Source organism: Methanoregula sp. (genome assembly GCF_028679125.1).
GTDB lineage: Archaea > Halobacteriota > Methanomicrobia > Methanomicrobiales > Methanospirillaceae > Methanoregula.
The window spans coordinates 1-57,671 of the sequence record NZ_JAJRCG010000014.1; the positions used below are offsets into that span (position 1 = coordinate 1).

Sequence of the window (57,671 nt, forward strand, 5' to 3'; positions counted from 1 at the left end):
CCGCAGGTCAAGATCTTCGCCGAGTAACCCTTCAGTCTGCCCGAATATGGCACCGACTACGTCAGGTTTCTCGACCACCCCCTCTGCAGTGAGGCTGATGTGAATAAGGTACTTGGTAGTATCCGGTGAATACAAGTAATCGCACCCCCATGTATCATGCAATGCATGTAACGCGTGATCATAGGTATAAAAGGTATATACCGCGCTGGATTACTTAAAGGTAGGGATGACTGCGACTCAACGAATCAGTTTTCGATCTCCCTGAAGCCGGCCCGGATCGAAGCAGTGACAGAATAATCTAACCTTCAAGCCGGCCGAGAATCTCATTCCGACTCATGCCCGTAACAAGAACCCGTTTGTGGGACGACGTTGCACCCGAAATGATACTCACAGATGCTGTGGGTGTACCAAGGACATCGGATATCAGTTCAATGACGGCCTTGTTCGCTCTGCCTTCAAGCGCCGGGGCAGAAACACGACAGCCGATCGTCTTTCGCCATGCATTATATCCCGCGGGAAATGTCGGTTTTTTTCCCCCTGCGGAAACTTCAATCGCAATAACCGTCCCGTTCCGGTCTTCGAAAAGTGCTTCAGAGATTCCCGACATCAGTATTTCCTGTCAAGAAGAAATGTAGCCCGGCAATAACGCACATGGATCACCAGTGGCTGCTGCCGTCCTTCACCAGTGTTTAAACCCTTGCCGGGCAATTGCCTGTCGCGCACCCGGGTTGTCCCATGGATCACATCCAGACGCATGTCAATCGATCACCCGGGGACCTATGGGTGCGCATTATCGGCACCAACACGTTGGTGCGTCAGGATAATGAGTGTTTGGGATGGTGCAAAAAGGCATTTAGCGGGGGAAAAACCCTTTCCCGGGAAACCACGCCGGCGATCCCGGGTGGAACTCCCCCTCATCATAGACCACATCGCCGCCAAGGATAACGGTGCGGGGGAAGACCGCGGGAAGCCCCGCAAAAGGAGAATAACCGCACCGGCTGTGAAGCATATCAGGATCGATCGGCACTGCGGTTTTCGGGTACAGGGAAAAATCTGCCCGGTTTCCGGGTGCAAAGCCCGCCAGAGGAATGCCCAGCAGTTCTGCCGGGGCCTGCGAGGTTTTCCGGATCACGTCGGCAAGCGGGATCTTCTTCTCCAGCACCGCGGCGAGCAGGAGCGGCACCATCGTCTCAACTCCCGGGATACCGGAAGGGGCCTTTTCGAACGGCACCTGTTTCTCACCGGAAGTGTGCGGGGCATGGTCTGACGCGATGATATCGATCCTGTCCCATACACCCCACAGGTTTTTTCGTTCCTGCTCGCTTCGCAGGGGGGGATTTACCTTCCCCAGTGTATCTTCAGGTGCGAACTGTTCACGGGAGAGAAAGAGGTGATGGGGCGTCACTTCAACGCTTCCCAGTCCCGCCGCAGCAGTGATGGACGCGTGCGTGCTCATATGGCAGAAGTGCAGCCTGCATCCCACCGTGTTGCACCGGCCCACGTCGCGAACTGCCTGCACTTCGCCAGAACAGGACCGTAACCGGTCATGGGATGACAGGTCATGATCCTCTCCACTCGCAATCTCTTCAGCATGAATGGTTGCCAGTGCGCAGCACGACTGGATCTCGCGGAGGGCTGTTGTGAGTTCTTCAGGTGTGATTGCCTCTCCGTAACTGGAGGGCGCATAGAATGTCTCGCCGAACGCCATCGCCCCGACACTCCACATCGCTTTCACGGGGGTATCAAAGGTCACCCCACTGTTGATGGCAAAACTACACAGAGAGTGGGATTTCGCCTCAAAGACACGCGCACAGAGCGCATCCGGCGTGGTGATCGGGGGAATCGTGTTCGGCTGGTCGACCACGACCGTGACTCCCCCGGCAAGGGCACTCCTGCTCCCGCTCGCCCAGTCCTCCTTGGCCGACTGGGAACCCCCCCGCATATGCACGTGCATGTCAACCGCTGCCGGAAGGACCATAAGGCCGGTACAGTCAATCGTTCGATCCGCGGGTCCGCCAGCGGCTCCGACATGCGTGACGATTCCATCCATTACGCCGATATCAGCCACGCGTCCCTCTGGCAGTGAGACGTTGCGCAGCACAATGGCACAGGATGAAGGCATACTACAAGCTTTTTCTCCGGAACATATAGGCATGCTGATGGCCGTCATGATATGCACCGACAGGTTTTCAATCCGGATAAACCAATTAGACATTCACTGGCAGTCGGGCAGGACCGATGTGGATTCACACGCAGGACCTGTGCCGGCACCCGGAGTAGTGGCAGATCATGGACAGGATTATAAAAATTACCGTGAGTCTCTTTGTGGTTATACTCGTAGCGTTTGTTGCGGTGATCGGGTATACCGGATATATTGAAAACGCATACCGGTCATCCCTCACCAGTACGTACTCCTATTCATGTACCATCACCACTGACTCCCCCCTTACCAATGTCACGTTCTTCCTTCCCGTGCCTGCAGACCGGACCGGTAATTCCCCGGTGATTGCCCAGATCAGTGCACGAGATATCACCGGGATCCCGGACACGTGGAACACCGAACTCTACGAGAGCGGAAAGTCAACGCTGGTGAAGATCACGATCCCGTCTCTGGTGCCACCCGAAGGAACTACGCCCAAAAACCCGTTTTCCATCACATTTTCCACGAATATAACGTCAAAAGAGATCATTGATACCCGGGACCCGGTGACAAACAGCGCAATGTTCCGCCCGGTGAAGGATGTCCGGGAAACCGAATGCGAAGACAGCAATGTCATTGCTTCGGGCGGGAAATGCTCTGCGTATCTCACGTCACTGTATGCACGATATGACGCGGACCCGAATGCCGCAGTTTCGATCCGGTCATCCGTAGCCGGGAAGAACCAGTGGAAGATATTCGAACCACGGGAGAACGAGTACCGGACAAGTATCTATGTGCTGATGTTTGGTCCGCAGGATGGATGGACTCTGGTGAAAGGGGACCTTGAAGATGGCATGGGAGCATACGATGCTCCCCAGGTACACTCCGGATAATTTCGTCTTTATCCATAATCCCTGACAAACCATGGACACACAGAAGAACTCACAACAGAGGACAGCAATACGGGCGGGTCTTGTCGTTGATATTATCTTAAAGTCCGATCAGCGCACCGGGCGAAAGACCCGGGGTATCGTCCAGGAGATCCTGACAAATTCAGCATTCCACCCGCACGGTATCAAGGTACGACTGAAAGACGGGCGCGTGGGCAGGGTTGCAGAGATCATCGGACCGGATACCGCGGGAATCCATGGTACTGACTGATCTCTCCATGCAGAGGATCTCACAAAATTATAAATGGTTGGATACCCTCCATCAAACTATTCTCAGGATCTCAGGGGATCTCCACAAACGGGCATGAATTGACCGGACTGGCAATGAAGTGCCCCCATGCGGATGTTTCTCCATAGGACAGGTGCCGTATGGATTTTACTCCCAAAGAGATGGATGCGCTGCAGGAAATGGCAAATATCGGGGCTGCACATGCTGCGACAACGCTTTCGCAGATGCTCGATACCCAGATCGGCATGAATGTGCCGGAGATCAATGTCGTGGATATTTCCCGGGTCGGGGAGTTCCTTTCCGATGAACTGACCACGATGGTCATCTTCGAACTCCAGGGGGATATTCCCCACGGGGGGTTCCTGGTCCTGCATTTCCCCCGGGACTCGGCAGTCAGGACGGCCAGTATCATGCAGGGATCTGCCGGTGCGGTGCACACCTTCGACGAAATGGACCAGAGCACGATCGTCGAAGTCAGCAATATCATGATCTCATCGTTTTTGAGCGCTACATCCGATCTTCTGGGTTTCATCATGCTGCCATCCCCACCGGCTTTAATCGTGGATATGGCCCATGCCGCTATCACGTCGCTGATTGCCCAGATGACCATAGAAGTCGACGATGTAATCCTCTTCCGGGTCAAACTCACCTCTGAAGAGCACAACATTGCGGGTAATATCCTGATCTTCCTGGAAGTGTCGACACTCAAACAGATCGAGGCCCGGCTTGAGGAGATGACAACATCCCCCAATACTGCATAAGACTGTTCCTGAAAAGGATTCTTGAAATTTGACAGGCAGGTACAAGAGGCCGTAATTAGCATATTCTGGAAGAACAGAAAATGATCGTGATAATATGAAAGTCCTTATTGCCATTTCCCCGGAAAAGTTCCGTGATGAGGAACTCGCCGAGCCGGTTGCAGCACTGACAAAGGCCGGAATCGCATTCGACATCGCATCAACGCGTCGCGGCACCTGCACCGGAATGCTGGGTGCGAAAGCCACAGCCACTACCTCGTTTGAAGAAGTGGATCCAAAACCCTATGATGCTTTGATCATTGTGGGGGGAAACGGGACCCCTGCACATCTCTGGGGCGACGAGCTGCTGCCGATCCTGGTGAAAAACTTCCGGGCCTCGGGAAAGGTCGTTGCCGCTATATGTCTTGGGCCGATCGTCCTTGCACGTGCTGGCATATTAAAAGGGATAAAAGCCACGTACTCGGAGAATCCCACGGCATTCCGCGAGATGAAAGCCGGGGGGGCAGTACTCGTCAACCAGCCGGTTGTGGTGGATTCACGGATTATCACGGCAAACGGCCCGTCTGCATCAAAGGCCTTTGCCGAGGCAGTCATAAAAACACTGACTGCGGTGGAGTGGTAATATTTTCCCTGCCCGGGCACGTAACCCGGGCACTCTTTTTTAATACCCGTTACGGCGGGTGCGTAGTACCCTGAGCCGTTGTGGCAGAACCATCGTTCAGATCGCACACGATTATCCAGAAGACCAGCGCCAGCAACCCGAACTTGATGGTATAGAAGAGGAAGGGGAGGCTTGGGAGGGAGCCGGTAAGAACCGTGTAGCTGGTCACTGCATCGTATCCTTCATTGAACGGCGCATAGATAATCCCGAAGAGTACGGGAGTCTCCAGGTACAGGATAACCTGAACTGCATAAAAAAGCAGGATCCGACGGGGTGTTTTTGCCAGCAGCAGCGAGAGGAACGGGACCAGCCAGATGATATAATTGGTTGAGAAGACCTTGTTCGCGAGGATAAAGGTAAAGATGGCGAGAAAGATACAGCCAATCAGGGCTTGTGGCCCGGAATCAAGGTGCCGGTAGTACCAGTACAGCAGCGCAAGTTCACCGGCAATCATGAGCAGGAGCGAGAGTGATCGGAACAGTTCAGCGTGAATGAGGAATGTTGAGACTGCGTCCAGGTAGTATATGGCGCTGTTCACTTCCGGCATCCTGCCCGCGTGGATCGTATAGGTTTTAAGAAATTCCCCGGTATTGATGAGGAGGAAGGGAACGAGGGTGATGAGCACCAGGACACCCGAGAGGAGGAGTGGCCGGGCAAAATCCCGCCATTGTTTACCGGTTTTTATTCCATGGAGCAGGTAATAGGGAAACGCAATCGCCGGGTACCATTTTGTCAATGCGCCAACCGTTGCCATAAGGAAACCGGCTAACTCGTTACGATACAGGTACATCCAGAGCGAGAGCAGGAGCAGGAAGGACGGGACGACATCGTAGGTAATCGGGATAAAGAATGCTGCGGAGATCGCGGTTGCGTAGAGCAGCCCGCACAGGAATGCCCGGTCTTTCCCCCAGAGTCTTCCGGCAATCGAGTACACCAGTACCAGTACTGCCATGTCAGCCAGGATCATGAGAACAGACCAGGTGAATATGAATACCAGATAACTCTTGATGATCAGTACCGGGACGAGCGCGATAAGGAGCGGGATGAAGAAGAACTGAGGATAGGGAACATAATAACTGGAATAGGGGATCTGTCCCCAGGTCAGCGATGTTGCATACCAGTAATACAGGTTCGTATCCCCGAGGATAACGTTCAGCGGGATGTTGGGCAGCAATCCCGAGAAGAAAGCGGTGAACCGGACAATAATGGCGATCAGGACCAGGGTTGAGAGTTCACACAACACGGCCGGTTCGGCGTATAAGGTGAGGCGCGACCAGAGACCCTTCGGGCGCTCCGCTGTTTTCCCCCGGATCGTTTTTACCGGAACGGGCAGAGCAGGTACGCTGCCTGTATCCGAACCGTGCTGGGTATAATACCCCCAGATACCAAGGATAAAAAACAGGGGGATGCCAACGGGAATGCACAGGCCGCCCGGGCTGTTGAGGAGCATGCCGTACTGGACCAGATCGGCGATGAGGAAGAGAGATCCGCATACGGGCAGCAGCAGGGAATTGTTCCGGAATATCCCCGGCTTCTCCATCAGGACCGCCGATACCGTGACAATAAAATATCCTATGAGGAGAAGGACGGCCAGCGCCCAGAGCAGATAGGCGACCGCATTGTTTCCGGTAATAAGTCCCGCGGAGACGAGAGAGAGATCCTGCGAAAGGGAAACCAGACTCTCCCCGCCGGCGGTCACCTGGTACCGAAAGAGACCCCACTGTATTCCGGTGCCAATCCCTCCACCGAGGAGATAGATATTGAGGGGGATCAGGAGCAGCAGCGAGGGAAGGAGGTACACAGGATGCCGCATTTCAACCATAGGAACGTAATCACCCGGTTAACCTGAATGTATCTTGAACATATCGGATTTGCGGGACTCTCTTTTAGGGGAGCCAGACATCCCGGAACCAGAGAACCGTGTGATGGAGAAAATACGAGGGTGAAAACAGATGGGAGGAATGGGATTCGAACCCATGAACCACTAAGGACCGGATCTTAAGTCCGGCGGAGTTGGCCAGCTTTCCTATCCTCCCGCTCGCGGCCGTTATACCATTTTCACGACAAGAACTTCAGGCCGGTACCGTTGACCGGTGCATCTGCCCTCGCGCTCTCCAATAATTGATTCTTGTATGCAAATAAAGATTCCATCGTTTCCGGCATCAGGATCCCCAATCAGAGAGAATTATCATTGTCACGGGGAAGAGACGTAAAAGATATGTTTTATAGGATTGCCGGGGCACTCATGTGTGAACGAGTGCACGTGACATCCCCATGAGTACAGTTATCCTATCCGGCTGGATCGAACAAAACGGGCATCGGATCAGTCCCGATGCCCTCGAAGAGATCATCGCGAACAGTCCCGAAGAGATCCTCCGATGCGGCGGGGAGTTCTTCCTTGCATGGAATGGGTGCACCGCCCGGGACCATTTCGGCATTATGGAAGGCACCGGACCCAAAGGGATGCTCACCTGCAATGGGGAGATGAGAGGGGAGATCAATCCCGAAGTACCGGATATGCCCCTTGAAGAAGCAATCGTCACCGCGGTGCAGCTCCGCAGCGATGAGGGGGTCGTGGCACTCTCAGGTGGCGTTGACTCAACGCTGGTTGCGTGCCTCGCGAAACGTGAGTGCATCGCAGTCGGGATTGAGAACTCCCATGACCTGAAGCAGGCGCGACACGCGGCAGAGATCCTCGGGCTCTCATGCACGTATGCAACGATAACCGAGGCTGACATCGAGGATGCCCTCCCCACGGTGGTTGCAACAATCCCCAGAAAAGATCCGGTCAGCACCGGTATCGCGCTCACCCAGTATTTCATTGCCCGATGCGCCGGGGAGCAGGGGTACCATCGTATCATCACCGGCCAGGGCGCCGACGAACTCTTCGGGGGATATACCCGGTATCTTGAAAGCACCACGCTCGAAGAAGATCTCGCACGCGACTTTGCCGGTCTCGAGGCACAGGCGCGTCGCGACCAGGCAATCGCTGCCCTTCATGGCACGTATCTCTCGATGCCGTATCTGGATATCCGGGTTGTGCGCGCTGCACGGAAAATCCCCGCTGCCAAAAAAGTTACCAGCGGCCGGCGGAAAGTTCCCTTAAGGGAGGTCGCAGAGCGCTACATTTCCAAAGATCTCGCATGGTACGAGAAGAAAGCCATGCAATACGGGAGCGGGATCTGGCCGACCCTCCGGAAGCTGGCCCGTAAAAATGGTTATAAAACGTCCGTGCAAGATTACATAGACCAGATAATCAGGGTGGAACATGGTCACTGAAAAAGACGTACAACATATCGCAGAGCTGGCCGACGTCGGCGTCAGTTCAGGGGAACTGGGCACCTTTACGCACCAGTTCAATGCAATCATCGAATACTTCGATATCCTCGATCGTGTTGAGGGAAAATGCCCGGTCACGCGCGATCTCTTTAATATCCTGCGCGAAGACGAAATCGAACCTTCACTCCCGCAGGAAGAGGTGCTGCGCAATGCACCGGCAAAGGAAGACGGGTTCATCAAGGCTCCGAGGGTGATGTAGTGAGCGGCGAGATTGCATTCAACCCGGATGATAAGTACAACGCCTTTCTGACAACCTGCAGGAAAGCCCCCCACGGAACCGGTAAACTGGCCGGAGTCGCAGTTGCGGTCAAGGACAATATATCGACACTGAATATCGAGACCACCTGTGCGTCAAAGATCCTCAAAGGCTACATTCCCCCCTATGATGCCCACGCGGTTGGACTCCTGAAATCCGAAGGAGCAGCGATCGTCGGCAAGACCAACATGGACGAGTTCGGGATGGGGACCACCACCGAGAACTCAGGGTTTGGCCCCACTCTCAATCCCTGCGACACCACGCGGGTTCCCGGAGGATCCAGCGGAGGCAGTGCCGCAGCAGTTGCAGCAGGCATGGTACGTATGGCGCTCGGTACCGACACCGGGGGTTCCATCCGGTGTCCCGCGGCATTCTGCGGGATTGTCGGCCTGAAGCCCAGTTACGGCCGGGTCTCCCGGTACGGGCTTATCGCGTACTCAAATTCCCTCGAACAGATCGGCCCCATGGGAAAGACCGTAACCGATGTCTCCACCCTCATGGGTGTCATCGCGGGATACGATCGCCACGACACCTCCTCACTGAATAAGCCGTACAACCATACCCCCAAAGCGGATATCAAAGGCCTGCGGATCGGCATACCGCAGGAGTACTTCGGCAAGGGTGTTGACTCACAAGTTGCGGCGGTCGTAAAGAAGGCAATCGGACGGCTCGAAGAACTCGGGGCAACCACCGTCCCGTGCAGCATCCCCTCCATGGAATACGCGCTCGCAGCGTACTATGTTACCTGTACCTGCGAGGCCAGTTCCAACCTTGCCCGGTTCGACGGGGTCCGCTATGGTCCTGCCGCAGACACGAAGAAGTCGTGGCACGATGCCTACCAGGAAGTCAGAAGTGCGGCGTTCGGGCCGGAGGTCCGGCGCCGGATCATGCTCGGCACCTTCGCACTCTCCAGCGGGTATTATGGCAAGTACTATGCAAAGGCACAGATCGCACGGGAGAATATCAAAGCAGATTTCAACCGCATCTTTGCCGATGTCGATGTGATCGCAGGGCCGACCATGCCCACCATCGCGTTTAAACTCAAAGAGAAGAGCGACCCGCTCTCCATGTACCTTGCCGATATCCTCACGGTGCCGGCAAACCTCGCGGGGATTCCTGCCATTTCAGTACCCTGTGGAAAATCGGAGGGTATGCCGGTCGGACTCCAGATCATGGGCCGGATGTTCGATGACGAGCGTGTGGTTGATGTTGCCTATGCCTACGAACAGGCGGTGAACTGATATGGTTGATGCTGAAGATCAGGTGATTGTCGGGCTTGAAGTCCACTGCCAGCTGGATACGAAGAGCAAGCTCTTCTGCGGCTGTTCCACCGATTACCGGAGCGACGGGCCCAACACCCACGTCTGCCCGATCTGTCTCGGGCTGCCCGGCGCGATGCCGGCTCTCAACAAGAGGGCAATCCAGTACGCGATGAAGGTGGCAAAGGCCCTGAACTGCGAGGTATTAAACGAATCCGAGTTCTCGCGGAAGAACTACTTCTATCCCGACCTTGACAAGGCCTACCAGATCACCCAGTACGACAAGCCGCTTGCAGAGGGCGGATACGTTGAGATCGAGAGCGACGAGGGGGGAGAGAGGAAGATCCGTCTCACCCGTATCCATGTCGAGGAAGACCCGGGCCGGCTCGTCCACATGGGCAATGTCGAGCGCGGAAAATACTCTCTCGTGGACTATAACCGTGCGGGTATCCCGCTCATCGAGATCGTCTCCGAGCCGGACATGCGCTCCCCGAAGGAGGCACGGAAGTTCTTAAACAAGCTCCGTGCAAAGCTCGAGTACCTCAGTGTCTTTGACTCCGAGAAGGAGGGATCGCTCCGTGTCGATGCCAACATCTCGATCAAAGGAAACGAGCGCGTGGAAGTCAAGAATATCACTTCCTACAAGGGTGTGGAAAAGGCGCTCCTGTTCGAGGTGACCCGGCAGAAGAACCTGATCCGGCGCGGACAGAAGATCGAGCGCGAAACCCGGCACTACCTCGAAGCCCGGGGTGTCACCCAGTCAGCCCGGAGCAAGGAGCAGGAGAACGACTACCGCTACTTCCCCGAACCGGACCTCCGCCCCCTCCGCGTGAAATCCTGGGTTGACGGTATCATCCTCCCGGAACTTCCGGACGCCCGCCGCGAGCGGTTCATTGCAGAATACGGCTGCTCGCTCAACCATGCCCGCACCCTCACCGGCGAACTGAAACTCGCCAACTTCTTCGAGAAGGTTGTAGCATCTGACAAGGCAGGACTCGCCCCCCTGGCCTCTACCTGGATCGCCGACACCCTGATCGGGGAACTGAACTACCGCGATATGAGCCTTGACAAGGTTGAACCGGCGGCCATGACCGGGCTTGTCCTCCTCTTAAAAGCAGGTACCATCACCGATAAGAGCGGGGTTGAGGTGCTGCGGGTAATGCTCGATCAGCGGCTGAAGAACGAAACCGTTGAGACTCCGGATGCCATCGTGAAGCGCCTCAATCTCGCCAAGACCACCGGGGATTCCGGGGCCATTGCGGCTGCGGTCGAAGCCGCGATCACCGAGAACCCCAAGGCCCTTGAAGACTACCGGGCCGGTAAGGGCGGTGCGCTCAATTTCCTCGTGGGACAGGTCATGAAGAAGACGCGGGGAAAAGCAGACCCCGCCGAACTGAACCGGATGCTCACCGAAGCGCTGAAGAAAAGGGAGGCGTAACACCCGTGCACCTGATCGTTGCGGAAAAGAACATCTCGGCCCGGCGTATTGCCGAGATCCTCTCGGAAGGAAAGAAGGTCGTCGAGCAGAAGGATGCCGGTGTCTCCACCTACCATTTCGGGGACACGACAACCATGGGTCTCCGGGGCCATGTCGTGGAGATCGATTTCGAACCGGGATACTCCAACTGGCGCAGCGAATCGTCAACCCCCCGGAGCCTCATCGATGCAAAGACCATCAAGATCCCGACGGAAAAGAAGATCGTCTCGCTGCTCCATAAACTGGCGCGGAAGGCAGACCGCGTCACCATTGCAACGGATTTTGATACGGAAGGGGAACTGATCGGTAAGGAAGCATTCGAACTTGTCCGGGCCGTCAACCCGAAGGTCAAGATCGACCGTGCACGGTTCTCCGCCATCACTGCGCAGGAACTCAAGGCAGCATTTTCCAACACCACCGAACTCGACTTTGCGCTTGCCGCTGCCGGGGAAGCACGGCAGTCCATCGACCTCATGTGGGGCGCATCCCTCACCCGGTTCATCTCGCTTGCCGCCCGACGCGGGGGCCAGAACATCCTCTCGGTAGGCCGGGTCCAGACCCCGACCCTCTCCATGATCGTGGACCGGGAGAAGGAGATCGAGGCGTTCGTGCCGGAGAAGTACTGGCAGCTCGCACTCGACTTCGAGAAGAAGGGTGAAGTGATCGAGGCCCGGCACACCAACGGCCGGTTCCACGAGAAAGCGGTGGCCGAACAGGCACGGGATCGCACCAAGTCGCCCCTTGTTGTCAAGGAAGTCAGGACCGGGACCAAACAGGACCGGGCCCCGTCACCGTTCGACACCACCACGTACATCGTTGCAGCAGCACGGCTCGGGCTCTCAGCGGCGAATGCGATGCGCATTGCCGAAGACCTGTACATGAACGGTTTCATCTCGTACCCGAGAACCGACAATACCGTATATCCCCCATCGCTCGATATCGACGGTATCTTAAAGACCCTCCGTGCGTCACCCTTCAAAAAAGACGTTGAATGGGTGATGGCCAACCGCCGCCCGGTCCCGACTCAGGGCAAGAAGTCCTCGACCGACCACCCCCCAATCCACCCCACGGGTGCTGCCACAAAGGAGCAACTCGGCGACGATGCATTCAAGGTCTATGAGCTTGTACTCCGGCGCTTCCTCGCCACCCTTGCGCCCGATGCAATGTGGAAGACCCTGAAGATCCTCTTCGATGCAAACGGGGAGGAGTACACCACCACCGGCGGGCAGCTCACCGAACCCGGCTGGCACACGGTCTACCCGTTCAGCGAGGCACGCGAGACACTCCTGCCGGAATTCGTCACGGGGGAAAACCTCCCGATCAGGAAGGTCATCCTTGATGAGAAGGAGACCCAGCCCCCCGCACGCTACACGCAGAGCAAACTCATCCAGCGGATGGAAGAGCTCGGCCTCGGCACCAAGAGTACGCGGCACGAAGTGATCGCCAAGCTCGTATCCCGGAAGTACGTTGAGGGAACACCCCTCCGCCCGACCCTGGTAGGCCGGGCCGTAACCGAGACGCTCGAACAGCATGCCGACGCGATCACCAAGCCCGTCATGACCCAGACCATCGAAGCGCACATGCAGCTGATCAAGCAGAGCCAGCGGACGCGGGAGGACGTGATCAAGGAATCCCGTACCATGTTGCACCATGCGTTCGACCAGCTCGAGGCGAACGAGGAACTGATCGGCAATGATATCCGGGACCGGACCGCAGAGGAGATGAACCTCGGAAAATGCCCGGTCTGCGGCGGGACGCTGGCCATCAAGCACCTCCGCGGCAACACGCAGTTCATCGGCTGCTCGCGCTATCCTGACTGCAGCTTCAACATCGGCCTGCCCATGGCCCAGTGGGGTTTTGCCGTACGCACCGATGAGAAATGCGAGAAGCACGGTCTCAATTTCGTCCGGCTTATCCGTAAGGGTGCCCGCCCGTGGGAGATCGGCTGCCCGCTCTGCCACCAGATCACCTCCAACCGGGAATCGCTCGAAGAGATCCCGTCGGCCGACAAGGCACTCGTGGATAAAATCCAGGCCAGCCACATTTACACCGTAGCAGAGCTGTCGCGTAGTACACCCGAAGACCTTGCAAAGAAACTCGGGCTGCCACAGGACCGGGCCGTAACCATCATCCACGACGCCGGCCTCGTGCTCGAAAAACTCCGGCGCCGCTCGGAGTGCCGCAAGTTCATGCGCGAACGCATCATCCCGAGGAGAGGGCGCAGTTCGGCAAAGATCCTGACCGCTCTCAAGGAGGCCGGCATCACCGAACTCTCCCGCCTTGCAAAGGCAGACAGCGCAGTGCTGAAGAAAGCGGGAGCCAGCGATGCAGAAGCAGAGCAACTGATTGCCGATGCCCGGATCGTATACCACAGCAAGGTGCTCAAAGAGATCGGCATACCGGCCGTGAGTCTGAAAAAATACATCAATGCCGGCATCATCGAACCCGAAGCATTCTGTGCCCAAAAGCCAGAAGCGCTCAGCGAGAAAACCGGAATGTCACTCTCAACGGTCCAGAAGCACGTTGAGAAGGTCTGTGCATATCTCAAAAAACCCGTCCCGAAGAAGATCTCAAAACTCCAGAACGAGCGCGGCAGGAAGGAACTCCTTTCTATCAGCGGTCTTGGTGCGTCGGCGGTCGAGAAGATGTTCAAGGCAGAGATCATCAACGGCGATACACTCCTTGCCGCCGATCCCGTAAAAACTGCTGCCGCAACCGGCATCCCGGAGCAGAAGATCCGGGACTACCAGAACGTTCTCAAAAGAAAGAAGGATACCGCAGTCATCCAGATCTGATTCGCGGGAGGGTATCTCTATTTTTTTGCGCATGTTCGATCGCGACCCGCAGGTCGTTGTCCTCGAACGGCTTGACCATGAACCCGTCAGGCTGCGTAGCCTTTGCCCGTTCAAGGTTGGGACCATCCGAATGAGTGGCATACACGACAGGGATATTGAATCATCAGGAGAGGTATCCGGTATATGTGGATGAAGCACTAATGGTACACTGATTCTGATGAAATGGAAAGACTGGGTGCACGTAACCAAACTCGATCCGGATAAACACCTGAAGAGTGAAGACATTGAGGCAATTGCTGGCAGCGGTACCGATGCCATCATGCTCTCAGGCACCCTGAACGTGACAAAGGAAAATCTTGCAGAACTCTTAAAGCAGGTCAAGACATACGATCTGCCGCTCGTCATGGAACCGGCCGGGCCGGAAGCCGTGCTCATGCAGGGGATCGATTATGTCTTTGTCCCCAGCGTGATGAACACCACCGATGTCACGTGGATTGTCGGGAAGCACAAGGCATGGGTACAGATGTGCCAGGGGAAGATCCCCTGGGGCGACACTATCGTACCCGAGGCATACATCGTGCTCAACCCGGCATCTTCCGTAGGGAAAGTGACAAAAGCGATCTGTGACCTCAAACCGGAGGAAGTCGCAGCCTACGCGGCCGTTGCCGACCATTACTTCCATTTCCCGATCGTCTATATCGAGTACAGCGGCACGTTCGGCAACCCTGCAATGGTGAAGGCCGCATCGGAAGCCATTGACAAATCCATCCTCTACTATGGCGGCGGGATCAACTCCGCTGAGAAAGCAGCACAGATGGCGAAATACGCGGATACCATCGTTGTCGGGAATGCAGTCTACGACCAGGGCGCATCCGTCCTGAAGGCGACCGTGGACGCGGTCCAGTAATTCTTTTTATGCCCGAGATCGACATCGTCCTCGTTGAACCGCTCTACGATGGCAACGTGGGGTTTGCCGCACGGGTGATGAAGAACTTCGGGTTCACCCGGCTTGTGCTCATCAACCCGTGCAAACTCGGCGAGGAGGCGAAGGGCCGGGCATCCCATGCGCAGGATGTGCTGAAAAATGCTGATGTCTGTACCATTGAGGACGTATTCAGCCGGAGCAACATTGTCATCGCTACGACTGGAGAGGTGAGCAAGTCTGCCTGCCATGCGATGCGGATGCCTTTTTATTCGCCCAAGGAACTCCGCGAGCGGATCAGGGACGTGGACGGCCGGATCTCGATCCTGTTCGGGCGGGAGAACTGGGGGCTCAACAACGATGAAGTAAAGCGGAGCGACATGATCTGCACCATCCCGACCCATGAGATGTACCCGATCCTCAATCTCTCGCACGCGGTGGGGGTGGTCTGTTACGAACTCGCGAACCTGCCGCTGCCGGAGATCCGGCTCGCTCCTCCGCAGGATATGGAGTACCTGTACCGGCACGTTGACCGGTACCTGGATGAGATCCATCACCCGGATTTCAAGCGGGAGAATACCATGACCCTGATCCGCAGGGTTCTCGGGAGGGCGAACCTGACAACCCGCGAGGCCAGCACCCTTCATGGCCTGCTGCGCAGGAGCGAATGGCATATCGATCCCACGCTGCTGGACCGGGACAAGACGGGGAAGGGGAATTTAATAGAATTTCGTGAGGATGAAGAGAAGCGGTAGGCAGGTATCCTCTCCACCTGCACTGGCAGATGACGACCGGGGAGGGACATTATCGAATGGTTTCCGGGCCAGACGATTGTCTTCACCAATGCCCTGGCAAGATCGCTGGTTCAAGGCTGGACCGTTATGCGAGACCGACCATCTCCTGGGTTTCGGAGGGGACGGGGGGGGCCGGGCCGGAATTGCCGAATATTATTCCGGGCAGATGCACCTTTATTTCCGGAAACTCCAATGAGAACATTGTACATAAAAAAATCCCGGAAAATACCCTCAAAGTGCCCGGAGTCCCCGGAAACTTCCGGTTCCGGAATAGCCTCGTCTCGTACTATGTCTAAACCCCGCCATTGCCTCTTAACGAGAATGACGCAAGCTCAACCCGACCGGCACTTCTGAATGAACATTATACAGAAAATGAGGACAATAAGTCCGAACGGATCCAAGTATAATGCGGATTGTTGTGTCGGACTCGTCTCTGATACCCTGAAGGAAATACCTGGTGAGGAACAATTAGTTGTAGCGGATGGCTTCTCATATACCGAGAACATGGCATCATCTTCCGCATCGGACTGATACGATGAAACAACAACTCTGTATTCATCCGGTTTAAAATCCGAAAGATCAACCGGATAAGACCAGATATTTTTTCCATAGGGTCCTTCTTTAATCGTCACCCTCCCCGCGGATCCGCTATAGATCGTACCCTTGATACTACGTGTCTGATTCAGCGGATAGATCTCGGCAAGGAGTTCATTGCCCGACGAGATATTTGTTGTTCCAGAAATTGTGAATGATTCTCCGATATAATGTGTGTCATTGGGCTGTGAATCGATCGTGATCCAATAGCCTTCCGGAGAGTAAACAGTTGGCTGAGATGAGGCAGGTGGAAAAACCAGGAACAGAATACCTGCAGTTATGAGAAGCAGCAGGATTTTTTTTGCCCCAATAAAATAATCATATTTTTTTTCAGATTTCATATATTCCTCGATTCCAGTTAATTAGTTAAAAAAATAAAAAATTTAAAATTATGGGTTGGCCGTATGCAGTGTGACTGAGTTATAGGGATAGGATGAGATCACATTAAGACCACTTGTACTCTTCGTCAATCCGTAGAGATTAATCCAGTAATCCCGATAGTCCGCCGTTACTGATTTTGTAATTGAAGAACCAGATGGGTTCTGTAATACAAAGCTCGAGAATGTTGTCGTACCTGGAAGCTTCGCATCTCCAAGAGTATTGTAACATTCAAGAACAACATCCGGGTAAATATTCGTGTTGGGTAGATAGCCACTTATGCCGAGTGCGGTAGCGCCCCCGGTTGTTGTGTCTGAGAACGTAATTGACCATGCCCCACTATTATAACTCATGAGTCCGGTGATAGTATCTCCTACATTGACATTTATCAACGTTGAATGGTATTCATCACTGCTTGATACAGCCCAACCGGCGCCTCTCCAGGATTGTACCGAATCTCTTCCCCAAGTTAAAACCGGTTGAATAATTTTTTCTGAATTGCGAAGGCTGTTGAATAAATAAATTACCTGAGATCCCTCTGTTGGTGGTTCCGATGGAACATTCCAGTTTGCAGAAAACCGGCCGATATTTTGTTGAGATGCCATTTGAGCAGATTCAATCCAATGGTCGGGCAATCCGGGCACCGGTGTTTTTTTCTGGCTGTTATCGATAACGGTTAACAGTAATCTGTTGCCATTTGTCACGTATGTTGTTCTTTCCCCGTCGAAGGTAATCATCGACCCTGAGGGTACTTCATGAACATGGGTTGATGGCTTCATTCCATTCGGGGTCGAAACCATGGATGACCTAGCATCGTCCATAACTATGATCTGCCTACCGAATGAATCAAAAACCCGAGTAATTCCTTCTTCCGAATGATCAATGATTGATCCTTCAGGGATTGTGTACACATTATCGCCTTTGACAGGACTTAACTCGGCATTAATGTTCACTATCTCTTGTGAATTATCAATGTTCAATTGTGGAGTACTGAATTTGCTCACATCCACTGCAACCCGATTATCATCCGCCGCACTCACCATCGGTACCATTACCATCGCTGCCACTAAAAGTGCCAGCAGCATGGTGATCAATTTCAAACGTTTCATTTGTTTCCATCTCCTTAGTTTTTCCATACGCTACGCTCGAAAGGCACGGGAAAATCTTCATAGGAGGAGAAGATAATAATCACATGCCTACGGGCGGGACCGGGTTCAACACAGTTTTGTCGCTTGGTGACCCCGTCCTTTCACTTTTCCGGGACAGCCTCCGGCTGTCCACAATAAGCGATCGATTAAAAAATATTTAGGCTCTCTGTCCCAATAATCGAACTGGCAGTTTGAGGATGCGGACAGAAATCATATATTTGCGTGAACTCAAAACCCGGAGTGAATGCCATAAAGGTATTCCGGGGTCTCACCATTATCCCAGTCACATCCCGTGGGACCTCGTTCAAATAATTCCAATGAATTCGTCTCATGTTTCACCAGCCTTTTCCACGATTGCTAACTCTCCCAAAATCCCCGGTAAGTGCCCATCCCATTGCCCGTTCCTGTCCCAGCAATTGCCAAACGGCATGCGATCGCCGGCTCAAAACTGGGCCGTCACGCGAGACCCGGCCAGCCCCCCGGGTTTCAGAGGGGGGGCTCGGAGCCGGAAATAATTGAACAGACCCTGGTTGAAAAAAAAATCAACCCTTACCCGGAAATTTTCAATCGACCCCTCAGCCCCTGCCTGAAAGCCGCGTGCCGATCAACCGGACTTTACCAAAAAAATTTCAACCGGACTTTGATTGAAAAATTTTGAGCAGACCTTGCCGGGAAAATTTCAAGCGAACTCTGCCGCACATTTTTTACAAGGAATTCAAAGTATAATTGTGCACCTGGTGCGTGCACAATCTAGTTTTCGATACTCGGCACGTTCATGTACCGGCAATTGCCAAACGGCATACGATGACCGGCCCACGGCGGGATAACGCGACCACACGGAAAACCGGGCCGGTAAAAAGCGGTAACGTGAAAATTCATCTGCTTTTTTTAATCCCGCGAGCGGCCTGATGATCTTCTTATCTCCCTTCAGCACCCATAATAAAGCCGATGATTCTCGTTGACTGGCAGCTCCGCGACCGCATCGCCCGGGGCCATATCAAAATCGATCCCTACGACCCGAAGCTCGTGCAGCCCAACTCGGTAGATATCCGGCTCGGCAACCATTTTGTCTGGTACAAGCCCGGTACTGAAATTATTGACCCGTACGAAAAGGCGACCGTGACCGCCGATGTTGATGAGACCCACGCGGATTCCTTTGTCCTGAACCCGGGGCAGTTCGTCCTTGCCGAGACACTGGAGTGCATAAGTCTCCCTGACAACATCGTCGCCACCATCGAGGGCAAGTCCAGCATTGCCCGGCTCGGCGTCACCCTCCACCAGACCGGCGGATGGATCGATGCCGGGTTCCGGGGAACAATCACGCTGGAGATGGCGAACGTGAACTCCCGCCCGGTGAAGGTATACGCGGGGATGCCCATCGGCCAGCTGGTCTTCTATACCACCGAGCGGGCGGAGTTCCCCTACGATAAGAAGGCAGATGCAAAATACCTGGACCAGCGGCAGGCAACGCTCTCGCGGTACCACGGGAACCGTAAACAGGGATAATTTGATTGAGACTAGGGAATCCAATCCGGGTGCCGCGAATCCAGTTCCCGTCTCTTTCCCCGGCTCCCGGATTACCCACTATAATATACCAAGAAAACCCATTTTATACGGATGATCATGCAAGATCGGAGATGAATCAATGCGACTTCTTCTCATTCATTCAGATTACATAGAATACGAAGCTAAAAAGAAGACAAAGATGGCAGAGGAATGTTCGGTCCTCTCGGATAAGGAGACCGAAGCCCTCACTGTTTTCTGCGCCGTGGAATCGATCGATGAAGAGGATCTTGAAGGTGTCATCCTCCAGGGGATTGAGGAGATCAAGAAGACCGCCGGGCAGGTCGACGTCAAAAAGGTCATGCTCTACCCGTACGCCCACCTCTCAAGCGACCTCTCATCGCCTAAGACCGCAATAACGGTGCTCAACGCGCTTAAGACCGGGCTAGAATCCGAAGGGTTTGCCGTCAAGCGCGCACCGTTCGGCTGGTATAAATCGTTCAAGCTCTCCTGCAAGGGCCACCCGCTCTCGGAACTCTCCAGGACCATTATTCCCGGTGAGACAACCGTTGTCAAACCCACGAAGAAAGAGGTTACCCACGACTGGTTCGTGATGACCCCTGACGGGAAGAGGCACGACTACAAGGAATATCTCGACGACACCCCGTTCGGCTGCCTTGTCAAGAAGGAACTGGGCGTTGCCGTCCCGGTCGGTGGCGACCCGGCACATGTCGACCTGATGCGCTCAAAGGAGCTCGTAGACTACGAGCCCGCAAGCGATGTCGGCTGCCTCCGCTGGATGCCCAAGGGCAAACTCGTCCGCGACCTGCTCGCCGACTACGTGCTCCGTATCGTCCTTGAATATGGCGGCACCCCGGTCGAGACCCCGGTCATGTACGACCTTGGCGACAGCGCAATCTGCGAGCACGCCGCAAAGTTCGGCGAGCGCCAGTACCGTTTCAAGTCCAACAACCGGGATATGATGCTCCGGTTCGCGGCATGTTTTGGCATGTTCTCCATCATGCGCGACATGCACATCTCGCCCAACCACCTGCCGATGAAGATGTACGAGCTCTCCACCTACTCCTTCCGCCACGAGCAGAAGGGTGAGGTCATCGGCTTAAAGCGCCTCCGGTGTTTCACGATGCCCGACATGCACTCGCTCTGCCTTGACATGCCGCAGGCATTAAAGTGCTTCGAGGAGCAGCTCGCCATCGGCTGGCAGACCGGCAAGGACTTCGAGACCAAACTCGTTGCCGCATTCCGGTGCACGAAGGCATTCTATGACGAGCACGAGGCATGGGTCAGGAAGATCGTCAAAGAGTCCGACTGCCCGATGCTCATCGAGATCCTCTCCGAGCGCGTCCACTACTGGGAGGCAAAGATCGACCTCGCCGCAATCGACGGCCAGCTCCGCCCGATCGAGAACCCCACGGTCCAGATCGATGTCGAGAGCTCGACCCGGTTCAACATCAAGTACCACAAGGAAGACGGCACCCCCGTCCACCCGCCCATCCTCCACTGCTCCCCCACGGGCAGTATCGAGCGCGTGATGTGCGCAATCCTCGAGAATATCTCCACGCAGGAAGTCCCGGCCCTCCCCTGCTGGCTCTCGCCATCGCAGGTCCGCGTCGTCCCGGTTGCCGAGCGCCACCAGCCCTTTGCCGAAGAGGTCTGCAATGCGATCAACGCCGCCCAGATCCGGTGCGATCTCGATGACCGCGAGGAGAGTGTGGGCAAGAAGGTCCGCGAGGCCGGCATGGACTGGGTGCCCTATGTCATCGTTGTGGGTGACGACGAGATGGCATCAAAGAAGCTGACCGTCACCATCAGGAAGAAGTCGCAGCCCAACAAGCCGCACAAGGAGCAGATGACCACTGACGCCCTGGTTGCGGCAGTGAAGAAGGACACGGAAGGAAAACCGTTCCGGCCTCTCTATACCCCCCGGAAGCTTTCGCTGAAAGCCCGGTATATCTGATCCCTTTTTTTCCTATCGTAGTTCCATCGACATCCTCATCTGCCGGAAGAGACTAAAGAAGGCTGATCACATGGATGTCCGGTGCTCAGACAAAAGAATCGTGGTCAGCGGCAAGTACATCACGCTGCTGGATCGGTTTGTTCAGGACTTTGTCCGGATACTCGGGCAGGAAACCCCGTACGTGATTGTCAGCGGGTTTGTTGCCATACTCTTCGGGCGTTCCCGGGGAACCGAGGACGTGGATGTCCTCATCCCCCGGCTTACACCAGAGGATTTTGCGCATCTGCACCGGGCCCTCGTGAAGGGAGGATTCGCATTCCTCAATGAAGAGGATGCAGACGGGCTGTCCGAGATGCTGGAGCGGAACCGGCCGATCCGTATTGCCAGGGCCGGCCAGATCATCCCCAATATCGAGATGAAGTTCATAAAAGACGATGTCGACCGCCTTGTCCTTAAGGATCATCTCGAACTCGAACTGCCGGGCGGGGATCTCTGTATCTCACCCATCGATATCCAGATCGCCTACAACCTCTTCCTCGGTGGGCGGAAAGATATCGAGGATGCCCTCTATCTCTGGGAGATCTTCCGCGATGATCTCGATACCGCTGCCATGACCAGGGCACTGGATCTGTTTGGCGTCAGGGGTGACGAATATGGAATTGGCGTTTGACCGGAAAATGCATGATGATGACCGCCTGGCATTTGTCCGCCGGTATGCTGCCTGGGTGAAAGGGGTGCCCAACGAGGAGTGGAGCCGCCAGCAGGGTGCACTGATCGACAGTTTCATCGGGAATGCCCGGAATATGCCGCTCTCCTGCCGCGAGTACCTTGAGCGGGTGGCCGACCGTAAGCAGAGTATCCGGTAAAGCTGCTTCCCGTCCCCGTCTTTTTTTTACCGATCCCCTTAATGACAAGGATCGAACGAGATTGGCTGTACGCCGGTTTCCCATTGCGTTCCTGTGCCGGAGAATGATCGCGGGCAATAGCCGGTGGGCTGGCAGCGGATACAAACCCAAATCCATATTATAGGGAAATTCTGAAGAAATGATATGGAACTCCGCGAGCCCCTGACCGAAAAGGAACAGAAACTCGTTCTCTTCATCCTCGCACTCTCCTCCTTCATGGCATCGCTCGATTCTACCATCGTGAATATCTCCCTCCCGGCAATCGCCGAATCATTCCATGTCCCCATGAATACGATCTCCTGGGTGACCATGAGTTACCTCCTCGTTTTAAGCGGGTTTCTCCTGGTGTTCGGGAAACTCGGCGACATGAAAGGATTCAGGAAGATCTTCATCGGGGGGTTTACCGTGTTCACGTTAGGGTCGCTCCTCTGCGGCTACGCCACGAGCATCGAGACCCTCATCGGGTTCCGGTTCATCCAGGGCATCGGGGCCGCAGCACTCGAAGCGATCGGACCGGCCATGGTGGTCATCTACCTCAAAAAAGAGACCCGGGGCAGAGATCTTGGCATCCTCGCAACCGTAATTTCCCTCGGGATTGCCGCAGGACCAATCATCGGCGGGCTTCTCACGGAATATGTAAGCTGGCAGTGGATCTTCTTCATCAACGTCCCGATCGGGATTGTCGCCATCATAACGGGCCTGAAATATCTCCCCGCAGACCGGATTACCAGAAAACCGGAACGGTTCGATTATCCCGGGGCCATTCTCTTCTTCTTTGCCCTTGCAACATTCCTCTGGCCCGTCAACGAGGGGCTGACGCTCGGCTGGGCCTCCCCTGCCATCCTCGGGAGTTTTGGCATCTCCGCGGTGCTCTGGATCCTCTTTATCGTACGGGAGACCCATTGCCGGGACCCGCTCTGTGACTTCGAGCTGTTCCGGAACAGGAATTTCCTTGCAGCCAGCATCGCAGCCGCGATCATGATGCTGGCACTGGCAGGAGTCCAGTTCCTGCTCCCCTTCTTTTTTGAGGGGGTGAAGGGCTACTCGTCCGCGTTTGCCGGTCTCCTCCTCGCCATCCCGTCCGTTGCCCTCATGATCTTTGGCCCCCTCTCCGGCTCCCTCTCCGACTGGTTCGGTTCCCGCATCCTTGCTGCGGTATCGGCGCTCTTTACCGTAGCGACATTATTCCTGATCAGCATGTATTCCCAGGACACCGGCCTTATCTTTATCGTGTTCACCCTGCTCTGTATGGGCATTGCCATGGGGATCTTCTTCCCGCCCAACATGAACCAGATCCTCGGGCAGAGTAAAAAGGACGAGGAGGGCACCGGATCCAGCATCATGACCACGATGAAAAATGTCGGGGAGACCATGGGAATCGCACTGATGGGGACGATAGCGGTGTTCACGGTCGTCAGCAGCAAGGGATTCGATCCGAAAACCCCGGCTGCGGATATCCCGATGGGCATCCTTGTTGAGGGATTCGATGTCGCGATCCTGGCGGCCGGATGCATTGTCATCCTCGCGGTTATCCTCTCGGCAATTGCACAGGATAACAAGGATCCGTCAGGGGCAAATCCGCCGATGGCACGCTAAAAAAGTATCAGATCCCTGGAGGGATCACGCCGGCGGCTCCAGCCGGTATTTCCCCCGCGGGATGGTGAGCTCGAACCGTGCCCCTTTCCCGGGTTCACCGTTCTCGGCAATGGTGATCCCGGTGATGATCAGGATCTCCCGGGAGAGGAAGAGGCCGATGCCGGCCCGCACCTTTGCCGTGCGGTTGAAGATCGTCTCCTTCTCGCTTTCAGGTATCCCTTCGCCGTCATCCTCGCAGGAAAGGATGCAGTGATCAGGGCTCTTTCGGATCGAAAACCGGATCCGGCTGACATGCCCGCCGTGCTGGAGGGAATTTTCCATGAGATTGTAGATCACCCGCTGGAGCATTGCGTCGGCATAGACAAAGAGCCGCCCGGCCTCATTGACAACTTCCACATTTTCGGATGCAAGATCCCGCGTACCTGTCTCGATCAGGGACGACACGTTCTGCCATCCGGGTTGTTTCACCCCGAGATTCTCATACTCCTTGGTGAACTCGATCTGCTGCCGGATCAGGTCGGCGCTCTTCTCGACCTGTTTGAGATAGTTGAGCGTTGCCGGATCCTGGATCATCCCCCGGGTCAGTTCAAGGTACCCGAAGACACCGGTGAGCCGGTTCTTGATGTCGTGCCTCGTGATACTGGAGAGCAGGTTCAGTTTCCTGATCACCTCCTCAAGGGCCCTGATCGCGTGGGCCTGTTCCGTGATATCATGGGCATAGATCCGCAGCACCGGGTCATCCGGTGCTGCCACGATGGTGACCCGGAACACACCGGTGCCAACGAGGACGTCCCGGGAGATCGCGCCAGCCCCCGTCCCCGTCAGGGCAGAGATGATCTGGTCCATATCCTCCGGGAGGAAGGCTGCCGGGTTCTCCGGCAGGCCGCAGCGTTCCAGCACAACAGAGGTTGCCGGGTTTACATACGTGATCTCCTTTGCGGCAGTACATTCGATCACCGGCTCGGGATTCCGGAGAGGGAACGCGGCGAGCCTGCGGGTCTGGCTGGTTGCCTGGTTGAGACCGGTCACATCATGGATCAGGATGATCAAGCGGGATTCCCCGGCAGAACCGGCTGCCCGTACCGACACTTCAGTCTCGAGGGGAGAACCATCCTTCTTCTTGTTCACCCACGCAAAGAACTGGGGAACACCCTCCCGTGCTGCATGCATGAACCCTGAAAACACATCCCGGGAGTCCCTGCCATCCGGCTGGACCGGGGGCGAGAGCGATTCGGGAGGGAGGTCAAGGAGTTCGTTCCGGGTATACCCGAACATCCGCTCCGCCTCAGGGTTACAGTCCAGAATCCTGCCATTCACGAGAAGGATCGCGTCGGCCGATGCATCAAAGATGCTCCGGTATCTCGCCTCGCTCTCTTTGAGCGCCTGCTCTGCTTTCCTGCGCTCGGTGATCGGCCGGGTCGTTGTTACCAGGCCGCGGATCGCCGGAACATCGAGCAGGTTGAGGGAGACCGATTCCACGTCAACATAGTGGCCGTCCGCATGGCGGATCCGGTATTCCGTCGCGATCCCTCTGTTGGTCCGGTCGATCACCTTTCCTATGGCGCCTTTCACGAGTTCCTGATCATCCGGGTGCACGAAGTCAAGCGGAACCTTCCCGATGACATCAGCCGGATCATACCCCACGATCCGCAGGGTGGAGGGGGAACTGTAGAGGATCCGGGTGTCGCGGTCAAGGATGCGGATCATATCGGACGAGTTCTGGATCAGGTTCCGGAACCGCTCCTCGCTTTCCCGCAGCGCATCCTCGACCTGTCTCTGGTGCGTGATGTCCTGCCCGGAGAAGAGGAGCCCGAGGATCTCTCCCGACGGTGCAGTAAGCAGGGTATTGTGGAATGCGACAAGCCGCTGTTCGCCCGACTTTGTCAGCAGCAGGTTCTCGTTGTATTCAAAGGGATCAACTTCCCCGTTCAGCATCTGTCTGATGATACCCTGGACTTTTTCTCGTGATTCCTCCGGCACGAATGATTCTGCCCATTCCCGCCCGAGGATCTCCTCTTCAGGGTACCCGAGGATCTCGGAACCTTTCCGGTTGATCAGGGTTACCCGGGTTTCACGATCCATTACGGCCAGCATCACACCAGCAACATCCAGGTACCGCTGTGCCTGGTCACGCTCGGCCCTGAGCGCTTCTTCAGCCCGCCGGCGTCCGGTGATATCCGTAGCGAACGCGTATACATACCGGAGATTACCGGCATCATCGGTTACCCGGTGGATTAATACCTCGACCGGCACAAAGGAACCATCCTTCCGGATATATTCCTTCTCGTATCTCCGGGGAATGCCGGTCCGCTGGAGTTCCCGAAACATTTCCTCCATGGTATCATGATATTTTTGGGGGGTAAGATCCCGCAGGGACATGTGCAGCAATTCCTCTTCGGGATACCCGGTGAGCTCGCAGAACGCCGGGTTGACGATGCCGAAGCGGAAGTCCGGATCGGCCATGGCAAACGGCTGGGAGGCGCGTTCAAGGATACCGGCAAGGAACTGGACCCGCTCGGCACTCCCGGCGAGCGCAGTCTCGGCATGCGTCCGCCGGGCCTGTTCATCCAGCATATCAAGGGCGAACGAGACATCCATGGCAATCTCATCCAGCAGCTTGATCTCTTCCTCGTTGAAGAACTCAGGTTCAGCAGCATAGATGGTGATCGCCCCGACAACTTCCCCGTGGAGGTGGATGGGAAACGAAGCATTGGACCGGTATCCTCTCTTCAGGGCTTCGTTCCGCCAGAGATCCATCCGGGGATCGGTGGTGATATCATTACAGATATCGTACGTTCCCGTCCGGATCGCACGGCCGGCCGGGCTCTCCCCCGCCACACCTTCGGATGCAGTGATCTCAACCTCGGCAAGATACCCCTCTTCCGAACCCGCATGGGCAACCGGACGGATCATGTGGGATTCATGGTCGAGAAGCCCGACCCAGACCATCCGGAATTTCCCGTATTCAACGGCAATCCGGCAGACATCGGAAAGGAGGGTTTCCAGATCGCGCACACGGACAATTGTCTGGTTGATCTGCGAGAGAACGGCATAGAGACGCTGGGCTGCGATCACCCGCTCTTCCGCCTTCTTCCGCTCGGTGATGTCACGGACACTCACGATACTGATCGTGCGGCGTTTCTGCGGGTACCTGCTGGTTGTGATCTCCGCCGCAAAGACCGTCCCGTCCTTCTTCCGGTAATAGACAAGGGGTTGGAACTGGATCGTGCACGTCTCGCCGCTCCCTGGGGTTTCCGGTTCCGCAAAGAGATTCGCATGGTTTAAGGTGCTGAACTCCTCGCGGGAGTACCCGAACATCCGGATCGCAGCAGGATTCGCATCAAGGATCGTCCCGGTATCGCCATCCAGCACCAGCATCGCATCACCGGCTGCATCAAAGATATTGTGGTAACGCCGTTCCACGGCCGTGATCCGGGCCTCCGCTTTCCGGCTCTCGGTGATATCAACAACAAATCCTTCCAGTTCGCGTACTTCCCGGTCCGGGCGGGCATAGGAACGGTACGACATCAGGCTGATGAATGTGCTCCCGTCCCGTTTCCTGAACGTGATCGTGGACGTAGACCAGCCTTCGGTCTCCATTATCCTGCGAACGATCTCGTTCCGGTCTGCGGGATCTGTATAGTGAACAGCGCCCATGCCGGCACCATGGTTCACGGTATCGATCATCGCTTCCGGCGAATCATACCCGAACATCCGGGCAAAGACCGGGTTGACATCGACCAGTGTCCCTTCCGGTGTGGAATGGAAAATGCCGACCGGGGCATTCGAGAAGATCCCGCGGAAATGCTCCTCGGATTCCAGGAGAGCACGTTCCGCCCGCCTGCGCATGACCGCCTGCTGGATCTTGTTCTTCAGTTCGGCGAACTGGCTTTTTGGTTCACCGCCTTTCTGGAGGTAGAAATCCGCACCGGAGTTGAGCGCTGCAATCGCCACTTCCTCGCGGCCCCGACCGGTGAACAGGATGAATGGCAGGGTAGGGTAGTTTTCCCGAAGGCGGATCAGGAACGCCAGGCCGTCCATCTCCGGCATCTGGTAGTCGGAAACAACAATATCATACGAGCGTGTCGAGAGTCGCGCAAGAGCGTCCTGTGCAGACAGGCAGGTGTCAACCGCATAGCCACCTGCTGCTTCGAGATATATTTTGGTAACCTCAAGCAGCGCCGACTCATCATCGACATAGAGGATCGAGATCATGGGTCACTCAGGCTCCAAAACTGGTTTCTCGTATGAAAGACGTCGGTGTACAGACACTTAAAGGTAAAGGTAGCCCTGCAGGAGGGTACGGCTCGTGGCAGGAGCAGTTATGGTTTTGGCAGAAAACGAAGGATCGCATCTTTGAGTTCATTCAGGGAGACTGGTTTGTGAAGAACGCCTAAACACGGATCGCGTATATGAGTCATCCGCTCTTCTACTTCCGGCGCGGCAGAGAAGATGATCACCGGGATATTTTTCATAGCCGCGTTGTTCCTGAACCGTTCCAGGAAGACCCACCCGTCAATAGGGGTCATCATGATATCGAGCAGGATCAGGGACGGGGGATTCTTGTTTACGTATTCAAGTGCCTCAAGCCCATTTGAGATCAGGACCGGTTCATACCCGAGTTTCCTGATAAGCATTTCCATTACATCAAGGTTGGGCTGGTCATCTTCGACGATAAGAATTGTCTGTTTCATGGTTTAATCTCCGCATTCTGAGGATGTTTCGGGATGTGGATGGTAAACGTGCTCCCGATATTCAGGGTTGAGTCTACGCTGATGAACCCTCCATGCATCTGCACGTACTTCTTTGCGATCGAGAGCGACATGCCGATCCGTTCGGATTGGCCGGCGTTTCCATTGCCCGGGGACTGGTTGAAGATCTCGTCCAGCTTGGCGCTGGAGATCCCCGTGCCATTGTCCTGGATGGCAAGGCGGTGCATGGTATCCTCCGGGGCAGAGGTATAGGAGATCCGGATCTTCCTTGGGGGTTTTGCGAGGTTCACGGCATTGGTGAGCATGGCATCGAGCACCACGGAGATCCTGTTCGCATCGGCTTCAAAGGTCAGTCCCGCGGGAACTGTGACTGCCAGGTCTGCCCGTGAAGCATAATCCCCGTCATCGATGACGGATTGCAACAGGGCCGGAAGATCAAATGAGATATATTTCAGCGGGACCTTTCCGGCATCGAGAACCGAGAGTTCAAGCATCTGGTCGATGATCTGCTGTTCGCGGTCAACGCTCAATGAGCACTGGGCAAGGATCTCCTTTATCTTTTCCGTCACGCCGTACGTCTCCGGATTTTGCAGGAGGAGGTTGATGTTTCCTATAAGGGGCTGGAGGGGAGCTCTGAGCTCGTGGGCAACGGTGTTCATGGTGCCCCGGCGCCGCTCGTTATCCAGCAGCATTGTCTCCTTGAGTCGTTCGTGCTCGGTGACATCGACAAGGTTTACCAGGATCGCGGGGCTGCCCATCCGGGTGATCCAGGTGAAGAAGAGTGTGCCAAGCCGGGTATCACCGGTCTTTGTCCGGAACCTCAGGACAAGCCGGTCGGGAAGGGACGGCTGGGAATCGAGAACCTCCATAAAGGCGGGGAACTGAGACTGGTCATCGGGATGGACGAGCAGACGGATCTCCATGCCATACAGTTCATCTGCGTCATAACCTGTGAAGGCACGGAAGATCGGGTTGGTATATACGATCCGGTTGTCCCGGATGATCACGATACCGGTCGGGGCATGTTCCGTGACCTGCTCGTAATGCTGGTGGTTCTCCACGGCAGCCTGTTCCGCGAGCCTGCGCTGGGTGATGTCTATGACCGAGCAGCTGACCAGGTTCTCATCGATCCGGCTCCACGAGAGGTTGACCCAGACCGGTCTTTCACTCTTTGAGATGAACGCGGTCTCGAAGTGGATGACATCCTCGCTTGAGCCGAGGAACTCGAAGAACCGGCGCTGCTCCTCCTTGGTATGGAAGAACCGGGCAAAGGTCATGGTGCCGAGTTCCTGCCGGCTGTAGCCGAGCATGCTGGCAAACGGATCATTGGCCATCCGGATCGCAAACGTGTTCTGGTCAAAGAGGACGATGCCCAGGAGCGATTTCTCGAAGATGCTGCGGAACCGGGTCTCGCTGCTGTTGATCTTCTCGGTGAAATATGCGACAACTGCCGCTATACAGATAAAGAGGATCGCCTGGCTGGTGGTATAGATCATCCCGGTGGTATCCGGGAAGATGTTGATATACGCCAGCACTTCGTAGATCACGGCACAGAAGCCGGCAAGGAAGAGACCGCGGCGCTGGTAGAAATACGCGGCATACAGGATCGGGAAGTAGAAGAGCTGGGCATAGATGGTCTCGACATGCCGGGTGAGGGAGATAGACGTGATGAAGATGCAGGAGAGGGTGAGCGAGATAATGACACAGATGCGGACAATATCGGTATGCGAGATAGAATGACCGGCTACTGTAATCTTCCGCTCCATGGATAGTGACGATGTTAACGTTTCGAGTTTATAAATGCACTATATTATTGTTGCGAACATGCAACTCATGGCAATGGAAAGCATTCCGGTAAAAATGATTGAGAATCTGGCCCGGAACAGGGTCAAACCGCGAGAGGCGAGAGCTTTTCGATTACGCGCTCGACCTGCTGTACTGCAGTACCGGTATAGGAGTCCGGTGCGAGGAGGGCTGCGATGTCCGCCTTCGAGCAGTACCGGACCACTTCGGGATCTTGTGCAAGGATCTCGGCGAGCGGCCGGCCTTCGGCTAGGGCCTGCATGCTGGCCATCCGGATGCGCTCATGGGAGTCCTGCCGGTTCATGCCCTTCTTTGTCAGCTCGATCATGACCGATTCTACCATGTTGATCCCGTGGAGGAACGCGAGGTTCCGCCGTATCCCGGCCTTGTTGATGACGAGTCCTTCGAGCACGCCGGCCATGAGCCGGAGACAGTGGTCGGTGAGGATCGAGGCTTCGGGAAAGATCACGCGCTCGCAGGAGGAGTTCGTTAAGTCACGCTCGTCCCAGAGGGTGTTGTTCTGGAGCGCCGGTTCAACGGAAGAGCGGATGATCCGGGCAAGCCCGCAGACCTGTTCGCTCTTGATCGGGTTCCTCTTGTGGGGCATGGTAGAGGAGCCGACCTGCTTTGCGCCGAACGCTTCCTCGACCTCGCCGATCTCGGTCCGCTGGAGGCTTCGGATCTCGACGCCGATCTTGTCGAGCGTTGTCGCGACGTTGGCGCAGAACATGAAGTACTCCGCGTACCGGTCGCGGGAGATGACCTGGTTTGAGACGTCCACCGAACTCATGCCAAGGTATTCCATCATGGTGGCCTGTACTTCCATGCCTTTGGGCCCGAGGGCTGCCTGCGTGCCGACCGCGCCGGTCATCTGGCCGACAACGACCCGGGGCCGCATCTGTTCGAGGCGCTCGATGTGCCGGCCAACCTCGCTTGCCCAGATGGCGAACCGGAGACCGTAGGTCGTCGGGACTCCCTGCTGCCCGTGGGTCCGGCCAATGCAGACCAGCGTCTTGTTCTCTTCTGCCCGCCGGAGGAGGACCGCGAGAAGGGTCCTGAGTTTGGTATCGATGAGATCGAGCGACTGGCCGAGCTGGAGGCCGGTTGCAGTGTCGAGCATATCGTTGCTGGTTGCGCCGTAGTGCACCCAGCGCCCGGACTCGCCCGTGACTTCCGAGATCGATTTGACGATCGCCATCATGTCGTGGCTGATCTCCAGTTCGATCGCCTTTGCCCGTTCGAGCGAGGCGTTCTTTGCCTTGCTCTCGATCTCGACTGCTGCTGCTGCCGGGATCATGCCGTGGTGGGCCTCGGCCTTTGCCAGCGCAACTTCGGCTTTCACGATACAGGAAAACCGGTTCTGCTCGCTCCAGACGGCACGCATCTCTTTTGTGCCGTAACGCTCCTCGATGGGGTGGACTGCCATGTGAACAGATCTGTTGTCCGGGAATATAGGGATTGGGGGGGAGGAACCGGGGGATTTCGATTCTTATTCAGTCCGCTTTATACGAGCAGGCTCGCCTGCCTTATCCGCCGGATACTTTGCGAGAATCTTCTCCAGTTCCTGTTTTAAGAGTGGGATATTATCCTGAACAACCGCGACGGTACATCCCATTGCAGCCCGGTACACAAATTGTAAATATGTACAATACTAACAATCCGGTCATGACTGCACCGGAGTGCGCAACAAAACGAATTCCCGTATGCCCCAGCACCTGGGAGACGGTTCACCAGCTCAGGAAACCCGGGCAAACCTATGATGACGTCATAAATGAACTCATCCGGAAAAATTCAGAGAACCTGCTGATTGAGGAGACAAAACGAATCAGGAAAAGGAACCAGTACGTATCGCTCGCGGAGTTAGAAGCGTGAGTTATTCCGTTCGCATCGATACCGATGCCAGTACTTTTTTTGCAGATCGCGATCTGAAAAGCCGGAGGATCATCAGGGCGCACCTCAAGGATCTTGAAACCGATCCATATCCCGGAAAGGCAGGAGATAAGGAACTGCTGAACCTTCCTGATGGTGTTAAGATATACCGGCTTCACATCGGTCGTACGTTCACGGCATATTATGAGATCGTGGGGAAAATTGTCTACGTTAACGAGATCCTGACCATCGAACAGGCTCATAAAAAATATAAAAGATTGTAATCGTCGGCTTCTTTTTTTTAACGGACACCATACTTGTTCTCTTGGATGAATCGTTCGAAGGATTCCTCACATCATCAGGATCACGGAGGGATTCAGTTTCAATCCTTGTTCTCTTGGATGAATCGCTCGAAGCCTTCGGAAATTAATATGGTCGTGGTGGGGTTAAATCATCAAAACACTATCTTATGGAATCCTGAACCCTGTATCCCATGTGTACCAATCTTTTTTTCACAGGGCACCTATCGGCCATCGGGGTTTACGGTGTAGCGGACTTCAGAAAGGATGTCATCAAGGGTTCCCGGTTTTTCGGCTTCTTCAGGGAACAACCGGATAGCTGTTCTGATCATCTCCGTTGCATGCGACACGGATTTCCGCAGATCGAAAGATCCAGCTCCGGGCAGTACACAACGTACGTCTCCCCTTCCTGAAAGACGATCCGATCAGCATTCATCTTAATCAGGGCATGTCACCGTTCCGGTCCGGCCGTTGCAGGTTACCATTTCCTTGGCTTTCAGGAATGATGATTTCACTCTCATCCGGATGTGCCAGACACAATCCTCCTTGCCGATGACGGCTTTTCCCGGATACCTGCAATAACCGGAAGTCATTGACAATCAGGCTCCCGGAAATAACCCGCCCCGTCACCGCCGCTTCTCTTTACGGGACCGGGACAAAGCCATCCCCTCCAGCCATCCAAGAGCGTCCGGGGTCTCCTCCCAGACACGGCAGTTATCGAGGGCATAGAGAATGGCTTCGCTCCTCTCCCCCCGGCGTATATACTCCGGGTGACGGCCAGGGATCTTCTTTGTTCCCAACAGGTACTGCGGGACAAACGGGTTCTCATCGACTGCTCTCATGAGGCAGGCATCCTCTGCCGGGCCCCGGCCCTCCTGCCGGAATTTCAGGAGCGCCCGGGAATACAGCCAGACCGCAGAGCCGTCCTCTTCATACTCCTTAAGGAGATTTGCCAGCGTTTCGTTATCACACTGTTCCAGCAGGCAGGTCGCCAGTTCGTACCGGGCCCCCTGGTTGTCGTTCGGGTTAAGCCGGAGGAGTTCCGAAAAGTGCCCGGTTGCAGCGGCCGTTTCGCCACAGGAATGGAGGATAAGGGCAAGCCCGTACCGGGCCCGCATGTAGGGGCGGGTCTCAGGGAGCATCCAGAAATTACCGGCTTCTTCCCTGAAGATCCGTTCACCCAGCGCACGTTCACCGGCATGCATGCCATCCTCCAGAAGCCGTGTCGCAAGCCCCGCTTCATCTGCCACATCCTCGGCAAGAAGAACGTAGGCATCAGCGCAGTCTTTTGAGAGGGTAAGGGCCGTGAGTGCCAGCCGAATTCGTTCTTCCCCCGTTGCATCCCATGCATCATACATTATTTCCTGAGCCCTCTCAAGGGGCGTGGTACTGACAGCACGGGGGGGCCCGCCCGCGGCGAGCATTGCCAGGGCAAATTCCTCTGCCTGTTCAATACTTGAAAAATCCTGTTCCTTCAGTGCAGCATGGAGATCGGCAAATATCCGCTCGTTTGCCCGCAGATCCGGGATGCGGGGAATGCGTCCGGCACCCTGCCGGCGGATTTCTTTTCTTCCTCCTGTTCTCACCATGGGATCCGTACTCTCCGGTAAAAAGGGAGACCCCGGTTCGTATTAGGTTTACTGTCCTGATCCCAGATTATTGTCGTTTACAAAGGAGTCCGCAGGTATCCTGAAATGAGAATCTCTGCCATCACCATTTTTTTATAGACTCATGAGTAGGGGCTATCCTATACCACATTCACAAACCCGAACCCAAAACGGTCCCGTTCCCCAAAGCCGGCATCCGGCCCGGACCCGATTACCTTTCGCTGCATATCGTCCATGGGGCCCCAGAAAAATTCTCAGAAGCTTCCAGCCGCACCGTAATTCTTTCCGTCAATGATGTTCCGGGCATGCACGGTTTTTGAAGACAAAATCCTAGAAAAGGGGTACACTGCCAACCGAGGTTTCATGACGGGAGAGACTGCGCGCTAGAACGCTTCTAGAGACGGCTTAGGTATTCCAATCCTTGTTTTCTTGGATGAATCGTTCGAAGCTTCGTGTAGAGTCCCTTGATCAGGTACTTGATCAGAGTTTCAATCCTTGTTCTCTTGGATGAATCGTTCGAAGAAGGTGAAATAATCATCACCTATGATGAACTCGAGGTGTTTCAATCCTTGTTCTCTTGGATGAATCGTTCGAAGTTGGGAGTCCCGATATATTCCGATACCAAAGAGATGTTTCAATCCTTGTTCTCTTGGATGAATCGTTCGAAGAATGATCCAAACGTGAATGCAACTTCAAACATTTGGGAGTTTCAATCCTTGTTCTCTTGGATGAATCGTTCGAAGATGGTGTACGGACTTTTTCCCTCTTCTTGATACTGTTGTTTCAATCCTTGTTCTCTTGGATGAATCGTTCGAAGGCACCAGAACATCAGGATCCTTGATCTTCCGGCGGAGTTTCAATCCTTGTTCTCTTGGATGAATCGTTCGAAGGAAGATTGTCATCGACGGCAATGTCTTCACAGCAATGTTTCAATCCTTGTTCTCTTGGATGAATCGTTCGAAGGTTAACGGCAGGGTTCCGCTTGTCGGTGTGGCGTGTTTCAATCCTTGTTCTCTTGGATGAATCGTTCGAAGGTGATCTCTAGCGGTGCTGTTGCGGGGGATATATGGAGTTTCAATCCTTGTTCTCTTGGATGAATCGTTCGAAGAACGATCGCACCCTCTCCCACTGTGATCCCGGGCAGTTTCAATCCTTGTTCTCTTGGATGAATCGTTCGAAGATTGGTATCATCAAACAATTCGACGTACAGTTCGAGTTTCAATCCTTGTTCTCTTGGATGAATCGTTCGAAGTCGTCAACAAGAAGACAATCGTATGTTTTAGTACGGAGTTTCAATCCTTGTTCTCTTGGATGAATCGTTCGAAGATTAGAAGGAATCTCTTCCTCGAAGAGATTAAGACGTTTCAATCCTTGTTCTCTTGGATGAATCGTTCGAAGACTGTTGGTCAGGTCGTGAGAATCACGCGCGACGAGTTTCAATCCTTGTTCTCTTGGATGAATCGTTCGAAGCCGGGCAAGCATTGAGGGTATTTGACTATGAACGGGTTTCAATCCTTGTTCTCTTGGATGAATCGTTCGAAGAGCATCAGAGCACCGCCTTAAGTGCTGCACCAAGCGGTTTCAATCCTTGTTCTCTTGGATGAATCGTTCGAAGCCGAATACACCCGGACCTATACAAACGCCTATGGCAGTTTCAATCCTTGTTCTCTTGGATGAATCGTTCGAAGCCCCCCCGCCATCAATGACGAACTGGAGGTTCGTACCGTTTCAATCCTTGTTCTCTTGGATGAATCGTTCGAAGATCCCTCTGAAAGTATTGTTGGGGGGAGGGACTGGTTTCAATCCTTGTTCTCTTGGATGAATCGTTCGAAGATTTCCCGTGGTGTGAGACGATGAAAACAAGGTGGTTTCAATCCTTGTTCTCTTGGATGAATCGTTCGAAGATCTCAAAGCATTGCCGTTATCTTGGTAGACAGAAGTTTCAATCCTTGTTCTCTTGGATGAATCGTTCGAAGATGTTGTTCCCGTTATGACCGCAGGTTGAAAAAAGGTTTCAATCCTTGTTCTCTTGGATGAATCGTTCGAAGGAAAGGCGGGAAGATCGTCAAGATGGGGCCGATCAGTTTCAATCCTTGTTCTCTTGGATGAATCGTTCGAAGTGCGGATCGTTCGGTGTCAAGGTCGATATCAGACGTTTCAATCCTTGTTCTCTTGGATGAATCGTTCGAAGTACATGGAGCCAGAGACCGGAGACAAACTGAAGTTGTTTCAATCCTTGTTCTCTTGGATGAATCGTTCGAAGGCCACTTTCCCGATATCGGCTTCTTCCCTGATTAGTTTCAATCCTTGTTCTCTTGGATGAATCGTTCGAAGGAGAGCAACGCTCACGAAGTCCACGACGGCGTCTGTTTCAATCCTTGTTCTCTTGGATGAATCGTTCGAAGGTTGGGACGGCACAACAAACGGGGGGAACACTCCGTAGTTTCAATCCTTGTTCTCTTGGATGAATCGTTCGAAGCCGCATCCTCGATGATCAAAGGATTCGGAAAATTTGGAGTTTCAATCCTTGTTCTCTTGGATGAATCGTTCGAAGCCGTATCGGGGAAACTATTGTCGAATTTGATACCGGGTTTCAATCCTTGTTCTCTTGGATGAATCGTTCGAAGATCCCATTATAATGTCACCAGCGCCATGTCGATATGTTTCAATCCTTGTTCTCTTGGATGAATCGTTCGAAGGAATTCGTGGATGAGTTTCGGTGTCGCGGCCCAGTGTTTCAATCCTTGTTCTCTTGGATGAATCGTTCGAAGTCCGCTTGCCCCTCCTTCCTGTTCCTCCCTGACCTGTTTCAATCCTTGTTCTCTTGGATGAATCGTTCGAAGTACTGCTTGATTCCCGGTTCCGCTCGCGAGGTTGGGTTTCAATCCTTGTTCTCTTGGATGAATCGTTCGAAGAATATGAAAATAAATCTCTTACGGAGGATAATGATGTTTCAATCCTTGTTCTCTTGGATGAATCGTTCGAAGATTAACTCTCCTTGCCATTACATTGATAATAATTTCGTTTCAATCCTTGTTCTCTTGGATGAATCGTTCGAAGGGGGAAGTATTCCTCGGTCCGGATGGTCTTCGTGATGTTTCAATCCTTGTTCTCTTGGATGAATCGTTCGAAGATACGATGCATTGGTCTTCGGAGAACGATGAGACGAGTTTCAATCCTTGTTCTCTTGGATGAATCGTTCGAAGATCAACTTTACCAATAATATGTTCCCATATATCCTTGTTTCAATCCTTGTTCTCTTGGATGAATCGTTCGAAGACGATGAGAGAGATACTGTGGTGATGGGGGAATTTGGTTTCAATCCTTGTTCTCTTGGATGAATCGTTCGAAGCCGTGCTCTCTATGTGTGCATCACTGGCTTCTCCGAGTTTCAATCCTTGTTCTCTTGGATGAATCGTTCGAAGACCGGGAAAAGAATGAGTCAGGTTGGACTCCTTCTTTGTTTCAATCCTTGTTCTCTTGGATGAATCGTTCGAAGTCGTCACGGTCTGTCCGAGAGAAAACGTTTGGTTCGGTTTCAATCCTTGTTCTCTTGGATGAATCGTTCGAAGGATTTGAACTGGATTTGTCCCCCAGATTGTTTGTGGGTTTCAATCCTTGTTCTCTTGGATGAATCGTTCGAAGATTGTGGTGAAGAATTTGAAGTAAACCCATATAGAAGTTTCAATCCTTGTTCTCTTGGATGAATCGTTCGAAGACCCAATGATGATATAGATTTGGTGTGTTCTATATGTTTCAATCCTTGTTCTCTTGGATGAATCGTTCGAAGCCGAGCGTTGGAAGTCCCTGTTCGGGCAGTTGAGGTTTCAATCCTTGTTCTCTTGGATGAATCGTTCGAAGTCTGGTATTTCAAACCACTTTCAACAACATCTTTTAGTTTCAATCCTTGTTCTCTTGGATGAATCGTTCGAAGCAAAGTCCATCTCGACGGCTTTCTTATCCGTGTGGTGTTTCAATCCTTGTTCTCTTGGATGAATCGTTCGAAGAACAGGACAAAAATGTGGAGGAAATTGTTGCTAAATGTTTCAATCCTTGTTCTCTTGGATGAATCGTTCGAAGACCCGTCCCAACTATTGCCCCGGACGAAGTCCCTGAGTTTCAATCCTTGTTCTCTTGGATGAATCGTTCGAAGAGCCGCTGAAGCACATTCGGTCGTGCACCCGGTCTGGTTTCAATCCTTGTTCTCTTGGATGAATCGTTCGAAGGGCGTTCAGTCATTGGTATATCTTCTGAGGGTAGAGTTTCAATCCTTGTTCTCTTGGATGAATCGTTCGAAGATGATGACAGCGATTACGGAGGCATCAGCCCGGTAGTTTCAATCCTTGTTCTCTTGGATGAATCGTTCGAAGACCAAGGGGACGCCTTGTGCTTTCGATACCAGGGAGTTTCAATCCTTGTTCTCTTGGATGAATCGTTCGAAGCGCCGGGATATGTGCCAAATTGGATTCAGGAGAAGTTTCAATCCTTGTTCTCTTGGATGAATCGTTCGAAGCTGATAATACGTTTTTTATTGCTTTTCGTAAGCATGTTTCAATCCTTGTTCTCTTGGATGAATCGTTCGAAGAGCGCAGATCCATTATTGTCCTGCCTGCCGCGTGAAGTTTCAATCCTTGTTCTCTTGGATGAATCGTTCGAAGAAGTTCTGTTCCGGTTGGGTTGATTACCGGATCGGTTTCAATCCTTGTTCTCTTGGATGAATCGTTCGAAGCCCGATCCTTGAGATCACCAACCCGGATTACCGCGGGTTTCAATCCTTGTTCTCTTGGATGAATCGTTCGAAGGTGACATCAAACGTAGCCTTCCCGGCCTTCGTGAGTTTCAATCCTTGTTCTCTTGGATGAATCGTTCGAAGGCGATCATAATCCTTGATGCGACACCGGAACCGAGTTTCAATCCTTGTTCTCTTGGATGAATCGTTCGAAGCACGGTTTTAAGATGCCGGCAGGGTGCCCGGACGGTTTCAATCCTTGTTCTCTTGGATGAATCGTTCGAAGATCCCTCTGTTTTTTGCGTGATATACGTGGAATTGGGTTTCAATCCTTGTTCTCTTGGATGAATCGTTCGAAGAAGATCATTTTCGAGGATAGTTATTTATCACTTTTAGTTTCAATCCTTGTTCTCTTGGATGAATCGTTCGAAGACTTGAGAAAGACATCGCTAACCAGAATGTAAAAAGTTTCAATCCTTGTTCTCTTGGATGAATCGTTCGAAGATCACCGGCAAGGTCACTGAGGGCCTGCTCTCCAGTTTCAATCCTTGTTCTCTTGGATGAATCGTTCGAAGCATGGGTCTTGATTGCGATGAGATTGAGGATTCATGTTTCAATCCTTGTTCTCTTGGATGAATCGTTCGAAGCATTCGGATCTCTTCAGAGTGGGAGCAGATGACAGTTTCAATCCTTGTTCTCTTGGATGAATCGTTCGAAGATCCTATCGCTGAGTGGATGCCGGAAGAGGATTTGTTTCAATCCTTGTTCTCTTGGATGAATCGTTCGAAGATGGCTGCATTAACTGGAGAGATGAGAATCCAGAGTTTCAATCCTTGTTCTCTTGGATGAATCGTTCGAAGCAGTGGCCACCATACTTCCAGTTCACTCATGGGAGTTTCAATCCTTGTTCTCTTGGATGAATCGTTCGAAGATAGGGCCATTGTGATCTGACCAGATAACACGATGGTTTCAATCCTTGTTCTCTTGGATGAATCGTTCGAAGGATATCAATGTAGTCCCGATCGAAGTGACTGATGAGTTTCAATCCTTGTTCTCTTGGATGAATCGTTCGAAGATTCCGTGTTTGCCCCCGGAGCATCGACATAATTAGTTTCAATCCTTGTTCTCTTGGATGAATCGTTCGAAGGATAACATGATTAGATCGTTTACAATTGTCGAAAAGTTTCAATCCTTGTTCTCTTGGATGAATCGTTCGAAGAGCAAGTAACCCGGGCGGCGCCGGGCACGAGTGGGGTTTCAATCCTTGTTCTCTTGGATGAATCGTTCGAAGCACTTTGATAAGGGGGTGTGGGTGGAATGATCCCAAGTTTCAATCCTTGTTCTCTTGGATGAATCGTTCGAAGCCTGCATCCCCCACAAGAACATTTCCGGATCCGGGTTTCAATCCTTGTTCTCTTGGATGAATCGTTCGAAGCGCTGTGGTGGAAACGATAGAATCCCCCCTCTTTGTTTCAATCCTTGTTCTCTTGGATGAATCGTTCGAAGACGCTCCGTCCTGTACCCCGATTTCGGAGTATGGAGTTTCAATCCTTGTTCTCTTGGATGAATCGTTCGAAGCGGGCGCCGGTTCGATATCTCGTGGGAAGCGATCAGTTTCAATCCTTGTTCTCTTGGATGAATCGTTCGAAGGCCGCGAAATTTCGCGTATTTTCCGCTTAATCGCAACCAAATCACTTAAAAATCCCACAGGCAATTCTTCCTGCGGAATTATTGATTCCTATTTAAAGATAAGAATCAGGTGCAGATTGTCGCGTAACAACAGTCAATGCACTTGTTTTTGTATTTCCCTTTGTTTGGATAAAATCCTTTGTCGATAATCTCAAGAATTTCCTGAATAATCTCAAGCCCCCGCTTGAAATCCTGTTCCGTAAACTCAAGCGTCTCGATATGATGATTGCTCCGAGTAAAACAAATGAATCCCCTCTTCACATCGCATTGATAATTCTCCCGGATCATAATCGCATGGAGGACCAGCTGATACTTGTACGTTTCGAAGATCGTGTCCTTGAACTCCGCGAATTTATATTCGAACGGGGCTGCCGTACCGTCATCAAGGAACAGCACTTCATCAACAATCCCTTTGATGTGATTCGACTTTGACGCAATGAAGACATTCATCTCCTTTTTTATTACACCCAGTTTCTTTCGCAGGTAATCCGGGTTCCGGATCAGTTTTTCTTCGTGTACTTCCCGGCCCTTCATCACTTTAAACCGCTTCTCCTCATGCTGCCGGATATCGAGACAATGCATGTAGTAGATGAAACGGGGACAGAAGAGGTACTCCATTACGTCCGATATCGTAATGATCGTTTCAGTGTCAGTCGGCATGATCAGAAAAATTTTGTCAGGAGTTCGTCGCTCACCAGTTTTTTGTCGAAAGCCTGGCCGAGCAGTTTTACTTTCTTGAACGAATTGTCATCCATCGGAAACACGTACACGGAATCGACTTCCGGATCGATCTCCTGCCCGCATTCCAGCGCCAGCGAATCGCGTTCATTGGAGTTCAGGTTCCCGAGGAATACACTCTTCTGTACCCGGTACAATCCCTTGTTCAGGCAGATACGGACAACATGGTTCCGTGTTGTCGTTTTTCCAATATCGTACACCACCCAGACCATTGTCATCGTTTTCACCTACTTAATCAATTTGTTTGCAATGGTGTGGCACTCCATCTGGATCGTATTACGGATCTTCACGTTCCGTCCCCGGTAATCGATCTCCTTGTCGAGCATCTCATTGATGGCTCCGATAAGGACTGCCTTTCCCTCCTTGTTCATATAGAGGCCGCCCGGAATGGGATCGAAATACTTCTCATTGACCTGTCGTTTCATGAAGAGGTTGATCACCGTTCTGTCGATGTGGGCCCGGAACAATTCGATGAGATCGAACACGAACGAACGCTTGTTGTAATTGTCCGTGTGCAGGAATCCGACATAAGGATCGAGCCCCGCGATGATGCACGACCGCTCGACCTGCGAGTAGAGGACGCCGTACCCGTAGTTCAGCAGGCAGTTGAACCCGTCATGTGCCGGGTCCCGGCTCCGGCCCTTGAACTTCCATGCCTCGGGCATGGTGCTGTTGATCGCATCGAAATATGCCTGCGAAGCCATCCCTTCTATTCCCATAATCGACCCGCGCTTATTATCGAGCGTCCCCTTCATATTTTTCAGGGATTCGAACAGGACTTCCATCCTCGCAATGTACTGTTCCAACGCCTCTTTTTGCTCGGGCCTGTTCTTCTTCAGATCCTTGAGAAGATCGATCTGGTCTTCGATCTTCCGTGAGATCCATTCACGCGCAAGATAAAACCCGGTATCTTCGTTTGCGGCTTCAAGCTGGCGGCGGCGGATCAGCGTTGTGCTGCCGAGCTTTGAGTGCCACACGCGCCCGTACGGGTTGCCGAAGTAATCCAGGAAAATAATATCGATATTGTTCTCAACCGCAAACTGAATCGCGTCGGTTGTAATCGTGGCAGATGTCGTGATGAGAATGCTGTCGATCTTGTCAGCCGAGACTTCGAAGGTCTTCTCGTCGGTCTTCACGAGAAAACAGTTGTTGGATTTCTTCAGGAACGATCCCCGGGTGTTGATGACGAGCTGCATCTGCCCTCACCCGGTAGTTCCTTTCAGTTGTCGTACTGCGCCGAATCCCCGCGAGACCGATTTGCCGATGCCAAGCAGGTCGGGGATCAGGAAGTTTGCCTGGAACTTCCCGGTAAAGACCATGACGCTGACATCTTTCAACCGATCCTTTCGGAATTGAACCTGTGCATCACATTTGATCTGGCCCGGTACTTCGTAGCCCAGCGATTTTGACATCGAGATGAGATTGCCGATCAGGATCTTCCGTATGAACTCGTCCCGCTCGGGGGTTCCTTTGAGTGTATAGTATCTCCGGTAATTCTCCTGGTTCAGCGCGAGCCACGGGGTTGCGAATTCATACGACCGGATCTTTTCCGAGATCCCGAACTCTTCATCCTTCAGCGAGATGCCGCGCTCTACGATCTGGTAGATATTTTCTCCAAGCCGGATCTCTTGGTAATCATCGAAGATCTTTTTAAGAATTTCTGCGCCGTCGTTGATGCCGATCACGGTGGGCACATTGCCGATCATCTTGTACTGCACGAGCGGGTAACTATAGATGAATTTGTCTGCGTTGTGATGATGGAGTTCGGCGTATTCGTTGAATTTCGTTGCGAAGAATCCCCGGAGTTCGTGGGCGGAGCCGTGGATGGGCCGGGTGGAGCCGAGTGTGAGGGTGAAGGTGTGGAGGATCATAGGATCAGACTCGCAACATCATCTTTGTCATCAGCAAATGATGCACCAATATCAGAATCATAATTCATTTTGCAGAACATGATCTCGTCACGGATTTCTTTGTGCTTTCGTACATACCAGTAGGGCATCTTCACTTCATACAAACGACGCTTTGAGGGAGGAATGTCCAGAGAAGTAATTAGATCTCTGAATTGCAGGGGAATAACGGGAACCTGAAGATATTTTTCCATACGCGTATTGAGCTTATCTTCAACTTTATTCGAATTATCAAAGATTTCCATAAGTTTACCTTGAGTCTCCGCGTATTGCCTGCTCGCATCGACAAAAATTTCAGATTGCTCGATATCTCTCCCTGTGTAAACTTCTTCAACAATAGAGATCAGATCTGATTCGGTTAGATCCGGGCGGGATTTTTTAAATTTTTCAAATGATGTTGCCAGTAACCCGGTAGAATCGGGATCATATATTTTTTCAGATGTTTTTGAGGGCAGGAAAATAAGTATCCGACTGCCTGTTTTAACCCGTCTCCTGTTGACCCGGCCAGCCCGCTGGATAAGAGCGTCGGGAGGGGCACACTCAGTAAACATGACATCAAAATCAATATCCAGTGAGACCTCAACAACCTGCGTTGCTATCAAAAGTTTAGCATCATCAATATGTTCCTCTTTGGTTCTCCGGTCGTCGAATGTAAATTTCGAGTGATAACAAAGCGGGTTGAGATGTCCGAGTTTTTTGTACAGTTCCTGACATTTCACCACATTGTTTACGACAACCAGAGTTTTTTTACCCCGCACAACTTCCTTTTCAATTTCCGCAATAGCGTCCTCAATGGGTTTGTCAAACGTCTGATACTGATTCCGACAGGAAGAGAGTAACGTTTCATCCCGGATTACTGTTACATCAGGAAGCGAGCGGGTGAATAATTCAATCAGGTAGTGGGGCAATGTGGCACTCATCAGCATGAAACGGGTTCCCAGTTTTGAGAAATGCTTCAGGGATTCGATGATGAGCCCGAGCGTCCAGGGATCGTATGAGTGAATCTCATCGATGATCACAACACTGTTTGCAGCATTAGCTTCGATAAGGGTCCATTTGCCGGTATTAAATCCAGCCGTCAATAACTGATCAACTGTTGCAACAGTTGCCGGTTTGATAAAGGATTTGTCAAAGAGAACCGTTCGTTCAAGAGGATTTTCTTCTTCATTCTCGCGCAGGAACGTGGCCGTTGAATGCGACAATCCCACATTTCCTTTGCCGAAATACTCTTCCAGTCTCAGAAAAATGCTGTTGGCAGTTACCATTGTCGGCAGAAGATAGATGAGTTTTGCATCCTGCATCTCACGGATATTATTCAATGCCCAGAAAAGTGCAGCCTCCGTCTTTCCGCTTCCCGTAGGGGCAACCGCAATAACGTTCCCTTTCACATCAGCACATTCCTGCTGGAACGGCCGTAATTGGGTAAAGGCAATCTGCTTTGCGGCACACCGGTGTTCGATCTCTTTGAACAATTGATCGGCATCAAGTTTTACCGAGTAGGGCAATTCTTTTCCTGAAGAGCCCAGCCAATCCGAATAATGGAGTATCGCTTTTAACAATGAATAGGTTGCGCGGATTGCTTCATGATTCGGCTCACGCTCATAAATTTTTGTAAAAATTCCCTCGTACCCGATGAGTTTACTCACTTCTTTGTACGGATCATATTCGTGAACAGGAATTTCTGGAAACTGGTAACCTTCGTTCTGGAAGATCTGCCCGGCAAGAGAAAGCGCGAGATTCATACCCTCTTCGCAGACGGGTGGTTTTGCGCTCAAACTTTCCCGGTGAAATGAATTCAGAGACGGATCAATCCTTTTATGATGTCCCAGTACTGCAAGTGCTTCAAGAGGCAATTTCCCGATAAGCGGTCCACCCTCTTGGGAGGCCAATGCTATCGCGCCCCGAAAAACAAAACAATATGATTCCAGTTCGTGCCGGTAGTTTTCCTGGTAATCAAAACTTTTCCCCTCTTGTTTTGCCCGCATCATCTGCTGGAAAGGCTCGATATTCTTACCAATATCATGAAGAACCACGGTAAGGAGTGAACTTTTTAAAAAACGTTCTTCACTGAACCCATACAATTTGCCGAGTCGTTGGATCAGATTCCGTTTTGCAGATACTGTGGATTTCCACGCAGCATAAGCGGCCCTGATGTGCTCTTCATATTTTTGGTCAGGTTTGGCCCAAAAAATCGTCGGGGTCATTGGAGGACAACCGCTTTGCCATCCATGCAATACCCTTCAAGCGGGGTTGATAATGTGACTGGTGTGCTGATGAACGTGAAGGGTTTCCGTTCGATGACCCGACGTTCTTCTCCTTTGAACTCAAATTTTGTCGGCAGAAGATAAACTTGCGGAGTATAGAGTGTCTGAGTGATCGGTACCGATTTCAGATCAATGTCATGTTTATAGGATCGGGAGACATCCCCGGGGAGGACAGTATTTTCAAACCGACAAATTTTCTCCGGTTGAATTTCCCTGACATCGGAAATCGTACATATTTTTAGAAGATCATCGCTGTTTCCGGCAGTGAGTGCAAAACATGGAGAGAAAAAAGCATTACGAATTTTGTTGAGGGATTCAATATCATCAGATGCAAAGAAAAAGGTAAATTGATTATCGAAGAGGTATTCCCGAATAAGGACACTGTAATGATTTCGATTTTGAATTTTTTCTGCGGAATACTCAGTATTTGTTAATTTTCGGTAATTCCAGAGATCCTTCATTATCCCTTTGTGTGTACCGAAAACACCCACTCTAATTTCATGTTGATCGATAAATGCATGCGCCTCATCTAGTCTTTTCCCAAGTGCAGCTCCGATCATACCTATAATTGTAGTTCTTGGTGGAAGAGGAAGGGTTTGGTGGAAAGTATGTGTTTCAGGTACTCTAAACGAAGCGGTGATCGCTACAGCCTCTAATGAAAAAGAGAACATGATTCCTACACGCGTTTATTGATAATGTCCGTCAATCCATTTCCCCATTTGATCAAATGCTTCTCCAATGCTTTTTGAATTTTCAGGTACTCCTTCAAAAAATCCTTGTCGAACCCCTACAACGGATTCAAGAATTTCATCCTTATAATCGTTGAGTGTTTCTTCAAACATCGAACGGTTAATTTCTTTTCCTTTAACTTGCACGCTTTCAAGGAAAACCGGGTTTTTTGTTTTCAACATTGCACCAACAACAAATTTTGGTGAGATATCGGTCAGAGTTCTGCTTTGACGACCCGAAGACCATAGATTCTTTAATGCATCTAAAAGACCTTTCACTCGCTTTGCTTTTTTTACGTTATCGAGTTTTGACTTTTCTGTGAAACCGTCCCCGCAACCAACCCGATCAAGCTCGATAAGAATCGTTCCACGATATAGTCCTGCATGAATTTCTGTCTCAAAAATGTTTGGATTACCTTCTGATTCCTTACTCATGTAGTTTGTCCCGAAATCGAGATCGCCCTGATAGGGATTCAGTGCAACAAGGGGGGAAACACGAACAACGGATGTTCTGGTTTTTGCAGCCTTACCGGCTTCCGTTCCCATAAAACCAAAAAGATCGTCATCGATGTATTTATCCGGCTCCTGTTCTGTCGTGGCTGCGCCTTTTTCAATCGTTGCTTTGACGCCTTCAGATAGTGGCCAATTTAAGACATTCAATTGGTTTCGTAATGCTCTCCGAATTGCCTGCCCAGATACATAGGGATACTGATCAGTACCGACTGAAATTTTTTTAATACTCGAAATGTTATCAGATTCCTTATCTGATCCATTCAAAGACGCAAAAGAGACTGGCGTCAAATAGGTAATTGTTAATGCCTTTGCTTCTGACTTCATGGTGCTTTCCCCGCTTCTTGAACTTTATCAAGATTTGGTGCCGTTTGAATTCCTGCATTATAGGTATTTAATGCCGCAATCATACAGAATTGCTTGAATTCAGGAAACTTTTCTTGCATATTCTGTCCTTTGTTATAAAGATCAGAATTAATCAACGCTCCATATCTCATCTGGATTCGATTGATCTCGCTTAGAAAATCCTCTGGCTTTCGAGTTTTTCTTAAACGAAAAAGATCTCCTTTCCCTTTCCCTTTTCGGTTTTTTTCTTTTTCATAGGCAACAAGACTTTTTCCAACTGTTTTTCCTATACTAACTGCAACATCAATTGTATCTTGATCCATTCCATCACCCTCCACCCGAATGATTTTTTCATATTCCATCACAAAATCATACAACGATCGAACATTTTTCCGTTCAGATTTGTTTATCCTAAATGCATGTTGTTCAACAAATTCGATGATACTTTGCTTTTTGAGAATTCTCTCACAAATACGATTTCTCATTATCGTTTGATTTTCATTTTTTTGTTTAGTATCTAACAACAGATACATTACGACATTGAGATTGATCCTCCGTTTCTCAAGACACTCCAATAATCTGAAAATATATATGGAATCCTGATACGCCCAAATCATTTTTCCCATCTGGGTTTGTCCAAGAGAGGTAGTGATAACGATAAAAAACTCCAATGGAGCTTTATTCAAAGTGATTCCAGTTAATTTTTCATAGTCAAGTTCGAAATCGTCATCATTTGCTTCAGTGGATTTTTTCTTGGTTAACACAATACGATATAAAGAATAAAGAAAATCGAAAAATTGTTCATAGGGCTTTGGGAAAAAGCCCTTGAGATTCCCCCGGAAATTTTTAAGTAACTTGGGCTCTTTGAAAACTATGTTTGATGCTTCCAGACTTTGAAAAACATCATTCATTTTTTCCAAACTTGCAGAATACGGGAAATAAATATGAGTGGTCTCATTACTCATACTATAAAATCCAGTAACCGGAACAAATTTTCCAATAAAGTCACATTTCCAGCAGACTTTCTCTGCGCAGCCTCCATGACTGTTAAAGGATAGTACACCTGAAGAGCCTGTAATAAACGGAAAAATTGTACCTCCAATTTCATTTAGAGAGTGGGTCTCTTGACCACACATGAAACAACTGCCTTTTGATTTACCGGACAATTTGTCGATGTGTATCGAAGGAGAGACAACATTTTCTCCATCAAGGAGTAACGATGCACCGGGTTTTAATTTTGTATCCGCCAGGAATTTTTCAAAACTATCCTGAAGGAAAGAATATTTTTCTTCAAGTTGTGGATACTGCGAATTCTTTTGTGATACTTTAGATTTTACAAATTTTGCAACGCCTTTATTTTTATAACTCTGTCCGGAAATTTTCACGAGTCCCGCAATACCCATTGGTTTGACTTTTGGGAACCGAATGAACTGTTTCTTTTTTGTATCGTAATAGAATCCCTCTTTTTTCTCAATCTGGGTTTGTGAAGAAGTATTGTAATAATCTTTGAGCAATCGATTGTACGTTTTTTGCAGAAATGACTGGACATCTTTTTCCGATCCTTTAAACGACACTCCGGAATCGTTGAGATTTATTTCAACACCGGATTCTTTGAATTGCTCTTTGTGAGCGATCCGGTAGAGCCCCAACAACCCGGCGTCCATCCAGAAATGATTCAGTTTTGGAAAATGTATTTCGATAATGGATTCACTCAAAGAAATCACGACACACTAAATATTTTGTATTTATCTTCTCATCGTCATACAACGATCTTTCATTAACAACACCACACGATAAATATGTTGATTCGCACTGTGAAAGTAATGAAAATCGTTAACCGGTGTCCGTCCCACCTCCCGCACAAACCTGCATGACTACCGGCGCGATACGAAATGTACGGTATGACAACCATCAAAGCAAAAGTCATCGACAGTTTCCACCTGGAACTTGAGAAGGCATACCCATGAAAGCCGGCGATGAGGTTTTTGTAAAGATCATAGAGAAAAAACCGGTCGCATCGCTTCGCGGAGCATGGGGCTATGATGTGGATAATGCACACTTTGTCGATACCCTGCGGAAATCCCGGAAAATCGAACCGCTCTGAATTTTTTTCCTGATACCAGCATCTGCGTTGATGTGCTCCGGATGAACGGCCCAGAGCGATCGTTCGAATTGCTCGATTAATGTTTCTGATGAGAAAAACACCGGGATCATTTCTGTCATCACGGTCGCCGAGCTAGAGTGCAGGTACTGCGCTCTCATCCCTTAAGGATGTACAAAAGAAAACGGATGAACTCCTGGCGTACCTTCGGATTGTTGATCTCGATGAGGCGGTTCGCGATAACCGACGGAAAAATGTATGCAACCCTTTCAAAGAGTGGTCGAACGATCGAGTTCAATGATTGCCTGATAGCAGCGACTGTTCAGTCATTGGGAATGAATGAGATCGTCACCAGAAATTGCGATCACTTCAATCGTATCAATGGATGTACCGCACTCCTCCCGAAAGATCTCGCGTTCTGATTTCTGTCTCCAACGAGGCTTGCTCCCCCTTTACCAGATAGTATCCCTCCAAAATCCCCCTATATATTAGTGCAAATCCGGCCTCATCAAAATACCCGTGACCGGTCAAATACCTGTCACAGGTCAGTTGACCCGCAACTTCGGGACCCCTAAATTACCCCTCCGTATTCTCCGACGTCCAACAGGTCATCCGACCTGGAGGAGAAGAAACCCCCAGGTTTCTTCACCATAAAATATGCACACTCCGACGTAAAACGCCGAATCCTGCCAGACCCACCATAGCGACCGCCGGGCCCCAGATCACCCCTCCCTATAGCCCAAACCTCATCCCCCCACCCCATCCTCGATTAAAACAAGCTCTAAACAGGCCGGTTTTATCCTTCGGAATGACCTCCGTTCACCCATCGGAACGTAATGGTGGGTTTCCCGTGACACTGCACGGAAAAACCCCCGAAACAGGCCGGTCGGACACCCGGGAAAAATGGGGATCCGGTGCAGAAATGAGCCCGAATATGATTCCGGGAGGTAGTACTCCCATCATGTGCCGGCAAGTGAGGTATCGGGGTCTGACGAATCCCGGGTGTGCAGGTACTCCCTGCCAACAGTCCATCCGACGTGAAATACTCACTCTCCGTCGTAAGCCCGCTCAAAAATCCGCCCTTCTTTTCCCAATCCGCACCTTGGGGTCGATCCGGGGGGTGATCGGCCAGCCAAATGCGGCTAAATATGACCTCCCCTTCACTGGCGGGAAAATGACGAGAATGGCATGAAATATACCCCCATTTCCGGGAATTATGACCTCTCCGGAAGGGTGACCGGAGATCCTGGCTTGGAGTCTACGACGGAGAACGGATCCCGGGAGAATCCAGGGATAGATCAACAGCACAATCTACGTGAACGGCATTGTCGCCCTATCGGGTACTGGAAGAATGCTGGGGAAGATCGATTCCCAACATAAAATCCAGGCCTGAAGCTTTTGAGGGGTTGCACCGGAATAATTAATAATGTATAATGTATACATTACACGTATTGCCATGTCAAAAGCAGAACGCCTGGTGGCAGATGCCCGCCACACCGGATCCCCGGCGCCCGTACAGGGGAAAGCACGGAAATTGACGCATGGCGTTCCGGTCAGGGAACTCCGCGCTCCGATGCAGGTTCTTAAGCCAACGAAACAGTGGCTCGACCAGATTATTGAGGAGAAACAGTTTAAAACCTACGATGATGCGATCATGTTCCTGATCATGGAACGGCAGAAACATCTCCCCTCGGGATTTGGAAAGTTCCCGGACCTGCCTGAGTACGTGTGCAGTGGAGAGGATTAACATCGTCATCGTTCTTGATACGTGGGCCTGGGTTCACTACTGGCAGGGGGATATGCGGGTTCATCCGTTTATCGAAGGGACCGAACATCTGATTACGTCCGTGATTACGATTGCGGAACTGGAACGTCACAACACCGTTAACCCCACAAAGATGGAGGAGATGCTGCTTGAGATCCGGCAGCGCAGTCGTATCGTTCCAATCGACATCAGCATTGCGCGGCTTGCGGGTGGCGTCAGGAGCACGATGAAGGAAGGCGGGATTGCCGACGCCCTGATCATTGCAACCGCAATGAAAAACCATGCGAAGGTCCTGACGGGGGACCCGCATTTCAAAATCTTTCCCGGTGTCATATTCATTGATGGCACCTGACCGGCCTTTTCTGTCAGATCAGCCGGTTCCTGGGTATCACAATCAGCCGTACATTCTCGGATGTGGAAGGAATTCGGGCATGATTATCTCTGGCATCATCATACTCGTTGTCTCATCATCAGGGAACTGGCAGAACTTTTTTGGCTGTGAAGAAATTTCCGGAACGGATACAAAAAAATCCGGGATACTTTTTTACCGGAAACCAGGCCCAAAACGTTTCTTCTGGTTCAAGCCGTTGCTGCGAAATTGTTGCAACGGGAATGGTGAGGCCCGGCGATTTTCGAAGGATGCGGGGCAATCCGGAAATTTTTAAAGAAATCCCGGGGAGAAATGGATTGAACGCCAAAAACCCGGATACCTTCCTTTTATTACCGACGCGCTCCTGAATACACATCTATGGATGTTCTCGCGGGCATCATCGTGCTCCTTATCGCCGCAAAAATCCTCGGGGAACTGGTCGAATATGCGGGTTACCCCTCCCTGATCGGCGAGATCATCGCAGGAATTATTCTTGGCCCGTCCGTATTCAACCTCATTGAAGTCACTCCGGTCATCCGGTTTTTTTCAACCATCGGGGTGATCCTGCTCCTCTTCATCACCGGTGTCGAGATCAACCAGAAAATATTCCGTTCAGCACGCAGGCGGATGATCGTCACCGGTCTTGTCGCCGCAATAATTCCCTTCATCATCGGATATATACTCGGAGCCCTGCTCACCCTGTCGGCCGATGAATCCCTGTTCATTGGCGTTGTCTTCATGCTCACATCCATCGGCATCTCTGTCCGCACGCTTCTGGAGGAACGGCAGCTGAACACGGACTTCGGCATGACCATTGTCGGGGGTGCGGTAGTCTGTGCCGTGAGTGGCATCATCATCTTTGGAATTCTCTCATCACTGAAGGCCGAAGGGATCGTAACCCATGAATCTCTCCTCCGCCCCCTGCTGGTGGCGATCGTCTTCATCCTCGCAATGACCACGGTCGGGAAGAAAACGTTCCAGTTCATCTACGACCGGGTGCAGCTCCTCCACAATCATTCCCTGACGTATGCTGTTGCCTTCCTAATCGCCTGCACATCAGCATTCTTCTCCCAGGCACTCGGGCTTACGGTGGTTGTCGGTGCATTCTTTGCCGGGATAACGCTCAACAAGAGTGTCCACGAGGACCATGATATCCATGAAAGTCTCAATAACACAGCATTTGGCATTTTCATCACCGTTTTTTTTGCATCGGTCGGCCTTATCATGAATATCCCGGCTGCGGAAATGATCTCCCCGCTCATCCTGATCCTCATTGTTGGAGCAGTCGCGGTGAAAGTCATCGCCGGGTTCATCGGGTCGTACCCGTTCCTGAAAGACCGAAACTCTGCATTTCTCGTGGGTCTTGGCATGATCCCCCGGGGGGACTTAACACTCGCCCTTGCCGGGTCTGCGATTGTTGCAGGCATCATATCGCAGCAGGTCTATACGGCAACGGTTCTCGTTGTTCTTGTAACAGTATTAGTAACCCCGGTCTTCCTGAAGATCGGCCTCGCCCGGATGAGAGCGCACAGGCCTGACGGGCAGGTCAGCGGGGCAGCGAGCGAACCAGGTACGCAATAATATCGGACAACTCAATGCACCCGACCGCCTGGTCCATTGAGTTCATGAGAATGACCGAGGACGAATGACCGTGTTCCATAGCCTGGAGTGCGTCAGCGATCTTTGCATTTTCCGGCACCGTGAGCGGTTCATCTGACATGAGGTCGCGGGCATCCTGTGCGGTGCTTTTTAAGAACCGGTCCAGTCCCGAGATCTGGTGCCGCCCCCCCGGGGCCTCATCGGGGGTGAGCACGGATATGAGATCCATGGGTGTGATTACTCCCGCAAGGGTGCCGTCTGCGTCAACCACGGTCAGCGGGTGGTTGCTGTGGGAGAACCGTTCAAACACAACGGAGAGCGGCATATCAGGACGAACCGGGAGAGGACATGCGGTCATGACCGCAGTCACGGGCTCATTTAAGATCTTCTCGATTGCTTTTTCCACGACATCACCCTGTTTTTATGCGTATTAGGGGACTGGACGGGATAACCGTATCGGAGGGGGGTTAATATACCAATTTGAGAAGATTGTCGAGGCAATAGAATTTCAAATCCAATCCTTCACAAGAGATGTGATTCAGTCCGGGAATTTGTTTTTCGAACCGATCAATTTTCAATCCTTATTTGGTCCGGTTCAAACGCCTCATCAAAAATACCCGTCACAGGTCCAGTGACCCATCTTCGGGAACCCAGATTGTTGCTCGAAAATCTCCTATGGAATGACCGTGTGTTCCGACGTAATCCGTATCACGGAAACAGCCCTTTCAACTACTCACCGCTCAACATAGGGTAACCCGCCGGAGAAATTTACCTCAACGTAAACAAGCTCTATACAGGCCGGTTTTATCCTTCGGAATAACCTCCTTTCTCCCATCGGGGCGTAATGGATGATTTCCCGTGACACTGCACGGAAAAAGCCCCGAAACAGGCCGGTCGGACACCGGGGAAAAAGGGCAATCCGGTGCAGAAATGAGCCCGGATACGATTCCGGGGGGTAGTACTCCCCTCATGTACCGGTAAGCGAGACATCACGGTTCGGCGATCCCCTACGGAGTAGGTACTCCCGCCAACATTCCATCCGACCTGAAATACTTGCTCTCTGTCGTAAGCCCGGGCCCTCATATTTTCTGCCGGGTATCAGCAGTTGATGAGAATTTTTTCTGATCAATTGGGGGAGCCTGGAGATTTTTGATACGGCTGGATTACCTCCCGAACCGTTTGTTCCGCTCATGCCCTTCTTCGGCGAACCCCCTGTACCCGACCACCCTTGAAAGAAATTCTGACCTTTACTCATTACCAATGAGCATCATACATAGTAAGCCAAAAAGTATATTGTCTTACACAACTATGAATATCTTACTATGGAAGTGGTCACCCTCTCCTCCAAAGGACAGATCGTCATCCCGGCAAAAGTCCGGAAAAAATTTTCATTAAAAGAAGGCGACTCGCTCGTACTTGTTGAAGAGAACAATACAATCCGGCTCCAGCCGCTCGTCAACCTTGCAGAACTCTGGGGCGTTGACAAACTCAAAGGAACGGAAGCAGTACTCAAAGAACTGCGGAAGGAATGGGACGATGATCTCGAAGGCAAGACTCCTCTTTGATACGCACGCGTTCCTCGCATTCTTCAACCGGGAGGAAGGATCCGCAGCCATCAAAAAAATTTTCGATGAGGTCCAGAGCAGAGAGGCTGAGGGTTATGTTGCAACGATCACGCTGACCGAGCTTGCGTACATCTACAGGAGAAAGACCGATGCAGCAACCGCACGGCTCCGGGTCATGCAGGTCCAGGGCTCGAAACTGAATCTCATCCCGATGAGTCCGGAGATTGCCGTGGATGCCGGCATGCTGAAACGTCCGGGAATCTCCGTGGCAGACGTGATCATTGCTGCGACCGCTTTATCGGTCGGCGCATCGGTTGTCACGAACGATCCGCATTTTACTGAACTGGGCGTTGGGGTAATGAGATATCCGTGATGGTATACATGACATATAATTTTATTCGGGTTCATTACATCCCTCCCTGTTTTCACAGATAGTGTCCCGACACGGTTTTAAAGAATCCATGACCCGACAGAACCATACGAAAACAGAACAATCCATTACGACGCTGCTGCAAATAAAATATAAATAATATCGTGCAATAATGCATGAAGCAATGAAGACCATCACCCTCCGCGATGAAACATATCATTCGCTTCTGGTCCTCAAGGAAGGCGATGACAGCTTTTCAGATGTCATAGACCGCCTTGTCAGCAGGAAGAACCGTGACATCCGGGAGTATGCCGGAGCGCTCCGTGACTCAGCAGTACTGGATGAACTGCACACATTCACCAGAAAGATGCGTAACTCCGGCCGGGCGAGAATTTGATTGTCCTCGACACCTCGTTCCTTATCGATTACTTCCGGAACGAGCATCTTTCCTCTCTCCTGCCACAGGGTGAAAAGGCAGCCGTGACGGCCATATCGTACTACGAAATCATGGCCGGGATCCAACGGATAAAATCCCCACGGGAGGAGAAATTTTTCCGGCACTTTTTTTCCGATGTTGAGATCCTTGAGTTTGACGTAATGGCCGCAGATATTGCCAGTGGTATCGGAGCCCGTATGGCAAAAGAGGGGAACCGGGTGAATGCATTCGATATCCTGATCGCCGGCATTGCACTTGCAAACCACGCCGCTGTCATCATCACCGCAGACACGGACTTCAACGAGATTGCGAAGTACGCGGGTATCGAAATCCGGAATTATCAGCGATAATTAGTATATCCAGGATCCGACGTTTCATTATCCTGATCAATAGGAAATAACTTCCAGCCCTTCAACTACGGAAAAATGCCGGTCCCTTGTTACCAGCGGTTCATCATGGCGGAGCGCGATGGCCGCGATCAGTTCATCAAACGTGGATATGTGTCGGCCAGTTCCGGAAAAAGCATGGGCGATACCCGCATAGATGACCGCTGACTCTTCATCGAACGGGAGCACCGGAAAAAACCGGAGAAATTTTTCCGAAAAATCATACATATTCTTTTTCCCGCTCTGCTTTGCACCGTAAAGAAATTCCGCGCTGCTTATTGAGGTGGTCTTGAGTGTCGTGGGAAGCCGGGCTACCGCTTGTGCATCCGGATCTCCCTTCATGAGATCGATGAGAAAGCAGGTATCCACAATTGTCAAAGCGATACCTTCCGGGGTTTGACGCGGTCGTGTCCGGACTTTGCCAATCGTACGGTCTCTGCAATCTCACTGCGGACCGCGGGATCGATAGTCTCCAGGAAATCACAGACGCTCTTCTCCTCCCCGCCAGTGACACGAAGGATCACATCGGAAAAACTCTCCCCGGCACGCTTCTGCGCCCTGAGTGCGTGATACGCAGATTCCTTGATGTTGATGGTCTTGGTCACCATGAACGATACATTGTGTATACACAGTTATACTTTTTTCGGCATGCTACACCTTCACCCCGCATCCCCACACTCATAAACCCAATCAGCACCAACACTGATCCACCAATGGACAGCATCGACACCTACTTCCCGTACAGCGAGTACCGGCCCGGCCAGCGCCACATGCTTGAGGTCGCGGCCGAAGTGGCACGCACGGGCGGTGTCGCGATGATCGATGCCCCGACCGGCTCCGGAAAGTCAAGCGTGGTCGCATCGCTCCTTGCCGAGAAGAAGAGCCGGAAGATCGTTGTCGCTGTCCGGACCGTGAGCCAGCTCACGACCTTCATCCGCGAACTCGAACTCGTCAAACGGAAACAGCCCCAGATAAAAACCGTGTACCTGGTCGGCAAGAAGAGCATGTGCCCGCTCGGCGGCGAAGGGGACATCTACCGCAGGTGCGAAGGGGTCAAGGCATTCTCGAACTCGCTGATGCGGGACCGGGCCGATAAGGGAGCCCTCACGCCCGCAAAAGATCCGTTCATCATCCAGCAGATCCGGCGCATGGACAAGGAGCACCCGCTCCTCTGCCCGTATTACATCGCGAGCAAGATGTTCGTGCCGGCCGAGAGCATGGGCGTCAAGATGGTGCCCTCGACAGCCCTGAGGAACAAGGCCGACCGGGTGATCCAGAACCCCGTCCCGCCCCGGGAACTCACCGAGTTCTGCGGCGAGATCTGCCCGTACGAGCTGATGATGCAGGCCGCCCGGAACACGGACGTGGTCATCCTCAACTATCACCACCTCTTCAACCGCGACATCCGCGAGCAGCTCTACGCAAATCTCGGCGTCGAGTCGCAGGATGTCATGCTCCTCATCGACGAGGCGCACAACTGCGGGGACGTCATCACCGGTATCGAGAGCGTCACGCTGGTGGAGAGCGATCTCGAGCAGGCATCCCGCGAACTCTCCGGCATGGCGAAGCGCCACAAGGGGGCCGAGGCGGTCCGGCACGTGCTCCCCCGGCTCACCGAGTTCATCCGGGGCCTTGCAAACTCGGTCGAGGCCGAGGACTGGTTCGATCCCGCGATCTTCGACCGGATGATCGTCCGCGAATCCCTCTACAAGGACATGGACGAGATCGTGGACGACCTCATGGGCATGGCGGAGATGATCCGGGAGAAGAACATAAAGGGCGGCGAATTCCGCGAGACCGCCATCGAGCGGCTCACGGAGTTCCTCCTCCGGCTCTCCAACTCAGCGACCGACCCGGCGTTCCTGACGCTCTACCGCAGGGACGAGTCGGGGATCACGCTGGAAGTCCGGAGCATCGATCCCGCTGCATCCCTCACGGAGGTCTGCGGTTCGCACCACTGCTGCATCCTCATCTCCGGCACGCTCTCACCGGTCGAGAGTTTCCGGAAATATTATTTCGGCAACGCGAACGTCACCACGCTCTCGCTGCCCAATGCGTTCCCGAAAGAGAACCGGCTCATCGCGTGCGCAAACGACATCACCACCGCGTACTCGATGCGGCAGAACAAGGACAATACGAACCGGATCGCCGGATATATCCGGGCGTTCTCGGCCCTGAAAGGCAACCGTGCGATCTA

The 57,671-nt window shown here is 52.3% G+C and carries 51 protein-coding genes, 1 tRNA gene, 1 pseudogene and 1 CRISPR repeat array (1 of these 54 running past the window's edge); of the genes and pseudogenes, 29 read left to right on the forward strand and 24 right to left on the reverse strand.

The window, feature by feature from the left end:
* The 3 genes and pseudogenes from LUQ43_RS09570 to pyrC all read right to left on the reverse strand — a co-directional run.
* A pseudogene (locus tag LUQ43_RS09570) lies at window positions 1–135 on the reverse strand (DNA primase); the annotation flags it as partial.
* 163 nt (window positions 136–298) lie between these two features.
* On the reverse strand, window positions 299–607 hold the full coding sequence (locus tag LUQ43_RS09575; protein ID WP_299966795.1) for a DUF167 domain-containing protein: 309 nt from the start codon (window positions 605–607) through the stop codon (window positions 299–301).
* Window positions 608–853: 246 nt separating this feature from the next.
* A complete protein-coding gene (pyrC, locus tag LUQ43_RS09580; protein ID WP_299966797.1) occupies window positions 854–2,122 on the reverse strand; it encodes a dihydroorotase in 1,269 nt (422 codons plus the stop codon).
* Between the two features lie 167 nt (window positions 2,123–2,289).
* Between pyrC and LUQ43_RS09585 the strand changes: the two genes are divergently transcribed.
* The 4 genes from LUQ43_RS09585 to LUQ43_RS09600 all read left to right on the forward strand — a co-directional run bounded on the left by LUQ43_RS09585 (window position 2,290) and on the right by LUQ43_RS09600 (window position 4,699).
* Window positions 2,290–3,033: a hypothetical protein gene (locus LUQ43_RS09585; RefSeq protein WP_299966800.1), complete on the forward strand. Its 744-nt coding sequence runs from the start codon at window positions 2,290–2,292 to the stop codon at window positions 3,031–3,033.
* Between the two features lie 31 nt (window positions 3,034–3,064).
* The gene (locus LUQ43_RS09590) at window positions 3,065–3,301 is read left to right on the forward strand and encodes a YwbE family protein (RefSeq protein ID WP_299966802.1); all 237 of its coding nucleotides are present in this window, start codon (window positions 3,065–3,067) and stop codon (window positions 3,299–3,301) included.
* A 158-nt stretch (window positions 3,302–3,459) separates the two neighbouring features.
* Window positions 3,460–4,080, forward strand: coding sequence for a chemotaxis protein CheC (locus LUQ43_RS09595; RefSeq protein ID WP_299966804.1), 621 nt, complete (start codon window positions 3,460–3,462; stop codon window positions 4,078–4,080).
* Between the two features lie 94 nt (window positions 4,081–4,174).
* Window positions 4,175–4,699, forward strand: a complete 525-nt coding sequence (locus tag LUQ43_RS09600; protein ID WP_299966806.1) for a DJ-1/PfpI family protein — start codon at window positions 4,175–4,177, stop codon at window positions 4,697–4,699.
* Window positions 4,700–4,748: 49 nt separating this feature from the next.
* Here LUQ43_RS09600 and LUQ43_RS09605 read toward each other — a convergent pair whose 3' ends face one another.
* Both LUQ43_RS09605 and LUQ43_RS09610 read right to left on the reverse strand, forming a co-directional pair.
* Entirely contained in the window at window positions 4,749–6,560 is a 1,812-nt protein-coding gene (locus LUQ43_RS09605; RefSeq protein WP_299966808.1) for a hypothetical protein, read from the reverse strand.
* Between the two features lie 131 nt (window positions 6,561–6,691).
* Window positions 6,692–6,774: transfer RNA gene (locus LUQ43_RS09610), tRNA-Leu, on the reverse strand.
* A 238-nt stretch (window positions 6,775–7,012) separates the two neighbouring features.
* On the opposite strand from LUQ43_RS09610, the gene LUQ43_RS09615 reads away from it, so the two are divergent.
* From LUQ43_RS09615 to LUQ43_RS09635, 5 genes are read left to right on the forward strand one after another with little or no spacing between them, the layout of a single operon-like run.
* The gene (locus LUQ43_RS09615; protein WP_299966809.1) at window positions 7,013–8,017 is read left to right on the forward strand and encodes an asparagine synthase C-terminal domain-containing protein; all 1,005 of its coding nucleotides are present in this window, start codon (window positions 7,013–7,015) and stop codon (window positions 8,015–8,017) included.
* Window positions 8,007–8,276, forward strand: a complete 270-nt coding sequence (gene gatC / locus LUQ43_RS09620; protein WP_299966810.1) for an Asp-tRNA(Asn)/Glu-tRNA(Gln) amidotransferase subunit GatC — start codon at window positions 8,007–8,009, stop codon at window positions 8,274–8,276. Before LUQ43_RS09615 ends, gatC begins: the two co-directional genes overlap by 11 nt.
* On the forward strand, window positions 8,276–9,574 hold the full coding sequence (gene gatA / locus LUQ43_RS09625; protein WP_299966811.1) for an Asp-tRNA(Asn)/Glu-tRNA(Gln) amidotransferase subunit GatA: 1,299 nt from the start codon (window positions 8,276–8,278) through the stop codon (window positions 9,572–9,574). The genes gatC and gatA overlap by 1 nt, the downstream gene beginning before the upstream one ends.
* Window position 9,575: 1 nt before the next feature.
* Window positions 9,576–11,030: an Asp-tRNA(Asn)/Glu-tRNA(Gln) amidotransferase subunit GatB gene (gatB, locus tag LUQ43_RS09630; RefSeq protein ID WP_299966812.1), complete on the forward strand. Its 1,455-nt coding sequence runs from the start codon at window positions 9,576–9,578 to the stop codon at window positions 11,028–11,030.
* A gap of 5 nt (window positions 11,031–11,035) precedes the next feature.
* Complete coding sequence (locus LUQ43_RS09635; protein ID WP_299966815.1) at window positions 11,036–13,864, forward strand: DNA topoisomerase I; 2,829 nt, start codon at window positions 11,036–11,038, stop codon at window positions 13,862–13,864.
* On the opposite strand, the gene LUQ43_RS09640 is transcribed toward LUQ43_RS09635, so the two are convergent.
* Entirely contained in the window at window positions 13,851–14,009 is a 159-nt protein-coding gene (locus LUQ43_RS09640; RefSeq protein WP_299966818.1) for a hypothetical protein, read from the reverse strand. The genes LUQ43_RS09635 and LUQ43_RS09640 overlap by 14 nt on opposite strands.
* 72 nt (window positions 14,010–14,081) lie before the next feature.
* On the opposite strand from LUQ43_RS09640, the gene LUQ43_RS09645 reads away from it, so the two are divergent.
* Window positions 14,082–14,771, forward strand: a complete 690-nt coding sequence (locus LUQ43_RS09645; protein WP_299966820.1) for a phosphoglycerol geranylgeranyltransferase — start codon at window positions 14,082–14,084, stop codon at window positions 14,769–14,771.
* An 8-nt stretch (window positions 14,772–14,779) separates the two neighbouring features.
* Window positions 14,780–15,541 (forward strand): RNA methyltransferase, encoded by a 762-nt coding sequence (locus LUQ43_RS09650; RefSeq protein ID WP_299966823.1) that lies wholly within the window; start codon window positions 14,780–14,782, stop codon window positions 15,539–15,541.
* A 371-nt stretch (window positions 15,542–15,912) separates the two neighbouring features.
* On the opposite strand, the gene LUQ43_RS09655 is transcribed toward LUQ43_RS09650, so the two are convergent.
* The gene (locus LUQ43_RS09655; protein WP_299966826.1) at window positions 15,913–16,515 is read right to left on the reverse strand and encodes a hypothetical protein; all 603 of its coding nucleotides are present in this window, start codon (window positions 16,513–16,515) and stop codon (window positions 15,913–15,915) included.
* A gap of 48 nt (window positions 16,516–16,563) precedes the next feature.
* Window positions 16,564–17,661: a hypothetical protein gene (locus LUQ43_RS09660; RefSeq protein ID WP_299966829.1), complete on the reverse strand. Its 1,098-nt coding sequence runs from the start codon at window positions 17,659–17,661 to the stop codon at window positions 16,564–16,566.
* Window positions 17,662–18,648: 987 nt separating this feature from the next.
* Here LUQ43_RS09660 and dcd point away from each other — a divergent pair.
* From dcd to LUQ43_RS09685, 5 genes are all read left to right on the forward strand, one after another.
* Complete coding sequence (dcd, locus tag LUQ43_RS09665; RefSeq protein WP_299966831.1) at window positions 18,649–19,206, forward strand: dCTP deaminase; 558 nt, start codon at window positions 18,649–18,651, stop codon at window positions 19,204–19,206.
* A gap of 139 nt (window positions 19,207–19,345) precedes the next feature.
* Window positions 19,346–21,181 (forward strand): threonine--tRNA ligase, encoded by a 1,836-nt coding sequence (locus tag LUQ43_RS09670; RefSeq protein WP_299966835.1) that lies wholly within the window; start codon window positions 19,346–19,348, stop codon window positions 21,179–21,181.
* Window positions 21,182–21,251: 70 nt separating this feature from the next.
* Window positions 21,252–21,851: a hypothetical protein gene (locus LUQ43_RS09675; RefSeq protein ID WP_299966838.1), complete on the forward strand. Its 600-nt coding sequence runs from the start codon at window positions 21,252–21,254 to the stop codon at window positions 21,849–21,851.
* Window positions 21,835–22,047: a hypothetical protein gene (locus LUQ43_RS09680; protein ID WP_299966841.1), complete on the forward strand. Its 213-nt coding sequence runs from the start codon at window positions 21,835–21,837 to the stop codon at window positions 22,045–22,047. The genes LUQ43_RS09675 and LUQ43_RS09680 overlap by 17 nt, the downstream gene beginning before the upstream one ends.
* 183 nt (window positions 22,048–22,230) lie before the next feature.
* Complete coding sequence (locus LUQ43_RS09685; RefSeq protein ID WP_299966844.1) at window positions 22,231–23,682, forward strand: MFS transporter; 1,452 nt, start codon at window positions 22,231–22,233, stop codon at window positions 23,680–23,682.
* Between the two features lie 24 nt (window positions 23,683–23,706).
* On the opposite strand, the gene LUQ43_RS09690 is transcribed toward LUQ43_RS09685, so the two are convergent.
* The 4 genes from LUQ43_RS09690 to purB form a co-directional block, all read right to left on the reverse strand.
* Complete coding sequence (locus LUQ43_RS09690; protein ID WP_299966847.1) at window positions 23,707–27,897, reverse strand: PAS domain S-box protein; 4,191 nt, start codon at window positions 27,895–27,897, stop codon at window positions 23,707–23,709.
* Window positions 27,898–28,004: 107 nt separating this feature from the next.
* Window positions 28,005–28,376, reverse strand: coding sequence for a response regulator (locus LUQ43_RS09695; protein ID WP_299966850.1), 372 nt, complete (start codon window positions 28,374–28,376; stop codon window positions 28,005–28,007).
* Window positions 28,373–30,160: a PAS domain-containing sensor histidine kinase gene (locus LUQ43_RS09700; protein WP_299966852.1), complete on the reverse strand. Its 1,788-nt coding sequence runs from the start codon at window positions 30,158–30,160 to the stop codon at window positions 28,373–28,375. Before LUQ43_RS09700 ends, LUQ43_RS09695 begins: the two co-directional genes overlap by 4 nt.
* Window positions 30,161–30,282: 122 nt before the next feature.
* Window positions 30,283–31,623, reverse strand: a complete 1,341-nt coding sequence (gene purB / locus LUQ43_RS09705) for an adenylosuccinate lyase (RefSeq protein WP_299966854.1) — start codon at window positions 31,621–31,623, stop codon at window positions 30,283–30,285.
* Window positions 31,624–31,862: 239 nt separating this feature from the next.
* On the opposite strand from purB, the gene LUQ43_RS09710 reads away from it, so the two are divergent.
* The gene (locus LUQ43_RS09710; protein WP_299966856.1) at window positions 31,863–32,069 is read left to right on the forward strand and encodes a hypothetical protein; all 207 of its coding nucleotides are present in this window, start codon (window positions 31,863–31,865) and stop codon (window positions 32,067–32,069) included.
* Window positions 32,066–32,350 (forward strand): hypothetical protein, encoded by a 285-nt coding sequence (locus tag LUQ43_RS09715; protein WP_299966858.1) that lies wholly within the window; start codon window positions 32,066–32,068, stop codon window positions 32,348–32,350. Before LUQ43_RS09710 ends, LUQ43_RS09715 begins: the two co-directional genes overlap by 4 nt.
* 641 nt (window positions 32,351–32,991) lie before the next feature.
* Here the strand turns inward: LUQ43_RS09715 and LUQ43_RS09720 are convergent.
* The 9 genes from LUQ43_RS09720 to LUQ43_RS09760 form a co-directional block, all read right to left on the reverse strand.
* Complete coding sequence (locus LUQ43_RS09720) at window positions 32,992–33,954, reverse strand: hypothetical protein (RefSeq protein ID WP_299966860.1); 963 nt, start codon at window positions 33,952–33,954, stop codon at window positions 32,992–32,994.
* A gap of 429 nt (window positions 33,955–34,383) precedes the next feature.
* A CRISPR array of direct repeats spans window positions 34,384–40,351; the repeat unit is 37 nt; unit sequence GTTTCAATCCTTGTTCTCTTGGATGAATCGTTCGAAG.
* A 105-nt stretch (window positions 40,352–40,456) separates the two neighbouring features.
* Window positions 40,457–41,050, reverse strand: coding sequence for a CRISPR-associated protein Cas4 (gene cas4 / locus LUQ43_RS09725; protein ID WP_299966862.1), 594 nt, complete (start codon window positions 41,048–41,050; stop codon window positions 40,457–40,459).
* Window positions 41,051–41,052: 2 nt separating this feature from the next.
* Complete coding sequence (gene cas2 / locus LUQ43_RS09730; RefSeq protein WP_299966864.1) at window positions 41,053–41,346, reverse strand: CRISPR-associated endonuclease Cas2; 294 nt, start codon at window positions 41,344–41,346, stop codon at window positions 41,053–41,055.
* 9 nt (window positions 41,347–41,355) lie between these two features.
* On the reverse strand, window positions 41,356–42,324 hold the full coding sequence (gene cas1, locus LUQ43_RS09735) for a CRISPR-associated endonuclease Cas1 (RefSeq protein ID WP_299966866.1): 969 nt from the start codon (window positions 42,322–42,324) through the stop codon (window positions 41,356–41,358).
* A gap of 6 nt (window positions 42,325–42,330) precedes the next feature.
* Window positions 42,331–42,999, reverse strand: coding sequence for a CRISPR-associated endonuclease Cas6 (locus LUQ43_RS09740; protein WP_299966869.1), 669 nt, complete (start codon window positions 42,997–42,999; stop codon window positions 42,331–42,333).
* Window positions 42,996–45,239, reverse strand: coding sequence for a CRISPR-associated helicase Cas3' (gene cas3, locus LUQ43_RS09745; RefSeq protein WP_299966872.1), 2,244 nt, complete (start codon window positions 45,237–45,239; stop codon window positions 42,996–42,998). The genes LUQ43_RS09740 and cas3 overlap by 4 nt, the downstream gene beginning before the upstream one ends.
* Window positions 45,236–45,970, reverse strand: a complete 735-nt coding sequence (gene cas5 / locus LUQ43_RS09750; RefSeq protein WP_299966875.1) for a CRISPR-associated protein Cas5 — start codon at window positions 45,968–45,970, stop codon at window positions 45,236–45,238. The genes cas3 and cas5 overlap by 4 nt, the downstream gene beginning before the upstream one ends.
* Window positions 45,971–45,985: 15 nt before the next feature.
* Window positions 45,986–46,864, reverse strand: coding sequence for a type I-B CRISPR-associated protein Cas7/Cst2/DevR (gene cas7i / locus LUQ43_RS09755; protein WP_299966877.1), 879 nt, complete (start codon window positions 46,862–46,864; stop codon window positions 45,986–45,988).
* Window positions 46,861–48,597 (reverse strand): hypothetical protein, encoded by a 1,737-nt coding sequence (locus LUQ43_RS09760; protein WP_299966880.1) that lies wholly within the window; start codon window positions 48,595–48,597, stop codon window positions 46,861–46,863. The genes cas7i and LUQ43_RS09760 overlap by 4 nt, the downstream gene beginning before the upstream one ends.
* Window positions 48,598–48,845: 248 nt before the next feature.
* Here LUQ43_RS09760 and LUQ43_RS09765 point away from each other — a divergent pair, with 248 nt between their 5' ends.
* The 6 genes from LUQ43_RS09765 (at window position 48,846) to LUQ43_RS09790 (ending at window position 52,699) form a co-directional block, all read left to right on the forward strand.
* The gene (locus LUQ43_RS09765) at window positions 48,846–48,986 is read left to right on the forward strand and encodes a hypothetical protein (protein ID WP_299966883.1); all 141 of its coding nucleotides are present in this window, start codon (window positions 48,846–48,848) and stop codon (window positions 48,984–48,986) included.
* 185 nt (window positions 48,987–49,171) lie between these two features.
* On the forward strand, window positions 49,172–49,405 hold the full coding sequence (locus LUQ43_RS09770) for a hypothetical protein (RefSeq protein WP_299966886.1): 234 nt from the start codon (window positions 49,172–49,174) through the stop codon (window positions 49,403–49,405).
* A 1,034-nt stretch (window positions 49,406–50,439) separates the two neighbouring features.
* Window positions 50,440–50,730 (forward strand): hypothetical protein, encoded by a 291-nt coding sequence (locus LUQ43_RS09775; RefSeq protein WP_299966888.1) that lies wholly within the window; start codon window positions 50,440–50,442, stop codon window positions 50,728–50,730.
* Window positions 50,717–51,100 (forward strand): PIN domain-containing protein, encoded by a 384-nt coding sequence (locus tag LUQ43_RS09780; protein ID WP_299966891.1) that lies wholly within the window; start codon window positions 50,717–50,719, stop codon window positions 51,098–51,100. The genes LUQ43_RS09775 and LUQ43_RS09780 overlap by 14 nt, the downstream gene beginning before the upstream one ends.
* Before the next feature lie 140 nt (window positions 51,101–51,240).
* Window positions 51,241–51,486: a hypothetical protein gene (locus LUQ43_RS09785; protein WP_299966894.1), complete on the forward strand. Its 246-nt coding sequence runs from the start codon at window positions 51,241–51,243 to the stop codon at window positions 51,484–51,486.
* Between the two features lie 10 nt (window positions 51,487–51,496).
* Entirely contained in the window at window positions 51,497–52,699 is a 1,203-nt protein-coding gene (locus tag LUQ43_RS09790) for a cation:proton antiporter (protein WP_299966896.1), read from the forward strand.
* Here the strand turns inward: LUQ43_RS09790 and LUQ43_RS09795 are convergent.
* Window positions 52,665–53,123: a CBS domain-containing protein gene (locus LUQ43_RS09795; protein WP_299966898.1), complete on the reverse strand. Its 459-nt coding sequence runs from the start codon at window positions 53,121–53,123 to the stop codon at window positions 52,665–52,667. The two genes, LUQ43_RS09790 and LUQ43_RS09795, sit on opposite strands and share 35 nt — an antisense overlap.
* A 916-nt stretch (window positions 53,124–54,039) precedes the next feature.
* Here LUQ43_RS09795 and LUQ43_RS09800 point away from each other — a divergent pair.
* From LUQ43_RS09800 to LUQ43_RS09815, 4 genes are all read left to right on the forward strand, one after another.
* Entirely contained in the window at window positions 54,040–54,282 is a 243-nt protein-coding gene (locus LUQ43_RS09800) for an AbrB/MazE/SpoVT family DNA-binding domain-containing protein (RefSeq protein WP_299966900.1), read from the forward strand.
* Window positions 54,254–54,655 carry a PIN domain-containing protein gene (locus LUQ43_RS09805; RefSeq protein WP_299966902.1) on the forward strand — a complete coding sequence of 134 codons (402 nt, stop codon included), beginning with the start codon at window positions 54,254–54,256 and terminating at the stop codon, window positions 54,653–54,655. The genes LUQ43_RS09800 and LUQ43_RS09805 overlap by 29 nt, the downstream gene beginning before the upstream one ends.
* 181 nt (window positions 54,656–54,836) lie before the next feature.
* Window positions 54,837–55,049, forward strand: a complete 213-nt coding sequence (locus tag LUQ43_RS09810; protein ID WP_299966904.1) for an antitoxin VapB family protein — start codon at window positions 54,837–54,839, stop codon at window positions 55,047–55,049.
* The gene (locus LUQ43_RS09815; RefSeq protein WP_299966906.1) at window positions 55,046–55,438 is read left to right on the forward strand and encodes a type II toxin-antitoxin system VapC family toxin; all 393 of its coding nucleotides are present in this window, start codon (window positions 55,046–55,048) and stop codon (window positions 55,436–55,438) included. Before LUQ43_RS09810 ends, LUQ43_RS09815 begins: the two co-directional genes overlap by 4 nt.
* A 36-nt stretch (window positions 55,439–55,474) precedes the next feature.
* On the opposite strand, the gene LUQ43_RS09820 is transcribed toward LUQ43_RS09815, so the two are convergent.
* Complete coding sequence (locus tag LUQ43_RS09820; protein WP_299966935.1) at window positions 55,475–55,843, reverse strand: type II toxin-antitoxin system VapC family toxin; 369 nt, start codon at window positions 55,841–55,843, stop codon at window positions 55,475–55,477.
* Window positions 55,844–55,848: 5 nt separating this feature from the next.
* Window positions 55,849–56,082: an antitoxin VapB family protein gene (locus LUQ43_RS09825; RefSeq protein WP_299966908.1), complete on the reverse strand. Its 234-nt coding sequence runs from the start codon at window positions 56,080–56,082 to the stop codon at window positions 55,849–55,851.
* Between the two features lie 105 nt (window positions 56,083–56,187).
* Here LUQ43_RS09825 and LUQ43_RS09830 point away from each other — a divergent pair, with 105 nt between their 5' ends.
* A protein-coding gene (locus LUQ43_RS09830) for an ATP-dependent DNA helicase (RefSeq protein WP_299966914.1) crosses the window boundary here: on the forward strand, window positions 56,188–57,671 show its 5' portion. 526 nt of this gene lie beyond the right edge of the window; the window shows 1,484 of its 2,010 coding nt (coding positions 1–1,484); the start codon lies at window positions 56,188–56,190; its stop codon lies beyond the right edge, outside the window.

Excerpts from the sequence above, each read along its gene's own strand:
- LUQ43_RS09650 (WP_299966823.1), top strand. The coding sequence starts at position 14,780 with ATGCCCGAGATCGACATCGTCCTCGTTGAACCGCTCTACGATGGCAAC.
- LUQ43_RS09800 (WP_299966900.1), top strand. The coding sequence starts at position 54,040 with ATGGAAGTGGTCACCCTCTCCTCCAAAGGACAGATCGTCATCCCGGCA.
- LUQ43_RS09590 (WP_299966802.1), top strand. The coding sequence starts at position 3,065 with ATGGACACACAGAAGAACTCACAACAGAGGACAGCAATACGGGCGGGT.
- LUQ43_RS09805 (WP_299966902.1), top strand. The coding sequence starts at position 54,254 with ATGATCTCGAAGGCAAGACTCCTCTTTGATACGCACGCGTTCCTCGCA.
- cas4 (WP_299966862.1), bottom strand. The coding sequence starts at position 41,050 with ATGCCGACTGACACTGAAACGATCATTACGATATCGGACGTAATGGAG.
- LUQ43_RS09690 (WP_299966847.1), bottom strand. The coding sequence starts at position 27,897 with ATGATCTCGATCCTCTATGTCGATGATGAGTCGGCGCTGCTTGAGGTT.
- cas2 (WP_299966864.1), bottom strand. The coding sequence starts at position 41,346 with ATGACAATGGTCTGGGTGGTGTACGATATTGGAAAAACGACAACACGG.
- LUQ43_RS09810 (WP_299966904.1), top strand. The coding sequence starts at position 54,837 with ATGAAGACCATCACCCTCCGCGATGAAACATATCATTCGCTTCTGGTC.
- LUQ43_RS09775 (WP_299966888.1), top strand. The coding sequence starts at position 50,440 with ATGTCAAAAGCAGAACGCCTGGTGGCAGATGCCCGCCACACCGGATCC.
- LUQ43_RS09740 (WP_299966869.1), bottom strand. The coding sequence starts at position 42,999 with ATGATCCTCCACACCTTCACCCTCACACTCGGCTCCACCCGGCCCATC.
- LUQ43_RS09660 (WP_299966829.1), bottom strand. The coding sequence starts at position 17,661 with ATGAAACGTTTGAAATTGATCACCATGCTGCTGGCACTTTTAGTGGCA.
- LUQ43_RS09585 (WP_299966800.1), top strand. The coding sequence starts at position 2,290 with ATGGACAGGATTATAAAAATTACCGTGAGTCTCTTTGTGGTTATACTC.
- LUQ43_RS09675 (WP_299966838.1), top strand. The coding sequence starts at position 21,252 with ATGGATGTCCGGTGCTCAGACAAAAGAATCGTGGTCAGCGGCAAGTAC.
- LUQ43_RS09655 (WP_299966826.1), bottom strand. The coding sequence starts at position 16,515 with ATGAAATCTGAAAAAAAATATGATTATTTTATTGGGGCAAAAAAAATC.
- purB (WP_299966854.1), bottom strand. The coding sequence starts at position 31,623 with ATGGCAGTCCACCCCATCGAGGAGCGTTACGGCACAAAAGAGATGCGT.
- gatB (WP_299966812.1), top strand. The coding sequence starts at position 9,576 with ATGGTTGATGCTGAAGATCAGGTGATTGTCGGGCTTGAAGTCCACTGC.
- LUQ43_RS09615 (WP_299966809.1), top strand. The coding sequence starts at position 7,013 with ATGAGTACAGTTATCCTATCCGGCTGGATCGAACAAAACGGGCATCGG.
- cas5 (WP_299966875.1), bottom strand. The coding sequence starts at position 45,970 with ATGTTCTCTTTTTCATTAGAGGCTGTAGCGATCACCGCTTCGTTTAGA.
- LUQ43_RS09700 (WP_299966852.1), bottom strand. The coding sequence starts at position 30,160 with ATGGAGCGGAAGATTACAGTAGCCGGTCATTCTATCTCGCATACCGAT.
- LUQ43_RS09595 (WP_299966804.1), top strand. The coding sequence starts at position 3,460 with ATGGATTTTACTCCCAAAGAGATGGATGCGCTGCAGGAAATGGCAAAT.
- LUQ43_RS09685 (WP_299966844.1), top strand. The coding sequence starts at position 22,231 with ATGGAACTCCGCGAGCCCCTGACCGAAAAGGAACAGAAACTCGTTCTC.
- LUQ43_RS09645 (WP_299966820.1), top strand. The coding sequence starts at position 14,082 with ATGAAATGGAAAGACTGGGTGCACGTAACCAAACTCGATCCGGATAAA.
- gatC (WP_299966810.1), top strand. The coding sequence starts at position 8,007 with ATGGTCACTGAAAAAGACGTACAACATATCGCAGAGCTGGCCGACGTC.
- dcd (WP_299966831.1), top strand. The coding sequence starts at position 18,649 with ATGATTCTCGTTGACTGGCAGCTCCGCGACCGCATCGCCCGGGGCCAT.
- cas3 (WP_299966872.1), bottom strand. The coding sequence starts at position 45,239 with ATGACCCCGACGATTTTTTGGGCCAAACCTGACCAAAAATATGAAGAG.
- cas7i (WP_299966877.1), bottom strand. The coding sequence starts at position 46,864 with ATGAAGTCAGAAGCAAAGGCATTAACAATTACCTATTTGACGCCAGTC.
- LUQ43_RS09790 (WP_299966896.1), top strand. The coding sequence starts at position 51,497 with ATGGATGTTCTCGCGGGCATCATCGTGCTCCTTATCGCCGCAAAAATC.
- pyrC (WP_299966797.1), bottom strand. The coding sequence starts at position 2,122 with ATGCCTTCATCCTGTGCCATTGTGCTGCGCAACGTCTCACTGCCAGAG.
- LUQ43_RS09670 (WP_299966835.1), top strand. The coding sequence starts at position 19,346 with ATGCGACTTCTTCTCATTCATTCAGATTACATAGAATACGAAGCTAAA.
- LUQ43_RS09770 (WP_299966886.1), top strand. The coding sequence starts at position 49,172 with ATGAACTCCTGGCGTACCTTCGGATTGTTGATCTCGATGAGGCGGTTC.
- LUQ43_RS09600 (WP_299966806.1), top strand. The coding sequence starts at position 4,175 with ATGAAAGTCCTTATTGCCATTTCCCCGGAAAAGTTCCGTGATGAGGAA.
- cas1 (WP_299966866.1), bottom strand. The coding sequence starts at position 42,324 with ATGCAGCTCGTCATCAACACCCGGGGATCGTTCCTGAAGAAATCCAAC.
- LUQ43_RS09575 (WP_299966795.1), bottom strand. The coding sequence starts at position 607 with ATGTCGGGAATCTCTGAAGCACTTTTCGAAGACCGGAACGGGACGGTT.
- LUQ43_RS09695 (WP_299966850.1), bottom strand. The coding sequence starts at position 28,376 with ATGAAACAGACAATTCTTATCGTCGAAGATGACCAGCCCAACCTTGAT.
- LUQ43_RS09825 (WP_299966908.1), bottom strand. The coding sequence starts at position 56,082 with ATGGTGACCAAGACCATCAACATCAAGGAATCTGCGTATCACGCACTC.
- LUQ43_RS09765 (WP_299966883.1), top strand. The coding sequence starts at position 48,846 with ATGAAAGCCGGCGATGAGGTTTTTGTAAAGATCATAGAGAAAAAACCG.
- LUQ43_RS09605 (WP_299966808.1), bottom strand. The coding sequence starts at position 6,560 with ATGGTTGAAATGCGGCATCCTGTGTACCTCCTTCCCTCGCTGCTGCTC.
- LUQ43_RS09680 (WP_299966841.1), top strand. The coding sequence starts at position 21,835 with ATGGAATTGGCGTTTGACCGGAAAATGCATGATGATGACCGCCTGGCA.
- LUQ43_RS09710 (WP_299966856.1), top strand. The coding sequence starts at position 31,863 with ATGACTGCACCGGAGTGCGCAACAAAACGAATTCCCGTATGCCCCAGC.
- LUQ43_RS09720 (WP_299966860.1), bottom strand. The coding sequence starts at position 33,954 with ATGGTGAGAACAGGAGGAAGAAAAGAAATCCGCCGGCAGGGTGCCGGA.